The organism is Lentimicrobiaceae bacterium, from assembly GCA_023227965.1.
Classification (GTDB): domain Bacteria; phylum Bacteroidota; class Bacteroidia; order Bacteroidales; family JALOCA01; genus JALOCA01.
Map to the genome: position 1 here is coordinate 57,672 of JALOCA010000007.1, position 51,149 is coordinate 108,820.

The 51,149-nt window shown below is 39.3% G+C and carries 47 protein-coding genes (1 of these 47 only partly in view); 32 read left to right on the forward strand and 15 right to left on the reverse strand.

The features are described from left to right. Positions 1 to 928, reverse strand: partial view of an adenosylhomocysteinase gene (ahcY, locus tag M0R21_03855; GenBank protein ID MCK9616950.1) — the 5' portion only. Its footprint begins 494 nt before the window's first position; only the first 928 of its 1,422 coding nucleotides appear in the window; it begins with the start codon at positions 926 to 928; the stop codon falls past the left edge of the window. Positions 929 to 1,215: 287 nt separating this feature from the next. On the opposite strand from ahcY, the gene mce reads away from it, so the two are divergent. The 13 genes from mce (at position 1,216) to M0R21_03920 (ending at position 11,669) form a co-directional block, all read left to right on the forward strand. Next, the gene (mce, locus tag M0R21_03860) at positions 1,216 to 1,626 is read left to right on the forward strand and encodes a methylmalonyl-CoA epimerase (GenBank protein MCK9616951.1); all 411 of its coding nucleotides are present in this window, start codon (positions 1,216 to 1,218) and stop codon (positions 1,624 to 1,626) included. Positions 1,627 to 1,683: 57 nt separating this feature from the next. Continuing rightward, a complete protein-coding gene (locus M0R21_03865) occupies positions 1,684 to 3,243 on the forward strand; it encodes an acyl-CoA carboxylase subunit beta (protein ID MCK9616952.1) in 1,560 nt (519 codons plus the stop codon). Between the two features lie 12 nt (positions 3,244 to 3,255). Then, positions 3,256 to 3,549, forward strand: a complete 294-nt coding sequence (locus tag M0R21_03870; protein ID MCK9616953.1) for a hypothetical protein — start codon at positions 3,256 to 3,258, stop codon at positions 3,547 to 3,549. Between the two features lie 12 nt (positions 3,550 to 3,561). Further along, on the forward strand, positions 3,562 to 4,005 hold the full coding sequence (locus tag M0R21_03875; protein MCK9616954.1) for an acetyl-CoA carboxylase biotin carboxyl carrier protein subunit: 444 nt from the start codon (positions 3,562 to 3,564) through the stop codon (positions 4,003 to 4,005). 29 nt (positions 4,006 to 4,034) lie between these two features. Beyond that, positions 4,035 to 5,081: a TerC/Alx family metal homeostasis membrane protein gene (locus M0R21_03880; protein MCK9616955.1), complete on the forward strand. Its 1,047-nt coding sequence runs from the start codon at positions 4,035 to 4,037 to the stop codon at positions 5,079 to 5,081. Positions 5,082 to 5,102: 21 nt separating this feature from the next. Next, positions 5,103 to 6,221, forward strand: coding sequence for a sodium ion-translocating decarboxylase subunit beta (locus M0R21_03885; GenBank protein MCK9616956.1), 1,119 nt, complete (start codon positions 5,103 to 5,105; stop codon positions 6,219 to 6,221). A gap of 266 nt (positions 6,222 to 6,487) precedes the next feature. After that, positions 6,488 to 7,093: a uridine kinase gene (gene udk, locus M0R21_03890; protein MCK9616957.1), complete on the forward strand. Its 606-nt coding sequence runs from the start codon at positions 6,488 to 6,490 to the stop codon at positions 7,091 to 7,093. 30 nt (positions 7,094 to 7,123) lie between these two features. After that, positions 7,124 to 8,011 carry a permease-like cell division protein FtsX gene (locus tag M0R21_03895; protein ID MCK9616958.1) on the forward strand — a complete coding sequence of 296 codons (888 nt, stop codon included), beginning with the start codon at positions 7,124 to 7,126 and terminating at the stop codon, positions 8,009 to 8,011. 13 nt (positions 8,012 to 8,024) lie between these two features. Further along, complete coding sequence (locus M0R21_03900; protein ID MCK9616959.1) at positions 8,025 to 8,306, forward strand: DUF3098 domain-containing protein; 282 nt, start codon at positions 8,025 to 8,027, stop codon at positions 8,304 to 8,306. A gap of 2 nt (positions 8,307 to 8,308) precedes the next feature. Further along, positions 8,309 to 9,088 carry an undecaprenyl-diphosphate phosphatase gene (locus M0R21_03905; GenBank protein MCK9616960.1) on the forward strand — a complete coding sequence of 260 codons (780 nt, stop codon included), beginning with the start codon at positions 8,309 to 8,311 and terminating at the stop codon, positions 9,086 to 9,088. A gap of 5 nt (positions 9,089 to 9,093) precedes the next feature. Beyond that, positions 9,094 to 9,786, forward strand: coding sequence for a tRNA pseudouridine(55) synthase TruB (gene truB / locus M0R21_03910; protein MCK9616961.1), 693 nt, complete (start codon positions 9,094 to 9,096; stop codon positions 9,784 to 9,786). A gap of 158 nt (positions 9,787 to 9,944) precedes the next feature. Next, positions 9,945 to 10,997: a tRNA preQ1(34) S-adenosylmethionine ribosyltransferase-isomerase QueA gene (gene queA / locus M0R21_03915; GenBank protein MCK9616962.1), complete on the forward strand. Its 1,053-nt coding sequence runs from the start codon at positions 9,945 to 9,947 to the stop codon at positions 10,995 to 10,997. A gap of 51 nt (positions 10,998 to 11,048) precedes the next feature. After that, positions 11,049 to 11,669, forward strand: coding sequence for a 2-C-methyl-D-erythritol 4-phosphate cytidylyltransferase (locus tag M0R21_03920; GenBank protein MCK9616963.1), 621 nt, complete (start codon positions 11,049 to 11,051; stop codon positions 11,667 to 11,669). A gap of 242 nt (positions 11,670 to 11,911) precedes the next feature. On the opposite strand, the gene M0R21_03925 is transcribed toward M0R21_03920, so the two are convergent. After that, on the reverse strand, positions 11,912 to 13,645 hold the full coding sequence (locus M0R21_03925; GenBank protein MCK9616964.1) for a carboxylase: 1,734 nt from the start codon (positions 13,643 to 13,645) through the stop codon (positions 11,912 to 11,914). A gap of 219 nt (positions 13,646 to 13,864) precedes the next feature. Here M0R21_03925 and M0R21_03930 point away from each other — a divergent pair, with 219 nt between their 5' ends. Beyond that, positions 13,865 to 16,219, forward strand: a complete 2,355-nt coding sequence (locus tag M0R21_03930; protein ID MCK9616965.1) for an agmatine deiminase family protein — start codon at positions 13,865 to 13,867, stop codon at positions 16,217 to 16,219. An 86-nt stretch (positions 16,220 to 16,305) separates the two neighbouring features. Continuing rightward, on the forward strand, positions 16,306 to 17,715 hold the full coding sequence (locus tag M0R21_03935) for a DUF4403 family protein (protein ID MCK9616966.1): 1,410 nt from the start codon (positions 16,306 to 16,308) through the stop codon (positions 17,713 to 17,715). Between the two features lie 21 nt (positions 17,716 to 17,736). On the opposite strand, the gene M0R21_03940 is transcribed toward M0R21_03935, so the two are convergent. Next, positions 17,737 to 18,405, reverse strand: coding sequence for a hypothetical protein (locus M0R21_03940; GenBank protein MCK9616967.1), 669 nt, complete (start codon positions 18,403 to 18,405; stop codon positions 17,737 to 17,739). 234 nt (positions 18,406 to 18,639) lie between these two features. Here M0R21_03940 and M0R21_03945 point away from each other — a divergent pair, with 234 nt between their 5' ends. Continuing rightward, on the forward strand, positions 18,640 to 19,206 hold the full coding sequence (locus tag M0R21_03945; GenBank protein ID MCK9616968.1) for a hypothetical protein: 567 nt from the start codon (positions 18,640 to 18,642) through the stop codon (positions 19,204 to 19,206). A 63-nt stretch (positions 19,207 to 19,269) separates the two neighbouring features. Here the strand turns inward: M0R21_03945 and M0R21_03950 are convergent, their stop codons facing one another. Together M0R21_03950 and M0R21_03955 are read right to left on the reverse strand one after the other, a co-directional pair. After that, positions 19,270 to 19,470: a hypothetical protein gene (locus M0R21_03950; protein MCK9616969.1), complete on the reverse strand. Its 201-nt coding sequence runs from the start codon at positions 19,468 to 19,470 to the stop codon at positions 19,270 to 19,272. Between the two features lie 646 nt (positions 19,471 to 20,116). Further along, positions 20,117 to 21,679, reverse strand: a complete 1,563-nt coding sequence (locus tag M0R21_03955) for an aromatic amino acid ammonia-lyase (GenBank protein MCK9616970.1) — start codon at positions 21,677 to 21,679, stop codon at positions 20,117 to 20,119. Positions 21,680 to 21,793: 114 nt separating this feature from the next. Between M0R21_03955 and M0R21_03960 the strand changes: the two genes are divergently transcribed. Beyond that, positions 21,794 to 22,318, forward strand: coding sequence for a DUF2148 domain-containing protein (locus tag M0R21_03960; GenBank protein MCK9616971.1), 525 nt, complete (start codon positions 21,794 to 21,796; stop codon positions 22,316 to 22,318). A gap of 7 nt (positions 22,319 to 22,325) precedes the next feature. Here the strand turns inward: M0R21_03960 and M0R21_03965 are convergent, their stop codons facing one another. Continuing rightward, on the reverse strand, positions 22,326 to 23,747 hold the full coding sequence (locus tag M0R21_03965; protein ID MCK9616972.1) for an alkaline phosphatase: 1,422 nt from the start codon (positions 23,745 to 23,747) through the stop codon (positions 22,326 to 22,328). A gap of 10 nt (positions 23,748 to 23,757) precedes the next feature. Beyond that, complete coding sequence (locus tag M0R21_03970; GenBank protein ID MCK9616973.1) at positions 23,758 to 25,635, reverse strand: menaquinone biosynthesis decarboxylase; 1,878 nt, start codon at positions 25,633 to 25,635, stop codon at positions 23,758 to 23,760. Positions 25,636 to 25,723: 88 nt separating this feature from the next. Between M0R21_03970 and M0R21_03975 the strand changes: the two genes are divergently transcribed. Beyond that, positions 25,724 to 26,245 carry a hypothetical protein gene (locus M0R21_03975; protein MCK9616974.1) on the forward strand — a complete coding sequence of 174 codons (522 nt, stop codon included), beginning with the start codon at positions 25,724 to 25,726 and terminating at the stop codon, positions 26,243 to 26,245. A 4-nt stretch (positions 26,246 to 26,249) separates the two neighbouring features. On the opposite strand, the gene M0R21_03980 is transcribed toward M0R21_03975, so the two are convergent. The 6 genes from M0R21_03980 to M0R21_04005 form a co-directional block, all read right to left on the reverse strand. Further along, on the reverse strand, positions 26,250 to 26,663 hold the full coding sequence (locus M0R21_03980; GenBank protein MCK9616975.1) for a cytochrome c maturation protein CcmE: 414 nt from the start codon (positions 26,661 to 26,663) through the stop codon (positions 26,250 to 26,252). A 161-nt stretch (positions 26,664 to 26,824) separates the two neighbouring features. After that, positions 26,825 to 27,487, reverse strand: coding sequence for a cytochrome c biogenesis protein (locus M0R21_03985; protein MCK9616976.1), 663 nt, complete (start codon positions 27,485 to 27,487; stop codon positions 26,825 to 26,827). Between the two features lie 8 nt (positions 27,488 to 27,495). After that, on the reverse strand, positions 27,496 to 28,155 hold the full coding sequence (locus M0R21_03990) for a heme exporter protein CcmB (protein MCK9616977.1): 660 nt from the start codon (positions 28,153 to 28,155) through the stop codon (positions 27,496 to 27,498). Positions 28,156 to 28,230: 75 nt separating this feature from the next. After that, on the reverse strand, positions 28,231 to 30,585 hold the full coding sequence (locus M0R21_03995) for a T9SS type A sorting domain-containing protein (GenBank protein ID MCK9616978.1): 2,355 nt from the start codon (positions 30,583 to 30,585) through the stop codon (positions 28,231 to 28,233). 151 nt (positions 30,586 to 30,736) lie between these two features. Next, positions 30,737 to 33,058, reverse strand: a complete 2,322-nt coding sequence (locus M0R21_04000) for a T9SS type A sorting domain-containing protein (protein MCK9616979.1) — start codon at positions 33,056 to 33,058, stop codon at positions 30,737 to 30,739. A 117-nt stretch (positions 33,059 to 33,175) separates the two neighbouring features. Further along, positions 33,176 to 34,369 carry a hypothetical protein gene (locus M0R21_04005; protein ID MCK9616980.1) on the reverse strand — a complete coding sequence of 398 codons (1,194 nt, stop codon included), beginning with the start codon at positions 34,367 to 34,369 and terminating at the stop codon, positions 33,176 to 33,178. A gap of 153 nt (positions 34,370 to 34,522) precedes the next feature. Here M0R21_04005 and M0R21_04010 point away from each other — a divergent pair, with 153 nt between their 5' ends. The 3 genes from M0R21_04010 (at position 34,523) to M0R21_04020 (ending at position 38,425) form a co-directional block, all read left to right on the forward strand. After that, positions 34,523 to 35,962 (forward strand): LptF/LptG family permease, encoded by a 1,440-nt coding sequence (locus M0R21_04010; GenBank protein MCK9616981.1) that lies wholly within the window; start codon positions 34,523 to 34,525, stop codon positions 35,960 to 35,962. Positions 35,963 to 35,965: 3 nt separating this feature from the next. Next, entirely contained in the window at positions 35,966 to 37,168 is a 1,203-nt protein-coding gene (locus M0R21_04015) for a glycosyltransferase family 4 protein (protein ID MCK9616982.1), read from the forward strand. 90 nt (positions 37,169 to 37,258) lie between these two features. Continuing rightward, complete coding sequence (locus M0R21_04020; protein ID MCK9616983.1) at positions 37,259 to 38,425, forward strand: glycosyltransferase; 1,167 nt, start codon at positions 37,259 to 37,261, stop codon at positions 38,423 to 38,425. Between the two features lie 195 nt (positions 38,426 to 38,620). On the opposite strand, the gene M0R21_04025 is transcribed toward M0R21_04020, so the two are convergent. Beyond that, positions 38,621 to 38,782, reverse strand: a complete 162-nt coding sequence (locus tag M0R21_04025) for a hypothetical protein (GenBank protein MCK9616984.1) — start codon at positions 38,780 to 38,782, stop codon at positions 38,621 to 38,623. A gap of 52 nt (positions 38,783 to 38,834) precedes the next feature. On the opposite strand from M0R21_04025, the gene M0R21_04030 reads away from it, so the two are divergent. The 9 genes from M0R21_04030 (at position 38,835) to rocD (ending at position 48,529) form a co-directional block, all read left to right on the forward strand. Continuing rightward, on the forward strand, positions 38,835 to 40,052 hold the full coding sequence (locus tag M0R21_04030; protein ID MCK9616985.1) for a PAS domain-containing sensor histidine kinase: 1,218 nt from the start codon (positions 38,835 to 38,837) through the stop codon (positions 40,050 to 40,052). 6 nt (positions 40,053 to 40,058) lie between these two features. Next, the gene (ettA, locus tag M0R21_04035) at positions 40,059 to 41,735 is read left to right on the forward strand and encodes an energy-dependent translational throttle protein EttA (GenBank protein ID MCK9616986.1); all 1,677 of its coding nucleotides are present in this window, start codon (positions 40,059 to 40,061) and stop codon (positions 41,733 to 41,735) included. Continuing rightward, a complete protein-coding gene (locus tag M0R21_04040; protein ID MCK9616987.1) occupies positions 41,736 to 42,407 on the forward strand; it encodes a hypothetical protein in 672 nt (223 codons plus the stop codon). It begins immediately after the preceding gene. 98 nt (positions 42,408 to 42,505) lie between these two features. Continuing rightward, positions 42,506 to 43,261 carry a DUF3307 domain-containing protein gene (locus M0R21_04045; GenBank protein MCK9616988.1) on the forward strand — a complete coding sequence of 252 codons (756 nt, stop codon included), beginning with the start codon at positions 42,506 to 42,508 and terminating at the stop codon, positions 43,259 to 43,261. Between the two features lie 4 nt (positions 43,262 to 43,265). Continuing rightward, positions 43,266 to 43,715 carry an acyl-CoA thioesterase gene (locus M0R21_04050; GenBank protein ID MCK9616989.1) on the forward strand — a complete coding sequence of 150 codons (450 nt, stop codon included), beginning with the start codon at positions 43,266 to 43,268 and terminating at the stop codon, positions 43,713 to 43,715. After that, positions 43,712 to 44,185 carry a WbuC family cupin fold metalloprotein gene (locus M0R21_04055; protein MCK9616990.1) on the forward strand — a complete coding sequence of 158 codons (474 nt, stop codon included), beginning with the start codon at positions 43,712 to 43,714 and terminating at the stop codon, positions 44,183 to 44,185. The genes M0R21_04050 and M0R21_04055 overlap by 4 nt, the downstream gene beginning before the upstream one ends. Positions 44,186 to 44,279: 94 nt before the next feature. Next, entirely contained in the window at positions 44,280 to 45,644 is a 1,365-nt protein-coding gene (gene hisS / locus M0R21_04060; protein ID MCK9616991.1) for a histidine--tRNA ligase, read from the forward strand. A gap of 43 nt (positions 45,645 to 45,687) precedes the next feature. Further along, the gene (gene hutH, locus M0R21_04065; GenBank protein ID MCK9616992.1) at positions 45,688 to 47,235 is read left to right on the forward strand and encodes a histidine ammonia-lyase; all 1,548 of its coding nucleotides are present in this window, start codon (positions 45,688 to 45,690) and stop codon (positions 47,233 to 47,235) included. Between the two features lie 70 nt (positions 47,236 to 47,305). After that, positions 47,306 to 48,529: an ornithine--oxo-acid transaminase gene (rocD, locus tag M0R21_04070; protein ID MCK9616993.1), complete on the forward strand. Its 1,224-nt coding sequence runs from the start codon at positions 47,306 to 47,308 to the stop codon at positions 48,527 to 48,529. A 62-nt stretch (positions 48,530 to 48,591) separates the two neighbouring features. Here the strand turns inward: rocD and M0R21_04075 are convergent, their stop codons facing one another. Further along, positions 48,592 to 49,233 (reverse strand): superoxide dismutase, encoded by a 642-nt coding sequence (locus M0R21_04075; protein ID MCK9616994.1) that lies wholly within the window; start codon positions 49,231 to 49,233, stop codon positions 48,592 to 48,594. A 197-nt stretch (positions 49,234 to 49,430) separates the two neighbouring features. On the opposite strand from M0R21_04075, the gene M0R21_04080 reads away from it, so the two are divergent. Both M0R21_04080 and M0R21_04085 read left to right on the forward strand, forming a co-directional pair. Continuing rightward, a complete protein-coding gene (locus tag M0R21_04080) occupies positions 49,431 to 50,516 on the forward strand; it encodes an acyloxyacyl hydrolase (GenBank protein ID MCK9616995.1) in 1,086 nt (361 codons plus the stop codon). Between the two features lie 99 nt (positions 50,517 to 50,615). Next, the coding region (locus tag M0R21_04085) for a DUF2807 domain-containing protein (protein ID MCK9616996.1) at positions 50,616 to 51,149 on the forward strand (534 nt) is incomplete at its 3' end.

Here is a 51,149-nt window from a genome sequence, read left to right on the forward strand (position 1 = left end):
CGGCTAAAGTGTTTTCAATGGTAGTTACTTCAAAACCCTCCATTGCAGCCTGCAAGGCACAAATGGGGTCAATTTCGGTAACGATTACCCTGGCGCCGTACGAACGCATTGACCTTGCACAACCTTTACCCACATCACCATAACCCAATATCACAACCACTTTACCGGCTATCATTACATCGGTTGCCCGTTTAATACCATCGGCAAGGGATTCGCGGCAACCATACAAATTATCAAATTTTGATTTGGTAACCGAGTCGTTCACATTGATGGCGGGTATCAGCAATTCGCCTTTTTCCATCATTTGATACAGACGGTGCACACCGGTAGTAGTTTCTTCCGAAACACCTTTCAGCTCGGCAACTGTGCGATGCCATCGTGTGGGGTCTTTGGTTAAAATGCGTTTTATCGTATTAATGACAACAGATTCTTCGTGGCTTGCAGGGGTTATATTCAATACTTCCGGATCTTCTTCGGCTGCATATCCTTTGTGAATTATCAAAGTGGCATCACCACCATCGTCAACAATCAAATTCGGACCGTTGCCCCCGGTAAATGCCAATGCCTGTGCCGTACACCACCAATATTCTTCGAGTGTCTCTCCTTTCCAGGCAAAAACAGGAATGCCCTTCGCGGCAATGGCAGCGGCAGCATGATCCTGGGTAGAAAAAATATTGCAGCTTGCCCAACGTACTTCGGCACCTAACTCAACCAAAGTTTCGATAAGCACAGCAGTTTGAATGGTCATATGAAGCGAACCTGTGATACGGGCTCCCTTCAGTGGTTTGATTGCACTGTATTTCTTTCGGATAGCCATTAATCCGGGCATTTCCTTTTCGGCAATTTCTATTTCCTTACGACCCCAGTCTGCAAGAGAAATATCTGCAACTTTATACATAGTAGCAGATTCTGTATTAATATCCTTCATCAAAAAAATTTTTGCAAAAATAGGTATTCTTATTCAATAATCATGAATAGAAAACAAAGATAAAGTAAAACAAATCTTAACAACAATGAAACATTAAACAGGTAAACAAATTATTACTACCCTGTGCTACTAAAAGAAATACTGTTTTATGTCTAAATTTTTCTGCAGTATATCTAACAAAATTCTTATTTGTATCAAGTAAAAAAAATATTTAATATCTGATACCTCTTTTATAATACCAAAAATTGGTTTTATTTTGCCCGCAGAAAACCATTACCCATAAATTTATGAAACCTACACATATTGAACATATTGGAATTGCTGTAAAAAGCCTTGAAGAAAGTATTCCTTATTACGAAAGCATATTAGGATTACAATGCTATGCCATAGAAGAAGTGAAAGAGCAAAAAGTTAAAACCGCTTTTTTTATGGTTGGTTCTACCAAAATAGAACTGCTCGAAAGCACCGATCCAGAAGGACCTATTGGTAAATTCATCGAAAAAAAAGGAGAAGGAGTGCACCATATTGCTTTTGCCGTTAAAGGACTGGAAGAAGCACTTGCCGATGTTCAAAGTAAAGGCGTGCAACTGATTGACAAAACCCCCCGCCAAGGAGCCGAAGGGTTGCACATTGCTTTCCTGCATCCCAGATCAACCATGGGGGTTCTAACCGAATTATGTGAGAACAAAAATAAATAATTCCGGGAAGTTACTCTTTGTAAATAAATAACAACATATAAATAACTTAATAGTATCATGGCAATAGAAGATAAAATACAAGAACTTCTGAACAAGAGAGAACAGGCAAAACTTGGAGGAGGTCAAAAACGAATTGATTCGCAGCACAAAAAAGGAAAATTTACCGCACGCGAACGCATTGATTTATTATTGGATGAAGGTAGTTTTGAGGAATTCGACATGTTTGTAACCCACAATTGCCACGACTTTGGTCTGGAAAAAGAATCCTACCTTTCCGATGGTGTGGTTACCGGTTACGGAACTATTGACGGAAGAATAGTTTATGTGTTTTCGCAGGATTTTACTGTTTTCGGCGGTTCGCTTTCGGAAGCCTATGCCCAAAAAATTTGCAAGGTTCTCGATAAAGCAATGAAAGTGGGTGCACCTATCATCGGTATCAACGACAGCGGTGGTGCCCGCATACAGGAAGGGGTGAAAAGTTTGGGTGGCTATGCCGATATTTTTCAGCGCAATATTCTTGCTTCAGGGGTAGTTCCGCAAATTTCTGCCATTTTTGGACCTTGTGCCGGTGGTGCAGTGTATTCGCCTGCCCTTACCGACTTTATTGTGATGAGCAAGAAAACCAGTTATATGTTTGTAACAGGTCCTAAGGTAGTAAAAACCGTTACTGGTGAAATAGTTACTGATGAAGATCTTGGCGGAGCCATGGTGCACGGGGCAAAATCAGGAGTTACCCATTTTGTAGCCGACGATGAAAAAGAAGGAATTCTTCTCATCCGAAAACTTCTCACTTATCTTCCACAAAATAACTTAGAAGACCCCCCCCTGTCGCCCTGCGACGATCCGATTGACCGCCTCGAAGATTCGCTCAATTATTTTATTCCGGAAAACCCCAATAAACCCTACGACGTAAAAGACGTTATTCATGCTATTGCCGATTATAGTGAATTTATGGAGGTACAACGTCATTACGCTCCCAACATTGTTATCGGTTTTGCCAAGTTCAATGGGCTGCCTGTTGGCATTGTGGCTAACCAGCCCAACTACCTCGCCGGCGTACTCGATATTAATGCCAGTCGTAAAGGAGCACGTTTTGTTCGCTTTTGTGATGCTTTTAATATTCCATTGGTTACTCTCGTCGACGTTCCAGGCTTCCTGCCCGGTACTGCACAGGAATATGGCGGAATTATTATTCACGGGGCGAAACTGTTGTATGCTTACGGAGAGGCTACAGTGCCCAAAGTAACTGTTATACTTCGCAAAGCTTATGGCGGAGCTTATGATGTAATGAGTTCAAAGCACCTTCGTGGCGACATTAACTACGCCTGGCCTACTGCCGAAATAGCTGTCATGGGACCAAAAGGTGCAATAGAAATACTACAAAGCAAAAAGATAAATGAACTTGAAGACGCTGCAGCAAAAGACGAATTTATCCGCAAAGCCGAACAGGAATACAAAAACAAATTTGCTAATCCTTATAACGCAGCCAAATACGGATATATTGACGATGTGATAGAACCCCGTAATACCCGTTTTCGTATCATCCGCGCCTTGCAAGCACTGGCTACAAAAAAAGTTTTGAACCCACCCAAAAAACATGATAACTTGCCATTATAGGAGGGAAAAAACATGAAGATTCATTTGAAAAAAAGCGAAAACAGGAAAAAGGGCATGGAAAATTCCCAGGAACCTGCACCCGATACTCAAAACCCCCAGCCTACTGAAGACAATACCGGTGAAGTAGTTACAGCTATTGGACTGGCATTAAGTATGTACATGCGCGATATTCACGATTTTGAACAGGCAGTTATTACCATGCAAAAAGTAATGCGCCCCTATTCGCCCTGGAGCTCGAAATTTTACGGACTAAAACAACAACCCATGCATATCCCGGGATTTCGTCAGCATTATCATAAATCCTAAAAAAGAATAAAAATGAAAAATTTCAAGTTTAAAATAAATAATAAACAGTACGATGTTGAAATTATCAGCATTGACGATAACCTTGCAAAAGTAAACGTAAACGGAACAACTTACGAAGTGGAAGTTGATCGCCAGTTGAAAACGACAAAAACCCCCACTCTGGTTCGTTCGGTAGCCATTCCGTCAACCGATTCTATTCCGCAAACTGCACGTACCTCGAGCCCTGCTACTGCCAAAGGCGGCGGAGCCATCAAATCACCGCTTCCCGGAATCATACTTGAGGTGTGCATCAAAGTCGGCGACAAGGTTTCTATTGGTCAGAAAATCGTGAGCCTCGAAGCCATGAAAATGGAAAATAATATCAATTCAGATATTGACGGGACGGTTTCCGCTATTCACGTGCAAAAAAGCGACTCAGTACTTGAAGGCGACCTTCTGATAGAAATAGCAAAATAAAGTTTTTAACTTATTAAATATCTGTAATTATGAGCACTCAAATGATTTTTTGGGCAGCCTTTGTCATATTGTTTTTTATAGTTTTTTTCATTGATATGTATGCTACCGGACATCGCAAAGGCGATCTTACCGTTGGCATTGCACTACGATGGACTGCCCTCTGGATTTCCATTGCCTTGCTCTATGGGCTGGCAATATTTCTGTTTTTCCCTCAAAACTCTGAAAGCACTGTACGAACAGGCTCTGTGATGATGTTTAAATTTATTTCAGGTTATCTTACCGAGTATTCCCTTTCGGTTGACAACCTTTTTGTGTTTATCATGATTTTTTCATTGATGGGCGTACATGAAAATAACCAACCTAAGCTGCTTAAGCTCGGTATTTTACTTTCCATTGTATTGCGTATCCTTTTTATCCTCGCCGGAATGGAACTGGTACAGCGTTTTAGTTGGATTATTTACATTTTTGGTATTATTCTGTTGTGGACTGCTTATAAAATGGCTTTCACCAGTGGGGATGATCATGTAGATCCCCAGTCCAACATTCTGTACAAAACAGCTTCGAAACTTTTTCCGCTGGATCCTGACCCGCATGCCTCTCATTTTTTCAAAAGAATGAATGGGAAAATATACATTACCAGTATTTTTCTTGTTTTCCTTGTAATTGGTTCTACCGATGTTTTGTTTGCCGTTGACTCTATCCCTGCCATTATTGGTGTGATAAAGGAAGGAGCAACAAATATTCTTACCTCTTCGGAGGAAGATTTCCTCGCTGTAACTTCCAATGTTTTTGCCGTGATGGGATTGGTTTCCCTGTTTTTTGCGCTCAAAGGCATCATGGGCATGTTCCGTTACCTGAAAACTGGTGTTAGCTTTATCCTGTTTTTTATTGGTATGAAAATGCTTCTTGGATCCGTTCATGTGGTTGAAGAATTTTTCAAATCCCATTCCTGGGTATCATTACTGGTAATTATCTTAACCCTTCTGATTTCCGTTTTACTTTCCATAATCATTAAAGAAAAGGAAGAGATAGAAGATCTGAAAGAAGAAATCGAACAAATAAAACACGATGATTAACTATAAATTTTAACAACACAAATGAATATAAATGATTTATTACCTGCACTGCTGACGATATCGTGGCAGCAGTTTTTAATGATTGCAGTAGGAAGTATTTTGATTTATCTTGCTATTGCAAAAGAATATGAACCCAATCTTTTGCTCCCGATGGGATTTGGAGCCATTATGGTGAATATTCCTTTTTCTTCGGCTTGCGGACCCGACGGTGCTTTAACGGTATTTTTTAATGCCGGTATCCAAAATGAGGTATTTCCATTGCTGATATTCATTGCCATAGGTGCAATGATTGATTTTTCACCTTTGTTTAAAAGTCCCTTCCTGCTGCTTTTCGGAGCAGCTGCACAGTTTGGTATTTTCTTTACCATGTGCGCTGCTACTTTGATGGGTTTCGACCTGAAAGAAGCAGCATCTATCGGAATTATCGGCGCTGCCGATGGCCCAACCTCCATTTTTGTTGCTAGTAAGTTTGCCCCGAGTTTACTGGGACCTATTTCGGTGGCAGCGTACTCCTACATGGCTCTTGTCCCCATCATTCAGCCCCCTGTAGTCAGGATGCTTACTTCCAGAAAGGAACGCCTCATTCGTATGGAAAGCCATGCTAAAAGTGTTTCCAAAACAGCACTTATCCTTTTCCCGATTATTGTAACAGTATTTGCGGGTCTTGTAGCTCCTTCTTCGCTGGCACTTATTGGCTTCCTGATGTTTGGAAATCTTATCCGTGAATGTGGTGTACTGAACAAGCTTTCGCTATCGGCACAGAATGAACTGTCGAGCTTAGTTACCATTTTATTAGGTATCAGTATTGCCAGCACCATGACTGCCGATCGTTTTGTAAACCTGAGCACCCTGATGATTATCGGGCTGGGTTTGATTGCCTTTATTTTTGATACTTTTGGTGGTGTGATGTTTGCTAAACTTATCAATGTGTTTATGCCCCAGAGTAAGAAAATCAATCCGATGGTTGGTGCATGCGGTATTTCTGCTTTCCCGATGTCGGCACGTGTAATACACAACATGGGACAAAAAGAAGACAAGTTCAACTTCCTGCTGATGCATGCCGTAAGTGCCAACGTTGGTGGACAGATTGGCTCGGTAATTGCCGGGGGCTTGATACTTTCCCTGGTTCCGTTATTTTAATTTTATAAAAGATAGATTATTATGAACACACTAAATATAGCAATGGAAATTACCGTTCTCGGTATGATCGGGATTTTCGTTTTTATGGCTATCCTTTATTTTGCCATAAAAGGTATTGACAAACTATTTCCCAAAAAAAATTAGTTTTTCCTAATCACAAAATCAAAGGCTGACTTGCTCCTGAAAAAAGCAATCAGCCTTTTTTTAAATATATAGTATTTTTCATACCGAAAACTCTATTTTTGTAAATTGTAAATTTTTATGATATGCTTATCATTGGTATAGCTGGGGGTTCGGGTTCGGGAAAATCAACTGTTGTAAAACAAATAATTAAACGATTGCCAAAGGATGCAGTAACGATTATACCACAGGATGCATATTATAAAGATAACGGACATCTTTCACCTGAAGAAAAAAAGAAGATCAATTTCGATCACCCTTCATCAATAGAATTTAATCTTTTGCTGAATCACCTCAGGCTACTCAAAGAAGGTCAACATGTAGAAATGCCTATTTATTCGTATGTTACGTGCGCTCGGGCTAAGGAAACAATTACCATTTACCCGAAAAAAGTTATAATAGTTGAAGGTATTCTTATTTTATCTAATCCAAGATTACGTAAAGTGCTTGATATTAAGGCATTTGTAGATGCCGATCCCGACGACAGGCTGATTCGAATCATTCAACGCGACACCCTCGAACGTGGAAGAGACTACAAGCAAGTGCTTGACCATTACGAAAAATGGGTAAAACCCATGCACCTTTTATTTATCGAACCTACCAAACGTTATGCAGATATTATTGTCCCGCAGGGAGGTTCAAATCATGTTGCGATTGATATTCTTACCACAAGAATTATGGCTAACCTGTAATTCGCATAAATTTGTAAATTTGCTGCACAAATGGTAAAGTTTAAATTCAACGAAGAAAAATACAACCTGCGAAGGCTGAAAACGGCTTATGTTACTACCGTAATAAGTATTACTCTGGTACTTTTTATGTTGGGATTGTTGGGGCTTATCGTTTTTCATGCCCGCAAATTATCAGATTATGTAAAAGAAAATATAGGTTTTACTCTCATTATCAAAGATAATGTACGTGAAGCAACTATTATTGAATTACAGAAGCAACTCGACCTGAAACAGTATGTTAAAACAACCGAATATATTACCCGTGAACAGGCAGCCGAGCAACTTACCAAAGAACTGGGCGAAGACTTTATCGGATTTCTCGGGTACAACCCCTTGTTGCCCTCCATTGATGTAAGGCTGAAAGCCGAATATGCAAACAATGACAGTATTTCCGTAATTGAAAAACAAATACTTGCCAATCCATATGTAAAAGAAGTATTTTACCAAAAATCTTTGGTTGATCTTATCAATAAGAATCTTAACCGAATAAGTGTCGTTATTCTCGGATTCAGCATAGTACTTTTGCTAATTGCCGCTTTGCTCATTAATAATACCATACGATTGTCGGTTTATGCAAAACGTTTTCTCATAAAAAGTATGATGCTTGTGGGTGCAACGCGGTATTTTATCCGCAAGCCCTTTGTTTTGAAAGGCATATTCCAGGGACTTATAGGAGCATGTATAGCTATAATACTATTATTCATCATTTTATTGGTAGCAATTCAAAAACTCCCCGAAGTAGTAAATTTCAGCCAGCTTGATGCATACCTGAGTATTTTTGGAAGCATCATTGTACTGGGAGTCGTTTTTTCATGGGCATCCACTTTTTTTGCCGTCAGAAAATATTTAAGGATGAAGACAGATGATTTATATATGTAAATAATTGTAAACTATGATAAAAGATAAGAAAAAAGCAGGTGTTGCCGGGGCAAAGTACTCTGAAGAAGAAAAAACCGATCTATTTGCATTTGGTAAAGAAAACTACAAACTGCTATTGTTGGGTTTAGCCTGCATCGTTATTGGTTTTATTCTGATGGTTGGCGGTGGGTCCGATTCACCTGATATTTTTAACGATTCCATGTTTGGTTTTCGCAGGATGACGTTGGCGCCATTATTGATACTTGCCGGGTATGCCATTGAAATATTTGCCATCATGAAAAAAACCAAAGAGTAAGCATGACATTTCTGCAAGCCATTATCATTGCAATAGTAGAAGGTATTACTGAATTTTTGCCAATTTCCTCTACCGGACACATGATTATTACCGAGAGCATACTCGGAATGGATATTGACGATTTTGCCAAAGCCTTTACCGTAAATATCCAGTTTGGTGCAATTTTATCCGTAATCATACTCTATTGGAAACGTTTTTTCCAGAGTATGAAATTTTACTATAAATTATTTATTGCTTTTTTACCTGCAGCAATTATTGGATATGAATTAGGTGATTTTATTGATGATATGCTAGATGAAGTATGGATAGTAGCTGTTTCTCTTTTACTTGGCGGTATTATTCTTCTTTTTGTAGATAAATGGTTTAAAAAAACTTCCGAAAACCAGGAGATAACCTATCCTACTGCCTTAAAAATCGGTTTTTTCCAGTGTATTGCCATGATTCCTGGAGTATCCCGCTCGGCGGCTACCATTATTGGCGGTATGGCTTCAAAACTATCGCGAAAAAATGCAGCCGAATTTTCCTTCTTCCTTGCCGTACCCACTATGTTTGCAGCATCTGCCTATAAACTTACCGAAAATTATAAAACCATCACTTCTGATAAACTCGACATTCTTATTCTGGGCAATTTTGTGGCATTTGTCGTAGCCATGCTCGCAATAAAATTTTTTATTTCTTTCCTTACCAAATATGGTTTTAAACTATTCGGCTGGTACCGTATTGTTGTTGGCATGGCAATATTAATTCTCTGGGGATTGGGCATTGAACTTACTATCCGCTGATACTAATGACTTACGATTTTATTTCCGGAGAAGTTCTCTTTTTTGATAAACCTTACGGATGGTCGTCGTTCGACGTGGTTAATAAAGTACGCAACTTTATCCGTCGCGAATTAGGCATCGAAAAACTCAAGATAGGACATGCCGGAACCCTCGATCCACTTGCTACTGGTTTGTTGATTTTGTGTACAGGCGCTTTTACAAAACGGATTGAAGAGTTTCAGGCAAAAGAAAAAGAATATACAGGTACTTTTATCCTGGGAGCCACCACACCCTCTTTCGACCTCGAAAAACCCATTGACCTGACATTTCCTATCCACCACATTCGACCGGAAGACATACGGCAGACTGCACAATTCTTTACAGGCACTTTTGAACAGGTTCCACCTGTATTTTCAGCCGTAAAAATCAGTGGTAAACGAGCCTATAAATATGCAAGGCAGCAGGAAGAAGTAATAATACAGCCTAAGACAGTTACTATCAGTAAATTTGAAATTACACGTATTGCTCTTCCGGAAGTTGACTTTTCGGTTGTGTGTAGCAAAGGAACCTATATACGTGCCCTTGCACGTGACTTTGGTACGACTCTGCAAAGCGGAGCCCACTTAACGGCGTTGCGCCGGACACGTATCGGAAACTTCAATATTTCACAAGCTTGTGAAATAGAAGCATGGAAAGAAAAAATACTCTATAATACATAAATACAAGATACAAATTTTAACATTTTGTATTTTCAATGCAGGTTGCTTTTCAAGTGAATAAAAAAATACTTGCATTTCAGCAAAAAAAACATTAATTTTGCCGCCCGATTTTAAGTTCTTTGTACAGATACTAATAGTATTAATTTAAAATGCTTTCTATGAAACTATCTGAATTCAGGTATCACCTGCCTCAGGAACTGGTAGCCATGTATCCTGCTGCCAACCGCGACGAATCGCGTCTGATAGTGCTCAATCGTAAAGAACAAACCATTGAACACAAAACTTTTAAAGATATTCTGAATTATTTTAGCGAAGGTGATGTAATGATTATTAATAATACCCGCGTTTTTCCTGCTTTACTTACCGGGGAAAAAGAAAAAACCGGAGCTAAAATCACAGTTTTCCTGCTCAGGGAACTGAATGCAGATGCAAGATTGTGGGATGTTTTGGTAGATCCTGCCCGTAAAATCCGCATCGGAAATAAATTGTATTTTGGGGACGACCAGTTGGTTGCCGAAGTTATTGACAATACGACTTCGCGCGGAAGAACCCTGCGTTTTTTGTTCGATGGCAATTATGAAGACTTTAAAAAAACCATACAGGTATTGGGAAAAACACCCATACCGGAAGAAATCCAACGACTTAGGGCAATCGAACCGGAAGATGAAAACCGGTATCAAACCATTTTTGCCCGTCATGAGGGAGCTGTTGCTGCTCCGTCAGCCGGATTGCATTTTAGCCGCGAAATAATGAAACGCCTCGAACTGCAGGGAGTTAATTTTGCAGAAGTTACATTACATGCAGGGTTGGGTAATTTCAGAAGTATTGATGTGGAAGATCTTACCAAACACAAAATGGATTCGGAAGAAGCCCTTATTGAAGAAGATACTGTGAAGATTGTTAATCTTGCCAAAGAAAATAAACGCAAAGTGTGTGCAGTGGGAACAACTACCAGCAAGGCGATAGAATCGTCGGTTACCATTAGCGGCAGGCTTAAACCTTTCCAGGGATGGACGAATAAATTTATTTTCCCACCTTACGATTTTAGTATAGCTAACTGCATGATTACTAATTTACATCTTCCTCTTTCATCCACCTTGATGCATGTTGCTGCTTTTGCCGGATTCGACTTTCTGATGAAGGCTTATCGCGAAGCCATTGACCAGAAATACAGATTTTTTACATATGGCGATGCCATGCTGATATTGTAAGCCGTGCTTGCGCGATATGTGCTGATAGTTGCCGGTGGCAGCGGCAGACGTATGGAAACAGAAGTGCCCAAACAGTTTCTTTTGCTCAATGGGAAACCGGTGCTGATGCATACTTTTGAGGTTTTTTACCGTTTCAGTTCTACGATTTCTTTTGTCCTGGTATTGCCGGATAATGAAATAGCCCTTTGGAAACAGCTTTGCATGGATTATTCCTTTACTATTCCACATTATATCGTTACTGGCGGAGATACCCGTTTTCAATCGGTGAAAAACGGGCTTTCGCTGATAAAGGAAGAATGTATTGTAGCCGTACACGACGGAGTACGCCCATTAACGAGTATTGCTACCATAGAAAAGGCTTTTGCGAAAGCCGAATTACACGGAAATGCGGTACCGGTAATTCCGGTGAACGAGTCGTTGCGTGAAATGATAGGGCAAAAGAGTGCCCCTGCCGACAGGAGCCGTTTTTTTATTGTGCAAACACCCCAGTGTTTTCGGATTTCGCTTCTTAAGGAAGCTTACAAACAGACTTACCAGGAAGGGTTTACTGATGATGCCACCGTGGTGGAGGCTTTAGGCGAAACCATACATCTTACCGAAGGAAATTTTGAGAACATCAAAATTACGTACCCAACAGACTTAAAGATTGCCTGGGGATTGATAGGGAAATAGGCTGTCTTTCCTGTAAACCTGAGTTCGGTATAAGGTTGAAAATCATTTTTGTAATATTTCAGCATTTTACAGGCGAGAAAACCCCAAACGGGTTTAACAGGTTATTATCAGGCAGATATAAAACATATTCCGAACTCAGGTTACCACGGAAAGGAATGTGGAAAACATCAAAATAACAATAAAAGTCGCTTTGCTTTTCGCAAAAACCTATCTGCAATCGGAATTAAAACAATAAAATTCTCTTACGAATGCCCCAGTGCAGTATCTTCCTGGTTGCTCATCCATTTGTAATTGTACAATCCATCTTCAAGTCTTTTCTGCTTTTCATCGGGCGATAATTTATTGTATGCATCTTTTTCTGCCTGAACTTTCCGGAGTTTTTCCTCTTCAATACGATGAATTTCTGTAAGATATTTATCTTCTACCCTGCGTTTCAGAAAATCGTTGGCTACGCTTGGAAATAATTCGAGCAACAGTTCTTCTTTTTCGTTTGAGGCAAGTTTAACGTCGCCATATTCTTCGAATACTGTATTTTCCTGTTTTTTATAATATCTTGCGTCGTAAGGGGTTTCTTCCTGTACGCCTGCGATCTTGAAACGGTATTCCGGATCTACCGGAACAGGGGTTTTTCCATACACACCTTTAACAAGATTAACGTATTGTATTGACTTGGTAGTATATAATGGTTCTCCTTTGTTTTCATCAATAACGCAGTTTACCGCCTGAACGCCCACAATCTGACTGGTAGGGGTAACCAGGGGTGGACAACCGGCAGCCAGGCGTACCATAGGAATTAATTCGAGTGTGCGGGGTAAAAGGTTTTCGAGCTTAAGTTGTTTGAGTTGTGCAAGCATATTGGAATACATTCCCCCGGGAATTTCGGCATTTTTTACCTTTTCGTCGGGTTCGGGAAAATTGAAGTATTTTTCTATTTGCAGTGTGGTTTGCAGTAATTCTTCTTCTTTATTAGCCGAGGCATATCCAATGGCAAGATCAAAAAGCTGGTCTATATTCGGAGGTAAAGTGTCTTTTGTAATATCAAATTCCCTGGGAAACATTTTATAACTGTCAAATTCGGCAAGTTCTTTGCGGATTTCTTTCAGCTCTTTATTGATTTTAACAACAGCTTCGAGGTTTACATCTATTTCTATATCTAATTTGTTACAAAATAGCTTTATAAGTTCAAAAGCCGGAGCTGCTGATCCACCGGCAAAATTCATAATAGACGTGTCAAGAATGTCAACTCCATTTACTATCGCCATAAGGGCAGATGCCAACCCATAACCTGGTGTGCAATGTGTGTGAAAATCAACTGGAATATTAAGGTTTTTTTTGTAAAGCGAAATCAATTGACCTGTTTTTGCGGGAGGAATCAAACCTGCCATGTCCTTGATGGTAATCATGTCGGCACCCATTGCCTCGAGGGTTTTGGCTTTCCCTAGAAAATAATCTTCCGTAAAAATTTTTGTGGGAAGCAATTTAGCATGCAGCAAAGCTTTCAGCCGGTCTTTGGATGAAAACCGGGGATCCACTGTATAACAAATTGTGGCATCGGCAATACCTCCGTTTTCTTTCACATATTGTATGGTAGATTTAATATTGTCAGTATCATTCAGGGCATCAAAAATGCGCATAATACCCACACCACTTTGAATAGCCAACCTGTTGAAGCCTTCAATAACATCTTCGGGGTAGGGATTATAGCCGAAAAGGTTTCTCCCGCGCGAAAGTGCGGTAAGCAGAGAAACGTTACCTACGGCTTTTTTTATTTTTTCGAGCCTTTCCCAGGGATTTTCATTCAGATAACGCATAATAGAGTCAGGAACAGCCCCTCCCCATACTTCAAGGGCATAAAAACAGGCGTCTTTGTAATAAGGCAGTACCCTGTCCACCTGAGCTTGTGTCATTCTGGTTGCAAAAAGTGATTGTTGTCCGTCGCGTAAGGTTACATCTCTGATTAATAAATTTCGTTTCATTAAATTTCTCGGATTGATGTTAATGAATAAGTAATTGTATATAAATAAAATATGTTGATTTTGGGATTAAAAAAATAGCCCGGAAAGCGGGTTAAAATCCGGATCCAAAGGTAGAAACTTTAAATTATTAATCAACAATTGAATAAATATTTTATTTTTGGCAATTAAGCGAAGGAAATATACAAAATAATAATAATATTCATTTTAATATAATATATAATGCTAAAATTAACACATAAATATTTTTTATTAATTTTAATTTGTATTAACGGTTTATTTATTAATGCACAACAAGTTGATCCTGAATTGATAAAAAAAGGACATTGGCTGAATGCAGAAGAATATCTGAATCGCAACAATTACCAGCGGTCATTTGTTGAAACGGATCCTCCAGGAGGTATTGTACGCAACATTGCCGAATTTGAAAAAATGGAAGGTGCACTGATTGCCTATGATGCTTCTTTCGGGATATCCTACAACGTGATTAAAGAACTGGCAGAAGATGCCACCCTTTATACGATTGTAAGCGGGCAAAGCCAGCAAAACCAGGTTTTATCGCAATATACTGCAAATGGGGTAAATATAAACCATTGTAAATTTATTTATTCCAACGTTGATAGCTGGTGGACCCGCGATTATGGCCCATGGTTTGTTACTTTTGGTGCCGACTCCATTGGAATCATTGATTTTCCGTATAACCGTCCACGTCCTAACGACGATGAAATCCCGAAAAAAGTAGCCGATTCGCTAAATCTCCCCTGGTTTGGAATGAATATTATCCATACCGGTGGAAATTACATGACCACCGGAGGTGGAATAGCTGCTTCTACAGATCTTATTTTAGAAGAAAATACCGGTCAGACACAAGCGCAAATAAATCAAAAGGCTCTTGACTACCTCGGAGTTTACGATTATGCGCTCTTGCCGGATCCTTTAGCTGATTATATTAAACATATTGACTGCTGGGGAAAATATTTAGCACCCAATAAAGTCCTTATAGGACAGGTGCCTGAAAGTGATCCCCGATACGAAGATTACGAATACATTGCCAACTGGTTTGCCAGCCATCAAAGTCCTTACGGAACTCCTTTCCAAGTGTATCGTGTATACAGTCCTGGTAATTCGCTTACCACACCCTATACTAATTCGCTTATACTTAACAATAAAGTTTTTGTACCTATAGGCGAAAACCAATGGGACGATGAAGCCATTGCCGCGTACCAGCAGGCTATGCCGGGTTATGAAATTCTTGGATTTACCGGTAGCTGGTACAATACCGATGCCCTGCACTGTCGTGTAATAGGGCTGGCTGACAGAGGATTGCTTTATATTAACCACATTCCGCTTTCCGGAACACAGGTTTATCAGGAACAGTTTCAAATATCAGTTTCTATAAAAGCTTACAGCCATGCACAATTATTTGCCGATTCGTTACGGGTATATTATAAAATTGGCGATGGAAACTGGCAATTTGTTCTGATGACAGAAGGATTAAACAATTCTTACATTACAAATATCCCTGTTGACTGTTCGGGCGGAGTAGTTCAATATTACATCCATGCCACAGACCAAAGCGGAAGAAGTGCCAATTTGCCTTTCATTGGCAGACCCGACCCATTTGTTTTCACGGTTCTCCCGGGTGGAAACCCACAGGCAAATATTCAGCCAGCACAAATAGAAATAACAGGTACCACGGGTGAAATTACCCAGTCAAGTTTAAGCATAAGCAATACAGGCGAATGTGATTTGGCATACCTGATAACAAAGCCAGAAACAGATACCTGGCTCGAAATTTCAGACCCTTCCGGTACTGTTTCTTCGGGTGCACAAACGATAGTTTCACTAAACTTCAACGCAACATCACTTTCACCAGGAGTGTATGAAAGTTCACTTACTGTAAACACAAACGATACCATTAACCCCGAAATTCAAGCCCCGGTACATTTTACCGTAACATTACTTCCCGACATCCAGGTAACTCCAGATACTGTTGTTTACGAAACTGATTTCGGTCCAAAGATTATATCAATAAAAAATTACAACAGCACAAATGTTACTATCCAGTATATCAATATTGAACAGTACCATCACTGGTATTTTGACCCCTGGACTATTACCCTCCCTTATGTTTTGACTGCCGGCGATTCACTTCAACTGAATTTATTCCTCAAACCCGGTTCGGATGATAATTATTCGTATGTATATGATTCTATTATTATTAATACTCCAGATTATGAACATAAAGTTATTTTGAAAATTAACGATCAACTTCTGAGTGGGGTTGAAAAATTTTCAAACTTTGTTCCCGAATTTCAAACTTTTCCTAATCCTTTCAGTAATTCAGTAAACATCCGCTTTGATTTGCCTGAAAGCTCTTCTGTACAACTCAGCATTTTCAATTTCTCAGGACAAAAAGTAGTTACCGTTTGCGACAAATTGTTTTCGGCAGGAATTCACAATTTAATCTGGAACGCTTTGAACGAAAACAATCAGCCATTGAATCAAGGTGTTTATTTCCTGAAATTTACTACTAAATTTGGCACAAGCTCACAAAAAATAATCTATATTCGGTAAATTTTAAAAAAAATTTAAGCCGCTTCCTGCACTCATCACGAAGCGGTTTTTTTTTATTTTTGTCCTGCAATTCTATTCAGAAAATCATGAAAAAATCATCTCTCGTTTACCTCATTCCATTTCTGGCGCTTTCTGTAATAACAGGATGTAAAACTGCCGAAATACAATCGGAAAAACCCGCCGCATCTTACCAGGAAGTTTTTTATACCCCTCCGGTTTCGGTTATCAACATTCCATTGGAAATGGATATAAAAGATATTGAAATATTGCTCAACAATCAGTTACAAGGTTTATTATACGAAGATAACAGCCTCGAAAACAATGGAGGTGACAATCTTATGGTAAAAGCATGGAAAAAAGAAAATTTCAAACTCGCACTCGAAAACAATGAAATTTCGTATCGTATTCCTCTGAAACTTTGGCTAAAGGCAGGGTTTAAAGTGGAAAAATTCGGGATAGAACTGTCGAATTACAAAGAAATTGAAGCAGCTATTGCCTTGAAATTTAAAACGAAAATTGAAGTCAACAAAGATTGGACAATAAAAACAGTAACTGTTTCTGATGGTTATGAATGGCTGAGTGCCCCGGTATTAAAATTAGGTCCTGTGGATTTGAATATAAAATACGTTGCTGATCTCATTTTGAAAACCAACCAGAATACGATAAATAAAGAAATTGACGACGCCATTTCCAACAATCTTAATGTAAAAAAATATGCCCAGCAAGCCTGGGATGCCATACACCGCCCCATCAAAATATCCGATGAATATAAAACCTGGCTTAGAATTACCCCAAAAGAGGTAGCTTCGATGCAAATAAGCGGAAAAAACGGAAAAATCAGACATAATATATGTGTAAAAGCTATTACTGAATGCTTTATAAGTAGACAACCCTATAATCAGGAACTTGTTCCGCTTCCGCCACTTACCATTATTAAAAAACCCCAAGAAGGCTTTGCAATTACCCTTGTTGCGGACATTCCATATACCGTAGCCGATAGTTTTGCAAATGTTTATCTGAAAGGAAAAACTTTTAACTCAGGTAAAAAAAGCATAATAATCAATCAGTTGCATATTTATGGAAGGAATGGTAAGTTGATGATAGAAACCCAGGTATCGGGAAGTATAAAGGGAAATCTGTATTTTGAAGGCATACCCTATTTTGACCCAAGTACACAGGCTCTTAAAGTCAAAGAGCTTGATTATGAAATAAAAACTAAAAATTCCCTGTTGAAAACCGCCGACTGGCTGGCACACGGTACCCTTGCCAACCTTATTCAGGATAAAATCTCGTTCCCATTGGCAGAAAACATTAACCAGGCAAAATTACTGATCCAAAAAAACTTGGTTAATAATAAAGTAGCAGAAAATGTTTTACTCAACGGAACACTTGGAAATATAACTGTAGATACAATCTGGATGGACACCACATCGCTGAAAACATCTGTTCAATTTAACGGAAAAATAACCCTAAGTCTTATAAGAGCAGTTAAATAGCGTTTAATATTCCAAAACTTGCTAATAAAGGGTAATTGTTTTCGAAGGGCTTATGTAATAAGAAACCTTATATGTTTTTACCCCAATTCCGGCAGATACTTCCCCAATGTTATACCGTGAAAAAAACAGGACATAAGTCCCTTTTGAAAGCGGCAATAATTCCTTTTTACGGATAGTTATCGAAGATGTGTATGAGGTACTGGTAGAAAAATCAGCGGTGTAATGTGTTTCAGTATTATTTAAATACACGGTTATTGTTTCACCCGGGTAAACAATATCCCCATACCATTTTAGCGTAATATCATTACTGGCACTGATAGAATCAGGAAGGGAAGGATGAAGCCCGATGGGAACTAAAATTGCCTGTACTGTAAGCTCCTGACCTTTTTTAGTAACTACACGAAAATTGGCGGTGTCAACCATAAGATTGTTAAAAACGCTCTGATATTCGCTTACCTGTTTTATAAAAGGCATTTCCACATCATTTAATAATATTTTGCTAATATCATTAGGTACAGCCACATTATAATCTTTCTGAAAATATGCTCTGGCACTTCCCAAGCCTGTAAGATCGCTGTAAGAAATCTCAAAAAAAGAAGTGGTTTCTGCCAAAGGAGCCTTGTTGTCGTTATCTTTAAAACATCCTGAAAAAACGATTGTCATCAGGAAATATAAAAATATTTTTTTCATCAGAATATATTTTGTTTATTAAAAGTTTGATAAAACCATACATATGCTGAATATTATACTTATACATGTTTGCATTTGTTAAACATGTTGGTTCCATCGCGAATTATTTTTTGCAAAATTAAAAGAACTTCAATGCAAACGGGGAAAAAATACAGGAAACACTAATTATTTAACAAAAAAAGACTATCTTTGTTAAATGATTAAGAGAGAAACTACAAACTAATATTTATAATCATGAAAAAAATTCTATTTTCCTTACTTTTTGGTGCAACTTTTATTGTTGCAGGGGTTACATTCGTTTCGTGCGATGATACTTCCAATCCATTAAAAACAAACATCAGCTACAAACCGGCTGATATGCCTTTTGTGCTCGATTCGCTGAACTTCCTTGCAGCGGTTAAAACCGAACATTTACTTTTTACACAAAATATCAATGCCGATATTGACAGTATTTTGGAAGCCCACAACGTCAGCAACCTGGCAACTCTCAGCGAAGCCGAAGTAGATACGATTTCCATAAGGATTGTCTCGCCTACAGGCGTTACACTCAATTGGATCAGTTCCGCGCGGGTAAGCATTCAAATTCCCGGTCAGCAGGAACTAACCATAGCCCATACTGCTGCTATCAATTCCGCAGGGCAGATTATTACCTTTGTAATTGATAATGTAAGTGTTTTACCATATCTCAACAACAATAGTTTTACTGTAAGGGTATATGGCAATATCACTCCACCGCTTCCGGTAACACAGATCAACATGCTTTTACACCTGGGTTTCAATTTACAGGTGCAGGTGCTTTAGTGTTTTGTTAAATTCATTTTTTACCTTCTTTACGGAAAAACAAAATTTGTAAAGAAGGTTTTTTTATTCCTTCTTACATTCCTTACGGCTTGCCAGCAAAAGCAAAATTGCTAAAATGAAAAGGGGTTGACTTGCATAATATACACTATACCAATAGTGTATTCCTAAAAAGTCGGGTACAAAATACACGATACCGCCTGCCAGTAGCATCAGTATGCCAATAATGGCAACAACCCAGGTAAGGACACAGTAGAGATTTTTCATATTCTTTAAGTTTTAAACCTGCGCAAATTACAAAATAGTTTTGGAAATTGTACAAGATAGATAAAATTTTTATGAAGTTAAGGATATGTAGTCGGCAAAGAGTGATAAACCAACCCATGCCGTGCATCAAGCTTTCACATCCTTGTAATGAAGTTATCTCAACTATGTAGTTCGGTTCAGGGTGTTTTATTTTGAAATAATTATTGATATCTCTGCAATCTTTAACCCAAATCCGTCATTAGAGCGTGCATCAAACTGTTTGTCAAATATTTATATTAAGAATTTTCTAATGACGGTCATTAGAAAATTTATGATTTATTTCATTGATTAAGTGTATGATGCTTCAAATTGTTAGAATTCAAATGACGGATCTGGGTTAAAAATGGTTTTCAGGGAAATGAAAAAACACTTTCTGTTTTCGATGCAACAGGCAGGCTTGTAATGCAAAAACAACTTTTTTTCTCCAAATTGGAAGCAGATGTAAGCAGTTTACCGCAAGGTGTTTATTGTGTACAAATTACAGGAGAAAACGGAACATTTACCGCTAAATTTCTGAAAGAATAATAAACTCCATTGTCTAAAAACGAAAAAAACATGTCGTTGAATTCAGGCATGTTTTTTATGATTATTGATCCTCTGTTATTTTTTACGAGAGGTTTCCTGTAACTTTTTCAACCTCCTGGACAATTTCGCAAGATTTAACCAACGCTTTCATTTTGGTGTGATCATTGTACAACGGACGGTCGATTTCGAGATAATCCACATGTTTTCTGATTATTTCGTAAGCCTTAGCCGTTCCGTAACCCCACTTGTAGAGAGTTTCATATTTTTGGCGTAAATCAAGCGCCTGTGCTGCTGCCATAAACTCTATGCCAAGGATTCCATAGGCATTGTCGAGAATCTGGAAATTTTTGATGGCAGTATTCATCCCCATCGAAACAAAATCTTCCTGGTCGGCGGCAGCAGGAATGGATTGGATAGAAGCAGGCATTGATAAAATTCTCTGTTCCACTATTTGCATGTCGGCTGTGTACTGACTGAGCATTAACCCTGAAAAAAGCCCGGGATTATGCGTAAGGAAAGGAGGTAGTCCCACACTCAGAGCTGGATTGTTCAGCCTGTTCATCCTTCTTTCGGAAAGCACACAAACCATAGTTATGGCAGCACCCATCATGTCCATCGGCAAAGAAACCGGGCTACCCTGAAAATTGGCTCCCGACAGTTGCAGATTTTCCTCGGCAAAGAAAATAGGATTGTCGCCTACACCATTTAGTTCAATTTCTACCTGTGAACGGGCATATTTTAAAGCATCGTGTGCTGCACCGATTACCTGTGGTGTTGAACGCATGGAGTAGGCATCCTGTACTTTCACCTTCAGGCGTTTTTCAGACAGGTCTCCTCCGGCAGTTACGGCTCGGATAGCTTTTGCACTCCGTATTGCCCCCGGGAATCCTCTTACTTCATGAATTTTTGTATTGTAAGGGCCCAGATTGGCTTTTAAAGCTTCGAGCGTCATTGCACAGGCGATTTCTGCCTGTTTCAGAAAACGGTCGGCATCGTATAAAAACAAAGCGCTCATTGCCGTGAGGAAATTAGAACCATTAATGGCTGCCAGCCCGTCTCTTGCTTCCAATCCGGGAATAGAAATTCCGGCTCTTTCCATGGCTTCTTTTCCGTGGAGTAGTTCTCCCTGGTAATAGGCTTTTCCTTCGCCCATCAGCAGCAAGGCAATCTGTGACATAGGTGCCAAATCGCCGCAAGCTCCCACTGAACCTTTCTGGCATACGAAAGGAGTTACGCCCTTGTTCAACATTTCAACAAAAGTTTGTGTTATTTCCAACCTGCAGCCGGAGTTACCGTGTGCATGAACATTGATTCTGCCCAGCATGGCAGCCCTCACGTATTCTATGGGTGCCGGATCGCCAATACCTGCAGCATGGTTGTAAACAAGGTATTTTTGAAATTCTTTAACCTGCTCGTCGTTGAGCACCATTTCCGAAAATTCGCCGATACCGGTATTGATGCCGTACATGATTTCGCCGGCTTCTATCTTTTTCTCAAGCATGGTTCTGCATGCGTTAATCCGCCGGATGGCTTCAGGATGTAATTCCACTTTTTCGCCCCTACGGGCAACTAATTCAACATCTTCTATAGTCAGGTTTTGTCCTGTGATAATTAATGGCATGGTGTTAAGTATTAAATTTGACATTATTTTTGCTCATTCAAACCTACAAGTTTTTTTTTTCGGTTTGACGTATTGCAGCCGAATTTTTATAATTTTTGTAAAAAAATTTATGCTAACAATAATTAAGCATGAATTATCATGATAAAAGAAGAAGATATACTGAATAATGCTCTACGGCAAATAGCACACAAAATGGTAGTTGCAGCCCGCACTGCTCCCAAAGGGAGAGGCAGAAACCATATTAAAATAGCCATAGCCGAACTTCACGAAATAAAAATGCTTTCGGAGAAGATGAAAGAAATAGGAGAAGGTCGTCATCAACAGCCTTTTTTGCGAAATGCGGAAAATATCCTTGCTGCACCGATAGTTGTACTCATTGGTTGTATGTACAAAAGTGTCGGGCTCGATTGCGGTTTATGTGGTTTTGCCAATTGTGCTGAACGCGATCTGCATCCGGCTTCTCCCTGTGTTTTTAATCCGCTGGATTTGGGTATTGCCCTTAGTTCAGCAGTGGGAATAGCTGCCGATAACCGAACCGACAACAGGATAATGTACACCATTGGCATAGCTGCCCTCGAGCTGAACCTGCTGGGCGATGAAATTAAAATGGTTTTGGGAATTCCCCTGAGTGCCACATCAAAAAATCCTTTTTTCGACAGGTAGCACAGCATTATTTTCCCCACATCATAAACAGCAACTGCGGAATTTCGGAATTTTGCATATAAGGACCTCTTATAGCATCATATTCGTCGGAGATTACCGGATACCAATCACTGCCAATGCCTTTTGCAAAAAACGGCACAAGGCTGTTCGAATGGTTGCTGCTATAAAACGTCATACCCGGAAGCTGCTTTTTTCCGTTATCAATTAAAGGTGCAAAAGGTTTTTCGCCCCAAAGCAACCCTGTTTCGTGATCAGCAGTAACTATTAAAAGGGTTTCATCCCAACTGCTGTTTTTGTCAACCCATTGTATCACTGATTGCACTGCATCAAAAAAGCCTGCTGTTTCTTCAATCAGCCTGCCTTTCTGATTGCCATGCAAAGCCCAGTCAATGGCTCCGCCTTCCACCATAAGAAAAAAACCTTTTTTGTTGTTGTCGAGTACATTCAAAGCTCCAAGAGCCATCTCAGACAGAGTAGGAACATTGGAATTGAAGGGTGTAATATAAGGCGAGGAATCTTTGGTTTCTCCCTGGCTGAATTTTCTTGCCTGTTGCAGGGTAGAATATACTTCGGCACAGCCTAACACTCTTTGAGGAGTTTTCCCTTTCATCAATTTTTGGAAATCTTTTTTCTGGGTTATCACTGTCCATGCATCAGGAGTTTTATTTCCATTGCAGTCAGCCACGGTATATAAATTTCCATTTATGAAGAAGCTGGTACTTTTACCACTTCCCGCAAGCAGTTGTGCAAAAAAGGCACTATCGCCCACATTTTTTGGGTTTCCCCATCGGAAAAAGAGTTTTTCGCCATTGTTGTCGTAAGCAGGATTTCCGCAGCCCATAATCACGTCGCATTGGCTCTTCAACAACATTTCGTAGGCAATTTCCGCATAGTTAATGCGGGTGGAATTGTGTGCTACAAAGCCTGCAGGAGTTGCATGGCTGAAAGGTACCGAAGTAACTACTCCTGCAGATTTCCCTGATTTTTTTGCAATTTGGACTAAGTTGGTAAGGGTATCGCCATTTACCGAAATACCGATGGAATTATTATAAGTTTTTTTACCAGTAGCCAATGCAGTGGCAGAAGCTGCTGATTCGGTAAAATTCGATTTAAGGTAGGCGGTATCTTTCCATGCAGCTATGGTGTTGTATCCCGTGGCAAAATACAGAGATGAAGGATTACCCTTTTCATATTCGCCTGTTTTTGCAGGATAATGCGCTACGGCAAGCTGAACAGGAAATGTGTTAAAAAAAGACATTTCAAGGCTTCCAAAATACTGTGTTGCTTTTATAGTGTTAAACCCCATTCCATCTCCTATCATCAGGATAATATTTTTTGGACTGGGAAGAGTCTGGGGGTTCTGTGCGCCAACAAAACCAACAGTACACACAAAAATTCCAATAAATGCAGTTTTTTTAAAAATGTTCATAATAATTAATTTAATTTTCTTCGGCAACGGCTCCATAGCCGACAATAAGATGCATATACCTTAGGGAAGGCGAAGGAATAAATTTGCCCAAGCCCAGTGATTGCCATTTGTTATCTACCATTTGTATTGTTTCATTATCGGCAACAATAATATTAGGCCAGGGTCTGGTCATATTGTTACTGCTTTTTGTTTTTTTTGTTCCATCTATAACAAGAATATTATGTATTATTTTACAATCAAACGAAGGATCAATATTATTGCCTACCTGCCATACTATATCAGATATTTCATTGTTAAACAATACCTCATCAATCAAAACCCAATACCGGATTCCTTGAAGAAGATTTTTTTGATACAAAAAATTAATAGTAGTATGTATTTGGCTAGAATAGATTTTATTTAATGAAGTAATAAGCAAATGCCCGTCGGCAACATAATCGGTATTAATTTTTGTCAGTGGCGGTAAAAACTCCAAAAAGGCATTAATATTGATTGGCACCTCGCTCTCAGTTAATGTTTCTCCGTTTTCACCCGCGAATTTTCGGGTTGCATCTATTCCTATTTTTCCTCCCAGGGCAAATTTTCGGCTTGCATGGTCGAGTACATCCGATGGACCTTTCGAAAAAAACAAGTCAGTCTGGGGGTCAGTATTTTTTGCTACTGTTTCCAAAACCCGGAAATAGTTATGAATATCTACCTGTTCATCAACAACTATCATAATTTTGTTGAACATCATCTGTCCGGCGCCCCACAGAGCATTCATCACCTTTAGGGCATGGCCGGCAAAGGCTTTGCTGATTTTCAACAGAACGAGATTGTGGAATACTCCTTCGAAAGGCATATGCATATCTACAACTTCCGGAAGCATGGCATATTGGATGAGTTTCAGGAAAATTTTCTCGGTAGCCATTCCCAACCATGCGTCTTCCTGGGGAGGAATACCCACTATTGTAGCAGGATACACTGCATTTTTTCGATGAGTAATGCAAGTAACATGAAATCGGGGATAAAAATCGGGCAAAGAATAAAATCCCGTGTGGTCGCCAAAAGGCCCTTCCAAAACAAGTTCCTCGTAAGGATCAGCATATCCTTCAATCACAAAGTCAACATCCGATGGAATGTAAATATCATTGGTAAGGCTTTTTACCATTTCTATGGGCTTTTGCCGCAAAAAGCCGGCAAAAAGGTATTCATCTATACTTTCGGGTAAGGGTGCCGTAGCTGCATAGGTATAAATCGGATCCCCACCCAAGGTAACCGTAATCGGCATTCTTTTTCCTGACTTTTTATACTTATGGAAGTGCATGGCAGAATTTTTATGCAAATGCCAATGCATACCGGTAGTGTTGTCTGAAAAAACCTGCATTCTGTACATTCCCACATTCCTGCTACCATTTTCAGGGTCAAGTGTGTGCACCACGGGTAACGTGATAAAGGGACCACCGTCGTGTTTCCAGCATGTTAGCACAGGTAGCCGGTTAAGATCAGGAGTTTCCATCACCACTTCCTGGCAGGCGCCTCTACCTTTATGCATTTTGGGCATCCATTGCGAAAATTGCTGCAACAGGGGAATAATTTTCAGCTTGTCAAAAATCGTGTTTCTTGTAGCAGTGAGCTTGGTAAAAATATCGTCAATTCTTTGGTTTATAATATCAAAACTTGATATACCCAGCGCCAAGCACATTCTTTTTTCGCTCCCAAATGCATTTATCAACAATGGAAATTCTTTTCCCGTATTTTCAAAAAGTAACGCCTTGCCTTGCGATTTGGTGATACGGTCGGTAATTTCCGCTATTTCAAGATGTGGAGATACCGGTTCAGTAATTCGGGATAATTCGCCGTTTTTTTCAAGACATTCAATAAAATGTAACAAGTTTCTGTAAGCCATTTTTCGTTGTAAGGAAAAAACAAAATTAGGCAAAAAATTACAGCATTTTTTATGGAAGTTTTAATATCTTTGCAAAAATTTTAAACCGATGAAAAAATTCATTTTTATTTCTATCATTTCTGCACTTCTTATATCGTGCGGTGGCGAAAAAAAAGGGAACAAGGCTAATGTTATTTCCGTGGGACAAGACCTTGAATGCGTTGATTGTTGGGCAAATACCAGTAGTGTAGTAAAAACTATGGCACATTCCGGAGAATTTGCATGCAAACTCGATAGCGTGGCTGAGTACAGCACCACATTTCAGAAAACCATCGGGGGTATCAGCAGTAAAATTCCTAAAAAAATCAATGTTTCATTGTGGGTAAACAGCACTCAACCCAGCCCAGATGCTTCCATCGTGTTAGATATCAACAATAATGGAAAATCAGTGCTGTGGCTTGCAAATTCCTTTAAGGATGTAGTTAAAAATGAGAAAGAATGGACTGAGTTCAAATCCAGTTTCAAACTGCCTCCTACCTTGAAACCCGAAGATTTAGTAAAAATTTACGTTTGGAATAATAAGAAGCTTAATCTGTTTATTGACGATATAAACATTGAATTCGAGTACTAAATGATTATTTTCTAATGAATTCTTTTTCCACAAACGTTTCGGGGAGAGAGTCGTTTTTATATTTTGAGGGGCATTTTAATAAAAGACTGCGTGCTACAAAAGTATCCTGCACCATAGTGCCAATGATAACCACCTGCTCTGATTTTTCGAAATCCTGGGGTTTGTTGTCGTTGTAAACCACCACGCATTTTTCGCCTTTATTATCTATCATGGTAAATGTAAATGAATTAGCATTTTTACGGGCATTGTATTCAATTTTTGCTTTTTTATCTAATTTGCCAATGATATGAAGTTCTTTCCCCGGATTATTTTTTGCTGTTGCAAAATCGGAATAGGTACCCGTATTTGTTACAGTGCTAATAATAATGCCTACAGCAACCACGATACAGATAATAAGTACAATATGTAAGGTTTTCATCCGTATTTAAATTTGCAACTTATGTGATTTTCAGTCTGTATTCCTTTTTTTTTCTATTTTTCTAATTCTATAATCGAGCCTAAACAAAAAGGCAGCCAATCCTGCAACAATTACAACTATTACAGCTATTACGACTCCTATTTTTGAATTGTCCATTTTTTTTATTTTTTTGAAAGATTATGTATGCGCACCCTGAGTTGCAGAAGCCATGTTCCCACTAATATCCATCCCAATACGGAAGGATAAAAAACCCAGCGAATTGTATTGTCGAGTTCTGTTACCGTAAGCGTACTTCCTTTGTTACCCGGATGCAGTGAATCCTGGGCTAAACGGGGCAACACTCCTATGAAAATAAGTAGTAGAACAAATGCAAAAATATTATAAACTGCTGATATTTTTGCTTTTTTCTCTATATCATCTATTGAACTCCGCAAAACCAGGTATGCAAAATATGCAATAAGGCTTACCGCTGCCCCGTTGAGTTTTGGATCGTTTACCCACCAGGTACCCCAGGTATATTTAGCCCATATCATTCCCGTTATTATCCCCAATATTCCAAAAAAAACAGCCGTTTTTGCGGCTTCCAAAGCCAGAATATCTTCCTTCAGCCGGAAACCGGAAAGATAACATATGCTGAATACAAATGATATTAAAAACAAAAAAAACATTGTAAACCACATAGCTACATGATAAAACAAACTGCGCAGACTCTGGTGGATTACAGGCAAATCAGGTACCTGAATCAAAAGTCCGAAAATAACTGCATACAATATAAGCGTGATTCCCAGTAATTTCCACCCGTAATTAATTAAAAAAAATTTCATGATATGAATTAATCCTTCCAAAGATAAGGAAACAACAATACAGCAAGTGCTATGGCAATAAAATTTAACAATATAATCATAAACAATATATTAACAGAAGTTGCAAACCCATCACCCACCACAGCCTTTGCCGAAACCCGGATTAGCGAAAGCAACAATGGCAATACCAGCGGAAAACTCAGAATAGCCATCAGTGTAAAGTTATTATGCGAGCGCCAGGCTATGGCAGCAACCATGGTTAGCACGGAAGCAATACCCGTTGCTCCCAAAAGAAGATTACAAATAAAAAGTCCGTGATTAATGGCATTGTCACCCATCCAAATACTGTAAATTGCATAATTCAGCAAAGCAAGTAAAATCGTGAGTACAATATTGTAGATTATTTTAGAAAGTATAACCCCTACAGGGCTTGCCAGAGTATAATAATATAATTGCCGTGCCAGGTTTTCCTGAATAAAACTTTTTGATATGGCATTTATTGCAGAGAATAAAAAAATTATCCAGAACAATGCATTCCAGGTTGTGGAATTTATGATATCCCCAAAAGAAAGATAAGTGATAAACACTGACGAAACAACATACAAAACGATACCATTCAGAGCATATTTCTGCCGAAGTTCTAACTGAATGTCTTTAGCAATCAGGTATCTTATTTCGTTATAAAGCATTGTCGTTTTTCGATATACAAAAATAAAAAAAGTCCTTCAATAATGAAGGACTTTTTAAGCAATGTCGTACTTTAATTATTCAATAATCATTTTCGAAATTGCGATACCTTTTGCAGTGTAAATTCTCAGCATGTACACTCCGCTTTGCAGGTTGGAGGTATTCAGGCTGAAGATAGTGTTGTTTACATTTCCATCATAAACAACCTGACCAACATGGTTCACAATTACAATACGGCTCATATCGCTGTTCGAGCGAACGTTAAGTTGTCCGTTAACAGGATTGGGGAATATTTTAATACCTTGTGAAGCAAGATCATTTATACTGGTTACCACAGCGGTAGCAGGATCAGAAGCATCTGATTCACCTTCTGTATAGAGAGCTTTTACAGTATAAATATAGGTTCCGATAGAGGGAACTACATCAGTATAGTTTGTAAACAGAACGGGAGAAGCATTAACAGGGGTTGAGGCTCCATCACGGTAAATGTTATATCCCAATAGTGCTCTTAAAGGAGCATCCCATGTAAGATTTACATTAAAAATCTCAGCAATGGCATTCAAGTTGGTGGGTTTTATGAGTACAGTAGCCTGAACCGTATTGCTGCATTCGGAAGTGCCACCTTCATAAACTGCTTTAGCACAGTATGAATATACGCCATATCCTAAATCAACATTTTGGTATGAAAGCGTTGTGATGAGGGCTGTATTAATTTTTACTCCGTTACAATAAACATCATATCCCTGAGGTGTACCAGTTGTAGGAACTCCCCATGTTAAGTTAATGGTGTTGTAGTTCTGCGTGTATTGCAAATTTGTCGGAGGAAGAAATTGTGGTGGAGGTGGAGGAAGAATAATATCATCAAAAGGAACAGAAGTGAAAACTAAACGGTTTGTAGTGGGGGGGTCTTCATCACCACGAACAGACAGACCAGGTTCATCGTCGGCTTGCCACAGCATGGTAAAGTTAACACCATCATTGTTCTTTGCTACATATGGGAAAACACATTCATCATACAAGTGAATGATATCGCCGGTTACATCTATAAAATCGCCCCAGTTTGCGCCATCATCATTTGTACCACGGCACCAGATGTGGCGGTAGTTTTGCGCACCATTATCGTATCCTTCCATTACCATGGTATAGGTTAGTATTATACGTCCGTCGTCGTTAAGTACCAGTTGGGGCATACTTGAAGAACCGAGATAATATTTAGGGAATCCGTCGGTAAGTACGTCCCAGGTTCCGTTTCCGTTAAGGTCGAGAGCATAACCAATTAATTTACCTTGAGCATCAAGAGCATCAGGATCTAATGCTTCCCACTGATTTCCACCAGTCCAGGTAGCATCACCTTCTTTCCAGTAACCAACGCCACCAACTCCGGGGAACCAGTACGAACCTGCATCATCGGCATGTGCACGGTTGACACCGAAAGCAATATGGCAAGTTCCGTTGTCATCAATTACGATGGAATGAGAACCGTCGGGGCAGTAGAAAGTATCGGCAGTAGCTGCTGTTCCGTTCCAGAAAGGAATAGGATGTTCCCAAATAACGGTTTTAGTCCAGGTAGTTCCGTTATCTGTTGATTTCATAAGGATAAGGTCGTAACTATTTTCTCCCATTACAAAAGCAATGGTGTTTCCTTTTGGTTCAGCCCAAGTGTAAGTATCGCCTGAGAAACCAAAATATTCGGCTGAAGTAAGGCCGGTAAGCATTGCATCATCAATGTCCCAGGTATTTCCACCGTCAGTCGAACGTGAATAGAGAAGAGCACCGTCAAGTCCCTGGTAAACAACGCCACTATTTCCGGTAGGAGCTGTCAGGGCAAGAAGGTGAATAGTATTGTTGTCAGTTCCGCCTGTAACCATACGAGGCCAAAGGTAACCAGTAGCTCCTGTAGGTGCGGCAACATCAAAGAATGTCCACGCTCCGCTTCCTTTTGTAGGACGGGTTTCGAATACTAAAGGAGATGTTCCTCCTTTGTGAGTAACAGCACATTCTCCGTTTGCACCCCAAGCAGCATAGCTGGGCCAACCAGTTTTTACCGTTTCAATACGGGCTGTAGGAGCAGGACCCCATGCGGTTCCGTCAAAATAATTATAACCTGTACCACGGTCATTATAAGCTGTAGGTGTAAAGCCAATCGTCCAGGTAGCACCAATAGTGCCATCATCAAATCTGTAAAGGCGATTTTGGGTACTGCCGTTTGTTGGCAGGTCATAAATAGAAGTACCTACTTCTTCTTCCGAAACGGCTGTAGCGGATTTGTGAGCAGGTTTAACAGCAGCATTAAGGTTGCTGGTTTCATCAACAGCTTTTACCTTTTTCACTGCATAGTTTTTCCATTGCTTGGACACGGGTGCACGATGTAATTGTGCAAATCCCAGTGATCCAATACTTAATGCTAAGCAAATGAGTAATAATTTTCTCATGATTCTGAGGGTTTAGATTTAACAATTAGGATTTTAAAAATTCAATTTGGGAAAACAAAATTATAAAAAAAAACGATGGTACAAAATTTTAAAACAAAAAAAACGGGAAATCTTTCAATAGAAAGCTATTTCCCGTTTTTATGAAAGAGCATTATTCAACGATTACCCTTGAAGTAGTAACTCCTTTATTAGTATAAACTTTCAACATATATACCCCACTTAATAGATCGAATGTGTTCATATTGAAAGTGTTAGATTTTATAGTTCCATCATAAACCACTTGTCCTACAAGGTTCAGAAGAACGATACGGTTCATTTCGATATTTGATTTTACATGCATTTGTTTGCCTACAGGGTTGGGATAAATTTTTATTCCCTGTGAGGTAGGTTCGTTTATACTGGTTACTAAAGCGGTAGCAGGATCAGAAGCATCTGATTCGCCTTCTGTATAGAGAGCTTTTACAGTATAAATATAGGTTCCGATAGCAGGAACTACATCAGTATAGTTTGTAAACAGAACGGGAGAAGCATTAACAGGGGTTGAGGCTCCACCACGGTAAATGTTATATCCCAATAGTGCTCTTGAAGGAGCATCCCATGTAAGATTTACATTTAAAATCTCAGCAACGGCATTCAAGTTGGTGGGTTTTATGAGTACAGTAGCCTGAACCGTATTGCTACATTCGGAAGAGCCACCTTCATAAACTGCTTTCACGCAATAGGAATAAATGCCGTAACCAAGGTCAGAGTCTTCGTATGTAGTAGGTGTAACCAGAGTTGTATTTATTTTAGTACCATTACGATACACATCGTAACCTAACAATGCATCGGTAGCCGGTGCAGTCCATGTTAAAGTAATATTGTTGTAATTTTGCGTAAACTGCAAATTGGTGGGCATTGGGGGGATAAAAGCAGAAACAATATCATCCTTTAGCACTTTCATAAAATATATTTTGTTTTCGGTGTAAGGGTCTTCATCTCCGCGCACGGCTAATCCGGGTTCTTCATCCGCCTGATACACTAAGTAAAAATAATCATCGGAATTGGTAGCTACCGAAGGGAATACGCATTCATCATACAAATGTACAATGTCGCTATTAAGGTCGTAAATATTATCACTCCAGGTATTACCATTATCGTTGGAGCCACGGCACCACAGACGCCGGTAATTTTGCGTTCCATTGTCGAAAGTTTCGGTTATGCTGCTGTATGTAAGTATGAGGCGGTTCTGGTCGTCTACCACAAGTTGGGGGAAACTGGAGGAACCAATGTAATAACTGGCAATATCTTCGAGGATATCCCATGTTCCGTTGCCGTTAACATCTATTGCATAGCCAATCAGTTTTCCCTCTGCATCCAGTAAATCCGGATCAAGGGCTTCCCACTGGTTGCCACCCGTCCAAGTAGCGTCGCCTTCTTTCCAGTAGCCTATTCCGCCAACTCCGGGAAACCAGTAAGAGCCGGCATCATCGGCATGTGCACGGTTGATACCAAAGGCAACATGTATTGTTCCGTTGTTGTCAATTACTATAGAATGGGTTCCGTCGGGGCAGTAAAAGGTGTCAGCAGTAGCAGCCGTTCCGTTCCAAAAAGGAATAGGGTGTTCCCAAATAACGGTTTTTGTCCAGGTAGTACCGCCATCGGTAGATTTCATAATAAACATATCCGTTTGTTTACAACCAACAATAAAAGCAAGAATATTATTTCTGGGTTCTGCCCATGTATAAGTATCTCCTTCAAAACCATAATATTCTGTTGAGCTCATCCCCGGAATAATCTGATGTTGGATGTCCCAGGTAGTTCCGCCGTCCTGCGAACGGGAATAGAGAAGGGCAAGATCGAGACCTTGATAAGCTGAGTAGGTAGAAGCAAGAATGTGAAGAGTTTTGTTATCGGTTCCTGCTGTTACTATTCTGGGCCACGAAATATCAACCGCGCCAGTAGGTCCGGCAAAAATAGATCCTGACCAGGTATCTGTACCTTTTTGTTCACGTTTGCTAATTACCAGTCCTTGGGTATCATGGTGGGCAGCAACAATTTCACCGTTTGTACCCCATTTGGTATAGCTGGGCCATCCGGTACGTTGCAATTCAATACGGGCAGTGGGCTCAGGTCCCCAAGTTGTCCCGTCAAAATAGTTGTAACCTGTACCCCTGTCGGCAAAATTGGGAGTCGTCATTCCCATTGTCCAAGTGGCTCCTATGGTGCCATCTGCATATTTATAAATCCGGTTCTCGGACGAACTATTGCTTTGCAGGTCGTAATAAGTAATCCCTATTGCTACTTCTTCGGGGGGTAAATCCTTTTTAACAGAAGGCAGCAGGGTGGCAGAATTTAAGTTTTCAGTTTCTTTAATTGCTGGCTGTATTTTTACAGCATAATTTTTTAATGAATGGGAAATCATGGCTTTTTGCTGAGCAAATCCAGTCATACCTATCAAAACAGCACAAATAATTAGTAGAATTTTTTTCATGGACAATGAATTTTATTGGTTATTTATTGAGCAAATTTTTCAATTTTCAAATGTACAAAATTTTCTTTTAAGTTTTATAAAATCTATAAAAAAGTATCTTTGACCGACCAAATCTGTTTATTCCTCTTTTAATGCCTTTTCTTTTGTATCAACAGGAATAATGGTGGAGCGGTGAAAATCAATGCCGTCTTCAAATATTTTTCGATAAGTATAATGCCGTTTGGCAAAAACTGCACCAACCGATTCGTGCAGAGCCCTCATTTTAGGGTTGAAGTCTCCCACCCACGATAATTCTATTTCGGTGTACCAAGGTCTTTTTTGCATTATTTTATCCAAATGCCAAAAAATTGCCGATTCGATACCTGATTTTTGAAACTTGGGTACAACCCCCATGATGGTAATTCGAGCCCGGGTTATGGTATGTCGTTTTTTTAACCACAGAAATTTTAGTTTATTGAAAAGATGTAACTTCCCGTTCAGATGTTTAAAAATTTGATTAACATCGGGAAACATAATCAGGAAGGCAATAGGTTCGCCTTCGGAATAAGCAAACCATATCATTTCTTCATCAATAATGGCTTTGGCATTATTTAAAGAACGATACAGGTCGTCAGTTTGAATGGGTGTAAAATTTTCGTGAAAGACCCATGCGGTATCATACACATGCTTCAGATCGGCTATATATTTTTCGGACTGGCTGAGGTGAAAGTGTTCAAAACTGAAGACCGGTTTTTGCCTTACCCAGTCGGCAATTTTCCAGAATCTTTCAGGGAAAGGCTTGGTTAAATCCAGATGGTTCGAAACCTGTTCGAAATAAAAATTAAACCCATAAGATTCAAACAACTCCTTATAATAAGGGTGGTTATAAGGCATTCCAAAGCTGGGATGGGTAAATCCTTCTACCAGCAATCCCCAGAAGTTGTCATTTTCGCCAAAATTAATCGGTCCGTCCATTGCTTTTATCCCTCTATCCGCCAGCCAGTTTTTGCAGGTATCAAAAAGCATGAATGCAGTCTCCCGATCGTTGATACATTCAAAAAAGCCCATACCACCGGTAGGCAGATCAAATTTGTAGGCTTTATTTTTATTGATGAAAGCGGCGACACGTCCTAACGCTTTTCCATTATCATCGGTAAGTATCCATCGTATAGCTTCTCCGTTGCGGAAAAAAACATTTACCGAAGGGGTAAAAATGTCTTCCACCATTTTATCAGGCGGGCATACCCATACCGGATCGTTTGCATAAATATCTCTGGCAACCTGGTGAAAATCTTTTATTTCCTTTTTTGAGTGTACCTCGATAATTTTCATATTCAGGGATTAAAAACGTCAACAAACTTAAGGTATATTTTTAAGATGAAAAATGCTTTTTTTTGATTTGGCAATACTTTTCTGTGATTTACGTTTTTATCTTAACTTTGCCTCGGTACAATTGTTTATTATAAATAGTATAAACAACACGATTTGAAAAAGATATATTTTTTAATACTTCGATCTTATGCCGGTCCGCTTATCATGACTTTTTTCATATCGCTGTTTGTTTTGCTGATGCAGTTTTTGTGGAAATATGTTGATGATCTCGTCGGGAAGGGGCTCGACTGGTACATTATCCTGCAATTGTTGTTTTATGCATCAGCAACCTTCGTCCCCCTGGCATTACCCCTGGCAATATTGCTTTCTTCGCTGATGACCTTTGGTAATCTTGGCGAAAGATATGAGCTGGTAGCTATAAAAGCTGCGGGTATTTCGCTGCGAAAAGTGATGCGCCCCCTGATTATTTTGTCGGTATTAATTAGTATCGGAGCCTTTTACTTTTCGAATAACGTGCTACCCCTGGCAAATTTGCAATTTCGAAGTATTTTATACGATGTGCAGCAAAAAAAACTTGCTTTTAATTTAAAGGATGGCGAATACTATAATGGCATTGACGGTTACGTAATCCGAGTACAGAAAAAAGAAAAAGATGGTGTAACTATACGTAATGTTATGATTTATGACCATACCAGCGGTATGGGCAATACCAACTTTACCATGGCAGATTCTGGGCGGATGAATATGAGCAAGGATCAGCGGTTTTTAAATTTTGTTTTATACCACGGGTATAATTTTGATGAAACTTCGGGAAGAAGAAATATGAACGTTCATCCTTTTCAGCGTACAAAATTTGAAGAAGAGCATATTAAGTTTGATTTGTCGCAGTTTCAGCTTAATAGAACTAACCAGGAATTATTTAAAAATAATTTCGAAATGCTTAATCTCAAACAGCTTTCCACTTCGGCTGATTCTATCAAAAAGGAACTCGGCGGTTTGCAGGCAGATATGTCTGCATCGTTTTTCAAAGGATACAATTATTTATCATACCTCGATTCGAGCATTCCTGTACTGCCAGATACAGCCAAAGCATTGCAAAGCAATTTTATCAGTAATTTCGACAAAACAAGTCGCCAGCATATTTTGGATTATGCACTTTCTGATGCCCGAAACAAAAGGGCAAATCTTGAATTTCAAAAGAACTTAAGCGAAAGCAAATATTATACTATTCGCAGACACGAAATTGAATGGCACCGGAAATTTACCTTGTCAATAGCCTGTTTAATCTTGTTTTTTATCGGAGCGCCTTTCGGAGCCATTATTCGTAAAGGAGGATTGGGGTTACCCTTGGTAATTTCGGTTATTTTCTTTGTTTTGTACCATGTTATTTCCATAAGTGGCGAAAAAGCAGTACGTGCCGGTGCTTTGCCTTCGGCAGAAGGAATGTGGCTGGCTTCGATAGTACTGTTGCCCATAGGCATATGGTTTACATATAAAGCTACCACAGATTCACCCTTGCTTGATGCAGATGTTTGGAAGAAATTTTTTAATAAATTTAATACATTAATAGGAAAATATACTAATTTGCAATAATATATGAATATACTAATAGTTTGTAACAAATCACCTTTTCCTCCCAAAGAAGGAGGTCCGATTGCCATGAACGCCATTATCACCGGTTTATTAGATGCGGGACATTCGGTAAAAGTTATTGCAATAAATTCCAATAAATATCATGTTAGTCCTGATGAAATACCTGTCAACTACCGTGAAAAAACCCGGATAGAATTTGTTGATGTTGACCTCTCTGTTAAACCCTGCAAAGCACTTGCCAATTTGTTTTCCAACCGATCCTACCATGTTGAACGATTTATTTCCGCAGCCCTGGAAAATAAAATTTCGGAAGTAGTGCAGAATGACAATTTCGACATCATTCAATTTGAGACCCTTTACATAAGTCCTTATATTGAAACTATTCGCAAATATTCCAATGCGAAAATAATCCTTCGTGCCCATAATATCGAGCACCTGATTTGGGAGCGGGTTGCCCTTTCGTGCAAACAACCCGTAAAACGTCGCTATCTGTGGCACCTGGCACGTACCCTGAAAAAATACGAACTCAATGCCCTCCATAAATTCGACGGGATTGCGGCAATCACCCGTAAAGATGCCATTTATTTCCGTAACTGTGGTACCATAGCACCCGTAACTGATATTTCATTTGGCATTAATTTCGATAATTACCAGGAAGACAACTCCGCCACTGAGTTTCCTTCCGTTTTTCATATTGGTGCGATGAACTGGATTCCTAACAACGAAGGAATAAAATGGTTTCTCGAAAATATTTGGGGCAAAATAAATATACTGTTCCCGGATTTAACATTTTACATTGCCGGTAGAGAAATGCCCGACTGGATACAAAAAAAGAAATACCCCAATGTGGAAATCTTAGGAGAAGTGGAAGATGCTTCGGCATTTATGCGATCAAAAGCTATTATGGTTGTACCTTTGTTTTCGGGCAGCGGAATCCGGATAAAAATTATTGAAGGCATGGCTTTAGGAAAAACCATAATTACAACCCGCATTGGTGCTGAAGGTATTAATTGTACAGATAACGAAAATGTAATTATCGCAGACAATCCTATTGATTTTATTGCTGCTTTGAAAAAATGCCTTGAAAATAAGGAGCTCTGTTGCAAAATAGGCAGTAATGCCCGTAAGCTTATCGAAAAAGAACATAATAACCAACTGATAATCCGCAAACTGACCCATTTTTACGATCAGGTAATTCAATCGTAACAACCACAAAACTCCGGGAAAACGCAACCTAAAATCCATTTCAGGTTTGCTCAATTAAAAATTACCCGTAGGTTTGCAAAAAAAGTGGAAATGAAACTCGTTGTTCTTGTATCGAGGGTACCCTATCCCATTGAAAAAGGCGACAAGCTGCGTGCATTTTATCAAATCAAATACTTGTCTGAAAATAATGAAATACACCTTATTGCTTTAAGTGACCGGAAACCAGAAACCAAAGCCGCCGATGCATTAAAACCTTATTGTGTTTCGTTGCATATATTCCGCCTGCCAAAAATTGCCATTTTTTTTAATTTGATACGTGCATTATTCTGCACAATTCCTTTCCAGGCAGGTTATTTCTTTAACTCACATGTTAAACGAAAGATACAACACCTTATCAGGAATATTAACCCAGATCATATTTATTGCCAGCTTATCCGCACCACCGAATATGTTAAACTGCTTCCTTATCCCAAAACCCTCGATTACCAGGATGTATTTTCCAAAGGCGTTGAAAGACGCATGACGGTTGCTCCCTGGTGGATGCAACCTGTTTTCAGGTGCGAATACAAAAGACTATTACGATACGAAAAAGAAGTTTTTGACCATTTTGATCATACCACAATTATTTCGCAACCCGACCGCGACCTGATTCCTCATGAAAAAAAAGACGACATTCTGATAATTCCCAATGGGGTTGATTACACATATTTTGAGCCACAAAAAACTGAAAAGGAGTTTCAAATTTTGTTTACAGGAAACATGGGATATCCTCCGAATGCCGATGCAGCTCAATTTCTTGCTCTCGAAATTTTGCCGATTGTTCATCAGGAAAAACCCGAAGCAACCCTGGTTCTTGCCGGAATTAATCCCGGTGAAAAAATAAAAGCAATGCAGAATCAATACATTACAGTTACGGGTTGGGTTCCGGATATGCGATATTATTATGCACGTTCACAAATATTTATTGCTCCCATGCGTTTGGGTACAGGCTTACAGAATAAATTGCTCGAAGCTATGGCAATGCTTCTACCTTGTATCACCTCCCTTCTTGCCAATCAGGCACTGAAAGCCTTACCCGGGAAGGAAATTCTTGTAGCGGACTCTGCCAGCGGATTTGCCAATCATATTTTAAAACTTCTAAACGATTCTCATTTTGCTGATACAATCGCCAATAATGGTATGCAATATGTTAAAAAACAGTATAATTGGGCTGAATCGGTAAAAAAATTAGAAGATTGTATGCGATCAGAAAAATAAACTCCTCTTTACGAAACATCAATTAAACCAGATTTTTAAAAAAAATCTGGACGATGAAAAGTTTTTGGATTTTTAAAAATACCATTTAAAAAAACATTTGTTAACCAGAATCTTTCTCAATACATTTGTAGCAGATTTGGATAATTTGTTGATTATGTCTGTTTGTGAAAAAAGAACAACTGCTTTACAAAGGCATTATGTAATACCATTTGTATTGTTGTCTTTTTTAATTTCCCCTTTCATCGGTTTTACTATGGGAATAGTCCCTACAAATTCCGACGAAGTAAAAGGGCATGTGATTTTCTGGTCAATAATTATTTTAGTAATTGTTTTATCAACCATATTTCTAATTATCATTTATTTAATTAATAGGAATGCAAAAAACAATTTACAAACACTCAACGATACGTTGGAAAACAGAATAGAAGAACGCACACAGGAACTCCAAAAAAAGATAACGGAAAAAGAAGAAGCCGAGGAAAAATTGCAGCAAGCAAATCAAGAATACAAAAAACTGCTACAAACACTAAAAACTGGCGAACAAAAATATTTTAACCTGGTGAAATACTCACCTTGGGGCATTGCTTATTATGCTATAGATGGTCAGGTACTTGAAGTTAACCAGGCTCTACTCTCAATTTTAGCTTCCGAAAATGAAGAAGTTACCCTAAATCAAAACCTTCTTACCCTTCAGCAGGCTATAGATGCAGGACTTGTTGACAGTTTCAGGGAATGCATAAATGAAGCCAAAGTCGTTACCAACGAATGCCTTTATTTTAGTTCTTGGGGCAAAAGAATGTATATGCGTTATATTTTTACCCCTCTTTTATCAGATCAGGGAGAAGTGCAAAATGTTTTGGGTACGTTTGAAGATATCACTGATAGAAAAAACGTAGAAGTAACCCTAAAAAATTCGGAAGTAAAACTCAAAGAAGCAAATGCTTCCAAGGACACATTTCTTTCTATAATTGCCCACGACATCAAAACCCCTTTTAATGCTATCCTTGGTTTTTCCGATTTGTTAAATGATGGGTATGATTCCTATTCCGAAACTGACAAAAAAGATTTTATCCGGAATATTTTCGAAGCTGCCGAAATTACATTGAAAATCCTCGACAACCTGTTGCAATGGTCACGAAGTCAGACTGGTAAATTGATAATTAAACCCGAAAATATTAACATTTGTGCTATAATCACTGAAACCATCGAATTTTTAAAAAGCAGTGCAGAAAAAAAAACCATTACTATCATTTCCGAATGCAATTCCGATTGTATGGCATTTGCCGATGAACAAATGATTACCACTGTTATTCGTAACCTGCTATCCAACGCAATAAAATTCACCTTTACAGGAGGTAAAATCAGGATTTCCATTCGTGAATTTGAAAAATACCTTGAAATTACCATTTCTGATGATGGCATTGGAATGAAAGAATTTGAATTGAAAAAACTGTTCAGTATAGAAGAAAAATTTTCTAAAGAAGGTACCGCCCGTGAACAGGGAACAGGATTAGGTTTAATTTTGTGCAAAGAATTTATAGAAAAAAATAGCGGCTGGATTTGGGCAGAAAGCAAGCCCGGAGAAGGAAGCAGTTTTAAATTTACATTGCCGAAAGAACAATTATAAAAACTTATGGCAGAAGATTATAAAATCATCTTTTCGATGGTGGACGTGAATAAAATCGTACCCCCATCACGTCAGATATTGAAAGATATTTACCTTTCTTTTTACTATGGCGCAAAAATAGGCATCATCGGATTAAATGGTGCCGGAAAATCTACCTTGCTGAACATCATTGCCGGAACCGACAAATCTTTTAACGGAGAAGTTGTTTTTTCGCCAGGTTACAAAGTTGGAATGTTAGAGCAGGAACCACATCTCGACGACAGAAAGACCGTGAAAGAAGTTGTAGAAGAAGGAGCTGCCGAAATAGTTGCTTTATTGAAAGAATATGAGGTAGTTAATAACAAGTTTGCCGAACCCATGAGCGACGACGAAATGAGCGCCCTCATCGAACGGCAAGGCAAACTTACAGAACTAATTGAACAGCATAATGCCTGGGAGCTTGATACCAAATTGGAACGGGCAATGGATGCTCTGCGTTGCCCCGAGCCGGATGCTTTGGTGGCAAACCTGTCGGGGGGCGAACGCCGTCGTGTAGCTCTTTGCAGGCTTTTGCTTCAGGAACCGGATATTCTTCTGTTGGACGAACCCACCAACCACCTGGATGCCGAATCGGTGGAATGGCTCGAACATCATTTACAACAATATAAGGGTACAGTAATTGCCGTTACCCACGACCGCTATTTCCTTGACAACGTCGCCGGATGGATACTCGAACTCGACCGTGGCGAAGGCATTCCCTGGAAAGGAAATTATTCTTCCTGGCTCGACCAGAAAACCAAACGGCTTGCTGCCGAAGAAAAAATGGAAACCAAACGCCGCAAAACCCTTGAACGCGAACTGGAATGGGTTCGTATGTCGCCCAAAGCCCGCCATGCCAAAGGGAAAGCCCGTTTGAATGCTTATGAAAATCTTTTGAGCGAAGACGTAAAACAAAAAGAAGAAAAACTCGAAATTTTCATTCCTAATGGTCCCCGGCTGGGAAATAATGTTATTGAAGCCGTAAATGTTTCCAAAGCCTTTAGTGATAAACTTCTTTTTGAAAAGCTGAATTTTGCACTGCCTCCGGCGGGTATCGTTGGTGTGATAGGCCCGAATGGTGCTGGAAAAACCACTCTTTTCAGGTTGATTATGGAAATGGAAAAACCTGACAATGGAGAATTTAAGGTCGGAGAAACCGTAAAAATCGGATACATCGACCAGTCGCATGCCGAAATTGATCCGGAAAAGAATGTTTGGGAAGTAATTTCGGGTGGAAATGAGCAACTTCAAATGGGTGGAAAATTAATCAATTCAAGAGCTTACGTAGCCCGTTTCAACTTTAGCGGAGCCGACCAGGGTAAAAAAACCGGCGTCCTCTCCGGTGGCGAACGCAACCGTCTGCACCTTGCCATGACTTTGAAAAGCGAAGCCAATGTGTTGCTACTTGACGAACCGACCAATGATATTGATATAAATACCCTCCGCGCATTGGAAGAAGGGCTGGAAAATTTTGCCGGCTGCGCCGTAATTATTTCACACGATCGCTGGTTTCTCGACCGCGTTGCCACGCATATTCTTGCCTTTGAAGGAAATTCGGAAGTATTTTTCTTTGAAGGAAATTATTCCGACTACGAGGAAAACAGACGCAAGCGTTTGGGCGATGAAGCGCCGAAAAGAATTCGTTACAAAAAACTTTTGGCTTAAATGGAAAATAAACATTTTGCTGTCATCACCGGCGACATTGTAGGCTCGTCAAAACTTAACGGCGAACAAAAACGGCTGATGGTTGAAGCCGTGAAAACCGGATTCGCAAGGGTTCAGGAAATTTCCGGTAATGAAGCTCTTTTAGGTTATTATTTTTTTAGAGGCGATAGTTTTCAGGGTGTTTTAGTCAATCCGAAATATGCTTTAAAGGCTGCTTTAGCCATAAAAACTGCCCTTCGTACCGAATTTCCGCATCAGCGCAAAAAAGAGGCTCTGGATGCACGGATTGCCATCGGAATAGGTTGTGTTGACAATCTTTCTTCAGAAATTCCTGGTACCGGAAACGGAGAAGCATTTCTGCTGTCGGGGCTTACTCTTGATAAAATGAAACCCCGGCAACGTTTAATTATTGTAACTTCCAACTCTGCAATTAACTCCGAACTGGTTGCCGAATGTGCTATGGCAGATGCCATTATTTCTCAATGGGCAGTTCAAAGTGCTGAAGCGGTTTATCTTTCCCTGAAAGGGCTTACGCTGGAGCAAATTGCTGAATCGTCGGGTATTAGCCCTATTGCTGCACATTACCGCCTCGAAAAAGCAGGCTTTTTTGCATTTATGCAATGGGAAAGCAGATGGATGGAATTATTGGATTTATTAAGTCCAGGGACTTAATTTAGCTAATATTAAGTCCAGGGACTTAAAATAATATTTATTAAGTCCAGGGACTTAATTTTTTATTCATAGTAAAAATTTTTTTAATAGACTTAAAAATGGGAGCATTGCCGGATAATGAAATCATATCACTCATTGTAAGGCTTTTGGCTGCGCATTTGTTGGCGGATTTTTACCTGCAACCCACATCCTGGGTTTTAGATAAGAAAAAACACAATTGGGCTTCCGCTGAAATGCTGAAGCATTTAATGGTAATTGCAACAATCAGTTGGATATTTTCCGGTTTTGTTACTGGGATATGGCTGATCCCCATTGCAATATTCGTTTTGGTGCACTGGCTTACCGATAGCTGGAAAAGTAGCCGGCAAGAAACCTCCTTCCTTTTTATTTCAGACCAACTTATTCATATACTTACTATTGTATTAATAGTATACATTTTTAAAAATAATAAAATTCAAACACTTTTCCCACTTTACAGTCAATTTTCAGATATTCACTTCTGGATAATTTTTAGTGGATTTTTACTGGTAGCACATCCTGTCTCGCACCTTATTTATCTTTTTACCAGACAATTTCAAAAAAACCTGGACAACCGGGAAGAACCGGGGTTGGCAAATGCCGGAAAAACCATTGGTATCCTCGAACGCTGGCTTATCCTGATTTTCATTTTTATAAACCAGTTTAATGCCGTAGGTTTTCTGATAGCCGCTAAATCCATTCTTAGGTTTGCCGACATTCGCAATGCCCCCGACCGGAAAATGGCTGAATATATTCTCATTGGTACCATGATGAGTTTTCTTTTTGCTATAATTATCGGAATAACAATTAATTATTTACATAAATTTGAATACTAATACTATGACTCAAATTCCAATTCGCAGTTACGACACCCATCGCCTTGTAAAAAGTGAAGACCTGAACCACCACGGAACCCTTTTTGCCGGACGAAGTGCCGAATGGTTTGTAGAAGCCGGTTTCGTAGCCGCATCCAGCCTTTTAAATCCTAAATATTTGATTTGCTTAAAAATACACGGGATGAAATTTTCAAAACCGGTTTTACCAGGTGAAACAGTGTGTTTTACAAGCAAAATAGTTTTTGCCGGACGAACCAGCTTAGTTGGCTATATCAGAGTAACGCTTATAAATAAACCAGAACAGGTTTTGGTTCACGGCTTTGTTACTTTTGTTCATGTTGACGATAATACCCGTCCACAACCTCATAATATTGAAATGCTTGCAGTTACTGCTGAAGATATTGATTTACAGCAAAAAGCAATTGCATTAAAAAACGAATCAGGCAGAAAATGATAAAAATCAATCAGGATTTCCTTCAAAAAACATCCGATCAAGCTAAAATTTCTCCGCGAAAGCGGATGAATTATAATTATCATCCAACGTATGAAGATGGTTTTCAACGGTTTTTAAATGCTATGGAACCCGGATCCTACATTCGTCCGCATAAGCACGAAAATCCCGACCGCGACGAAGCGTTCATTGCCCTTCGCGGGAAAATGCTGGTTATTGTTTTTAATAATGACGGAAGCATTAAAAATCATTGCATTATATCTCCTGACGGAGAAAATGTCGGAGTTGAAATTCCTGCCCGTACGTTTCATACCGTGCTTTCGCTCGAGGAAAACTCGGTAGCTTATGAAGCCAAAGAAGGTCCGTATATCCCTAAAAATGATATTAATTCCGCTCCATGGTCGCCGCCGGAAGGCACTCCGGAAGCGGAAATCTATCTGAAGCATCTTTTACAACAACTTCACCTTGCCTGAAACAAGGAAATTCCTGTACCTTTGCACACCTAATTTTTACGGCATTGTTTTCTGGTTTATCCGGAAATAATGCTGATTTTTAAATTTTTATATAATGGCACAAAAACCGTCCATCCCCAAAGGAACCCGCGACTTCTCCCCCATGGAAATGATGCGCAGGAACTATATTTTCGATACAATCCGTTCTGTTTTTAAACTTTACGGCTATCAGCCCATAGAAACTCCGGCGATGGAAAACCTTTCTACCCTGCTGGGAAAATATGGAGAAGAAGGGGACAAACTTCTTTTTAGAGTCCTGAATTCCGGTGATTTCCTGCAAAATTTGCCATTGAATGACAATCAGTTGCCAACAGCAAATAAACTTGCCCCTTTAATTTCTGAAAAAGGTTTGCGCTATGATCTTACCGTGCCTTTTGCACGTTATGTGGTTCAATACCGGAACGATATTACTTTTCCTTTCAAACGTTACCAAATTCAGCCCGTTTGGCGTGCCGACCGTCCGCAAAAAGGCCGTTACCGTGAATTTTACCAATGCGACGTGGATGTGATCGGTAGCGATTCGTTGCTTAACGAAGTTGAACTGATCCAGATCATTGATGCTATTTTTTCTGCTTTACGGATAAACGTAAAAATTCTTATCAACAACCGTAAAATCCTTGCCGGGATATCCGAAGTAATAGGAGAAGCTGCAAAAATCACCGACATTACCGTTGCGATTGACAAATTGGATAAAATTGGCGCCGAAAATGTGAATACGGAACTGGCAGAAAAAGGCATTCCTGCCGAAGCCATAGAAAAGTTGCAACCCATTCTCAATCTTCAGGGAAACACAGCAGAAAAGCTTGAAAAACTGCAAAAACTGCTTGAAAATTCAGCTACCGGATTGAAAGGAATCGAAGAAATGAAAACCGTGTTCGGATATTTCAACCAGTTGAACCTTACAGCCGAAGCCGAACTTAATCTTACCCTTGCCCGCGGATTGAATTATTACACAGGCGCTATTATCGAGGTAAAGGCGATGGATGTTCCTATGGGAAGTATTTGTGGCGGTGGTCGTTACGACGATCTTACCGGAATTTTCGGTCTTCCTGGCGTTTCCGGTGTAGGCGTTTCCTTTGGTGCCGACAGGATTTACGACGTTATGAACGAGCTAAATCTCTTTCCAGAAAATAAAGAAGTTAGCAGCCAGGTGCTTTTGGTAAATTTTGGCGCCAAAGAAGAAAAATATTGCCTGAATGTAGCCACACAATTGCGTCAAAAAGGTATTAATACAGATATTTATCCAGAATCAACAAAAATAAAAAAGCAAATGGCTTATGCTGATGCAAAAAATATACCTTATGTTATCATCATAGGGAGCGAAGAAATGAAAAGTGGAATTCTTACACTTAAAAATATGATTACCGGTAAGCAGGAAAATCTTTCCGAACAAGAAATTATCCAGAAATTAATCTGTTAATTGTCTTTTTATTTTAAATTAATAACCTTTTAATTTTAAATTAATGCAAAATATTCATTATATTTCTGTCGAAACATTGCAATTTGAAACCATCGAAAAAATCATAAAACAACATTTTCAACTGCAACTCACGGAAGATTCAAAACAAAGAATAGAAAAATGCCGCAACTACTTAGATAAAAAAATGGAAACCTCATCCGATCCCATCTATGGAGTAAATACCGGATTTGGTGCTCTTTGCGAACATAAAATTTCTAAGGATGAGCTTTCTGCACTTCAACGTAATCTGGTGATGTCGCATGCCTGCGGCACTGGTGAAGAAGTTCCGCAGGAAATCGTAAAATTAATGCTGTTGCTTAAAATACAATCACTTTCATATGGTAATTCAGGCGTTCAGCTAAAAACTGTTGAGCGTTTGATTGACTTTTTCAACCACGACATCCTTCCGGTAGTTTATCAGCAAGGCTCGCTTGGGGCTTCTGGTGATTTGGCGCCTCTGGCTCACCTCTCTCTGCCTTTACTCGGTCTTGGAGAAGTTTATTTCGAAGGGAAAAAACAGCAAAGTGCTGCCATTTACCAAAAATTTGGTTGGAAACCAATTGTATTACAATCAAAAGAAGGACTTGCATTGCTAAATGGCACCCAGTTTATGAGTGCTTACGGCGTTTATTGCTGCCTTCGTGTTTTCAAACTCTCGCGCCTTGCCGACATCACCGCCGCAATTTCGTTGGATGCCTTTGATGGTTTAATAGAACCTTTTCATCCTCACATACAGCAGATAAGACCTCATTATGGCCAAATAAAAACAGCAAGACGCTTCCGAAATATTTTAAGTGGCAGCGAACTTATTTCAAGACAAAAAACTCACGTTCAAGATCCCTATTCATTCCGTTGCATCCCGCAGGTGCATGGAGCTTCCAAAGATTCAATTATTTACGTTGCTTACGTTTTCCGAAACGAAATTAATTCCGTTACCGACAACCCTACAATATTTCCGGAAGAAGATTTAATAATTTCAGCCGGAAATTTCCACGGGCAACCATTAGCTCTTGCCTTTGATAATCTTTGCATTGCAATGGCAGAGCTTGGAAATATCTCTGAACGACGCACTTATCAGCTAATTTCAGGAAAACGAGGTTTGCCGCCTTTTCTGGTTGCCAAACCAGGATTGAATTCCGGATTCATGATTCCGCAATACACTGCTGCATCAATAGTTAGCCAAAACAAACAGCTTTGTACCCCGGCTTCGGTTGACTCTATCGAATCTTCAAACGGGCAGGAAGACCACGTAAGCATGGGAGCCAACGCCGCTACCAAGGCTTTCCGCGTGCTGGAAAATCTGGAACGTATTCTTGCTATTGAATTTTACAATGCCGCACAGGCTTTGGAATTCCGGCGTCCGGCTAAAACATCTCCCTTCCTCGAAAATTTTTTGGAAAAATATCGTAAAATAGTTTCATTCATTGATAATGACAAAGTTATGTATAACGATATTCGGCTAACCGTTGATTTTCTGAAAAATGTAGAATTGCAACTCCCCGAAGAAGAACCCGACCGATACGAACTTTGGACAAAACTCGGACAATTTTAAGTTTTTTCTTTCGTCGAATTTAATACCTTTGCAGCATAATTCTATTCAATAACTTCTTAATAAAGTAAGTATGACTCAAACTATGAACTCCGGCTTAGCTATGCAGCTTGAAGATAAGTACGGAGCACACAACTATCATCCGCTGCCGGTAGTGCTTTCCCGTGGAAAAGGACCCCTGGTTTGGGACGTAGAAGGCAAACAATATTACGATTTTCTTTCAGCATATTCAGCCGTAAACCAAGGACATTGTCATCCTAAAATAATTAAGGCAATGGCTGACCAGGCTCAGGTTTTAACTCTTACTTCAAGAGCTTTTTACAACGATTGCCTTGGTCCTTATGAAAAGTTTATTACCGAATATTTCGGATATCAGCGTGTTCTACCAATGAATAGCGGTGCAGAAGCCGACGAAACCGCTCTTAAACTTACCCGCAAATGGGCTTATAAAGTTAAGGGAATTCCGCAAAATGAAGCAAAAATAATTGTTTGCGAAAACAACTTTCATGGTCGTACAACTACCATAATTTCTTTTTCAACCGACCCGGATGCCTATTCCGATTACGGTCCTTTTACTCCCGGATTTATCATTATTCCTTACAACGACATTCCTGCCCTGGAAAAGGCACTTCAAGACCCCAATGTTGCAGGTTTTCTTGTTGAACCTATTCAGGGTGAAGCCGGTGTGTTTGTTCCCGACGAGGGCTACCTGGCTAAAGCTTCTGCTCTTTGCAAAGCAAAAAATGTTCTTTTTATTGCCGACGAAGTTCAAACCGGTATTGCACGTACCGGCAAACTTCTTGCCTGCGACCACGAAGGCGTTCGCCCCGATATTTTAATTCTTGGGAAAGCCCTTTCGGGCGGAACAATGCCTATTTCAGCAGTTCTTGCCGACGACGAAATTATGCTGACAATAAAACCCGGTGAACATGGTTCAACTTTTGGGGGTAATCCTTTGGCTGCGAAAGTTGCCATTGCTGCCCTCGAAGTTGTTAAAGAAGAAAAACTTGCCGATAAAGCCGAATATCTTGGAAATATTTTCAGAAAAGAAATTCGCAAAATCAAAAGCGATATGATTGAATTGGTTCGCGGAAAAGGTTTGCTGAATGCTGTGATTATCCGCCCCAGAAATGGCAAGGAAGCATGGGATATTTGTTTAAAAATGCGCGACAATGGTGTGCTGGCTAAACCTACTCATCAGCATATTATCCGTTTTGCCCCTCCTTTGGTAATTAGTGAAGAACATATTCTCGATGCTGTGGAAAGAATAAAACAATCAATTATTTCTTTCGAATAATTAAAAAAAAGCCGGTCTTCAAAAAGAAGCCGGCTTTTTTCCTGAATTAACCAAACTACAACTTATTTTTGCATTGTTTTTTCAAAACGACTGCTTACAACAGTCCAATTTACTACATTCCAGAAAGCATTCACATAATCAGGACGACGATTTTGGTATTTTAAATAATATGCGTGCTCCCAAACATCGAGAGCAAGTAGCGGAGTTCCTTTTTTGTCGGCAATATCCATCAATGGATTATCCTGGTTGGGGGTGGAAACCACCTGTAAATCTTTATTTTCATCAAGAATCAGCCATGCCCAGCCACTTCCAAAACGGGTTTTGGCGGCTTCTTCAAACAGTTTTTCAAACTCTTCTAACGAACCAAATCGTTTGATGATGGCTTCCTTCAACTCAGTAGAAATTTCTCCATTTTCCCCCTTTGGAGCCATATTTTCCCAAAACAATTTGTGATTGTAATATCCGCCGCCATTGTTCCTGACTGCTACCGGATATTTACTGATATTGGCAAAAATATCTTTAATGCACATGTTTTCAGCTTCTGTTCCTGCAATTGCTTTCATAAAATTATCATAATAAGCCCTGTGGTGCTTGGAATAATGGATTTCCATGGTCGTTTTATCAATGTAAGGTTCCAGTGCATCGTAGGAATAAGGCAATGTCGGAAATTCAAATTTTGAGGTATTTTCTTTATTTGTATTCATATCGTGATTATTATTTTTAATTGTTTGACATTCAGATTTAGTGATTATCATCAAGGATAATCCGGCTATTATTAACAGACTTTGTAATATGGTTTTCATGTCTTAATTTAGATTTTGTATAAATAACATTACATTTAACAGATTGTTCAACGAGTATTCATAATATTTTTTGATTATTGCAACTTCTTAACTTTGCTATGAAAGCCAGGCTGCTTTTATTTTCTTTATCCATATTCTGCTTCTTTGGTAATCTTTCCGCACAACAACGTTTCAGCGGATGGAATGCCGAACTAAGGGGAAATTACGGTTTTATTATGCAGCATCATTACAATATGGGTGTTTACACCAATCATCATTTCCCTTCGTTTGAGGCAAGTTTTTTCAAGCAAAGCAGCGGAAAGCAATATTGGCAACAACTTTACCGCTATCCCTCCTACGGTTTCGCTTGTTTTTATTCATCACTTGGCAGTACACGCGAATTGGGAAATGTTTACGCCCTTTATCCATTCATGCGATTTCCATTGTTCCGAAATAATATGTTTCAACTCGATTTTCGACTTGGCTTTGGCGCCGGTTATTTCACAAAAAAATTCGACAGAACCGAAAATTATAAAAACCTGGCAATAGGCTCAAATGTAAATGCATGCATTAGTTTTATGTATGATATTGCTTACAATATTAATCCGAATTGGAAAGCATCGCTCGGAGTTTCATGGACGCATTTTTCAAACGGAACTATGATTAGCCCTAATTACGGAATAAATCTGCCGATGGCAAGTGCAGGAATCGTCTATAAATTGAAACCCACCAAATTCATCAAAAGAGATAAGCAGTTTTTTGATAAAAATTGGATTTTTAATCTTGAAGCTGCCACAGGGTTAAAACAAATCGAGGAAAATTACGATTACAACTACAAGATTTTCTACTTTTCATTTAAAGAACTGTATTACACTTCCCCTAAACATGCTTTTGGCTTTGGGCAGGATATTGGGTACGACGAAAGCGATAAAATTTTGCTTCAACTCGATGGAAGGGAAAATGTTTCGGATAAAGATTTTATAAACTGCGGCATCAGTGCAATACACCGTTGGGACATCGGCAGATTAAAAATTGACTTTTCGTTGGGCACTTACCTTTTCCGTACCGAAAAAAGCGATGCCAATGTTTATGATAAACTCGCAATTAAATATCAGTTTTATAAAAATTTTGAAACATTTATTTTCCTTAAATCACATTATGCCAAAGCTGATTTTATGGGTTGGGGAATTGGGTGGAGCCTGTAAAATAATTTGAGATTTTAGAATGCAGAAATCAGATTTAAATTTATGAATGCAGATTATAGATTTCCAATATTAAAGAATAGATTTCCATCCGTTTTCAAGATGTTTTTGTTAATTCTTTTTTTAGCATCCTGCTCGGATGATAATTGTGATTGCCTTAATGGAAACGGTGTTGTAGTAACAGAAAACAGAGTATCCGGCAATTTTAATACCTTAAATATCAAGGGTGATGTGGATGTTATTCTCGTTCCTTCCGATAGCACTTTCCTGAAAGTGGAAACAGGAATCAACCTGATGGATAACATTAAAACATATATAACTGACAGTATTTTATACATTAAAAACGAAACTTCCTGCAACTGGCTTCGCAGTTTTGACAATAAGGTAAAAATATTTGTAGCCATAAAAAACCTTAGTCATATCACCTTCCGCTCAAACGGAAAACTGAGTTGTGCCGATACTTTACGAATGCCGGTTTTAAAAATAAATGTCTGGGACGGCTCAGGAAGTATTGCCCTTAAAATGAATAACTATGCAAATTATGTTGCAATGCACATCGGGGCAGTTGACATAACTTTAAGTGGCAAAAGCAGTCAGCTATATTTGTATAATGCCTGTTACGGACCATTTTTTGGC

What these genes read in the sequence shown, in the direction of transcription:
- M0R21_04000 (MCK9616979.1), bottom strand. Translation starts at nt 33,058, where the DNA reads ATGAAAAAAATTCTACTAATTATTTGTGCTGTTTTGATAGGTATGACT.
- M0R21_03895 (MCK9616958.1), top strand. Translation starts at nt 7,124, where the DNA reads ATGGTAAAGTTTAAATTCAACGAAGAAAAATACAACCTGCGAAGGCTG.
- udk (MCK9616957.1), top strand. Translation starts at nt 6,488, where the DNA reads ATGCTTATCATTGGTATAGCTGGGGGTTCGGGTTCGGGAAAATCAACT.
- M0R21_04080 (MCK9616995.1), top strand. Translation starts at nt 49,431, where the DNA reads ATGAAAGCCAGGCTGCTTTTATTTTCTTTATCCATATTCTGCTTCTTT.
- M0R21_03925 (MCK9616964.1), bottom strand. Translation starts at nt 13,645, where the DNA reads ATGAAACGAAATTTATTAATCAGAGATGTAACCTTACGCGACGGACAA.
- M0R21_03905 (MCK9616960.1), top strand. Translation starts at nt 8,309, where the DNA reads ATGACATTTCTGCAAGCCATTATCATTGCAATAGTAGAAGGTATTACT.
- M0R21_04025 (MCK9616984.1), bottom strand. Translation starts at nt 38,782, where the DNA reads ATGATAATTAGAAATATGGTTGATAAAACAATTACTAAAATAATTATT.
- M0R21_04050 (MCK9616989.1), top strand. Translation starts at nt 43,266, where the DNA reads ATGACTCAAATTCCAATTCGCAGTTACGACACCCATCGCCTTGTAAAA.
- M0R21_03990 (MCK9616977.1), bottom strand. Translation starts at nt 28,155, where the DNA reads ATGCTTTATAACGAAATAAGATACCTGATTGCTAAAGACATTCAGTTA.
- M0R21_03970 (MCK9616973.1), bottom strand. Translation starts at nt 25,635, where the DNA reads ATGGCTTACAGAAACTTGTTACATTTTATTGAATGTCTTGAAAAAAAC.
- M0R21_03975 (MCK9616974.1), top strand. Translation starts at nt 25,724, where the DNA reads ATGAAAAAATTCATTTTTATTTCTATCATTTCTGCACTTCTTATATCG.
- ettA (MCK9616986.1), top strand. Translation starts at nt 40,059, where the DNA reads ATGGCAGAAGATTATAAAATCATCTTTTCGATGGTGGACGTGAATAAA.
- M0R21_03945 (MCK9616968.1), top strand. Translation starts at nt 18,640, where the DNA reads ATGAAAAAAATTCTATTTTCCTTACTTTTTGGTGCAACTTTTATTGTT.
- M0R21_03955 (MCK9616970.1), bottom strand. Translation starts at nt 21,679, where the DNA reads ATGTCAAATTTAATACTTAACACCATGCCATTAATTATCACAGGACAA.
- M0R21_03935 (MCK9616966.1), top strand. Translation starts at nt 16,306, where the DNA reads ATGAAAAAATCATCTCTCGTTTACCTCATTCCATTTCTGGCGCTTTCT.
- M0R21_04015 (MCK9616982.1), top strand. Translation starts at nt 35,966, where the DNA reads ATGAATATACTAATAGTTTGTAACAAATCACCTTTTCCTCCCAAAGAA.
- M0R21_03870 (MCK9616953.1), top strand. Translation starts at nt 3,256, where the DNA reads ATGAAGATTCATTTGAAAAAAAGCGAAAACAGGAAAAAGGGCATGGAA.
- hutH (MCK9616992.1), top strand. Translation starts at nt 45,688, where the DNA reads ATGCAAAATATTCATTATATTTCTGTCGAAACATTGCAATTTGAAACC.
- M0R21_03880 (MCK9616955.1), top strand. Translation starts at nt 4,035, where the DNA reads ATGAGCACTCAAATGATTTTTTGGGCAGCCTTTGTCATATTGTTTTTT.
- queA (MCK9616962.1), top strand. Translation starts at nt 9,945, where the DNA reads ATGAAACTATCTGAATTCAGGTATCACCTGCCTCAGGAACTGGTAGCC.
- M0R21_04005 (MCK9616980.1), bottom strand. Translation starts at nt 34,369, where the DNA reads ATGAAAATTATCGAGGTACACTCAAAAAAGGAAATAAAAGATTTTCAC.
- M0R21_03960 (MCK9616971.1), top strand. Translation starts at nt 21,794, where the DNA reads ATGATAAAAGAAGAAGATATACTGAATAATGCTCTACGGCAAATAGCA.
- M0R21_03885 (MCK9616956.1), top strand. Translation starts at nt 5,103, where the DNA reads ATGAATATAAATGATTTATTACCTGCACTGCTGACGATATCGTGGCAG.
- mce (MCK9616951.1), top strand. Translation starts at nt 1,216, where the DNA reads ATGAAACCTACACATATTGAACATATTGGAATTGCTGTAAAAAGCCTT.
- M0R21_03940 (MCK9616967.1), bottom strand. Translation starts at nt 18,405, where the DNA reads ATGAAAAAAATATTTTTATATTTCCTGATGACAATCGTTTTTTCAGGA.
- M0R21_03900 (MCK9616959.1), top strand. Translation starts at nt 8,025, where the DNA reads ATGATAAAAGATAAGAAAAAAGCAGGTGTTGCCGGGGCAAAGTACTCT.
- hisS (MCK9616991.1), top strand. Translation starts at nt 44,280, where the DNA reads ATGGCACAAAAACCGTCCATCCCCAAAGGAACCCGCGACTTCTCCCCC.
- M0R21_03965 (MCK9616972.1), bottom strand. Translation starts at nt 23,747, where the DNA reads ATGAACATTTTTAAAAAAACTGCATTTATTGGAATTTTTGTGTGTACT.
- M0R21_04040 (MCK9616987.1), top strand. Translation starts at nt 41,736, where the DNA reads ATGGAAAATAAACATTTTGCTGTCATCACCGGCGACATTGTAGGCTCG.
- rocD (MCK9616993.1), top strand. Translation starts at nt 47,306, where the DNA reads ATGACTCAAACTATGAACTCCGGCTTAGCTATGCAGCTTGAAGATAAG.
- M0R21_03875 (MCK9616954.1), top strand. Translation starts at nt 3,562, where the DNA reads ATGAAAAATTTCAAGTTTAAAATAAATAATAAACAGTACGATGTTGAA.
- M0R21_04020 (MCK9616983.1), top strand. Translation starts at nt 37,259, where the DNA reads ATGAAACTCGTTGTTCTTGTATCGAGGGTACCCTATCCCATTGAAAAA.
- M0R21_03985 (MCK9616976.1), bottom strand. Translation starts at nt 27,487, where the DNA reads ATGAAATTTTTTTTAATTAATTACGGGTGGAAATTACTGGGAATCACG.
- M0R21_04055 (MCK9616990.1), top strand. Translation starts at nt 43,712, where the DNA reads ATGATAAAAATCAATCAGGATTTCCTTCAAAAAACATCCGATCAAGCT.
- M0R21_03980 (MCK9616975.1), bottom strand. Translation starts at nt 26,663, where the DNA reads ATGAAAACCTTACATATTGTACTTATTATCTGTATCGTGGTTGCTGTA.
- M0R21_04075 (MCK9616994.1), bottom strand. Translation starts at nt 49,233, where the DNA reads ATGAATACAAATAAAGAAAATACCTCAAAATTTGAATTTCCGACATTG.
- M0R21_04045 (MCK9616988.1), top strand. Translation starts at nt 42,506, where the DNA reads ATGGGAGCATTGCCGGATAATGAAATCATATCACTCATTGTAAGGCTT.
- M0R21_03995 (MCK9616978.1), bottom strand. Translation starts at nt 30,585, where the DNA reads ATGAGAAAATTATTACTCATTTGCTTAGCATTAAGTATTGGATCACTG.
- M0R21_03920 (MCK9616963.1), top strand. Translation starts at nt 11,049, where the DNA reads ATGGAAACAGAAGTGCCCAAACAGTTTCTTTTGCTCAATGGGAAACCG.
- M0R21_03950 (MCK9616969.1), bottom strand. Translation starts at nt 19,470, where the DNA reads ATGAAAAATCTCTACTGTGTCCTTACCTGGGTTGTTGCCATTATTGGC.
- M0R21_03930 (MCK9616965.1), top strand. Translation starts at nt 13,865, where the DNA reads ATGCTAAAATTAACACATAAATATTTTTTATTAATTTTAATTTGTATT.
- M0R21_03865 (MCK9616952.1), top strand. Translation starts at nt 1,684, where the DNA reads ATGGCAATAGAAGATAAAATACAAGAACTTCTGAACAAGAGAGAACAG.
- truB (MCK9616961.1), top strand. Translation starts at nt 9,094, where the DNA reads ATGACTTACGATTTTATTTCCGGAGAAGTTCTCTTTTTTGATAAACCT.